At 62.1% G+C, this 49,360-nt stretch carries 46 protein-coding genes and 1 pseudogene; 20 read left to right on the top strand and 27 right to left on the bottom strand.

The window, feature by feature from the left end:
• Positions 1-123: 123 nt before the first annotated feature.
• The 3 genes and pseudogenes from HJB82_RS14945 to HJB82_RS14935 all read right to left on the bottom strand — a co-directional run.
• Positions 124-764 (bottom strand): annotated as a pseudogene (locus HJB82_RS14945) (transposase); the annotation flags it as partial.
• 490 nt (positions 765-1,254) lie between these two features.
• Positions 1,255-2,256 carry a ParA family protein gene (locus HJB82_RS14940; RefSeq protein WP_221140381.1) on the bottom strand — a complete coding sequence of 334 codons (1,002 nt, stop codon included), beginning with the start codon at positions 2,254-2,256 and terminating at the stop codon, positions 1,255-1,257.
• Positions 2,257-2,437: 181 nt separating this feature from the next.
• On the bottom strand, positions 2,438-2,716 hold the full coding sequence (locus tag HJB82_RS14935) for a hypothetical protein (protein ID WP_221140379.1): 279 nt from the start codon (positions 2,714-2,716) through the stop codon (positions 2,438-2,440).
• Positions 2,717-3,076: 360 nt separating this feature from the next.
• Between HJB82_RS14935 and HJB82_RS14930 the strand changes: the two genes are divergently transcribed.
• Positions 3,077-3,457, top strand: a complete 381-nt coding sequence (locus tag HJB82_RS14930) for a VOC family protein (protein WP_207582816.1) — start codon at positions 3,077-3,079, stop codon at positions 3,455-3,457.
• Positions 3,458-3,656: 199 nt separating this feature from the next.
• On the opposite strand, the gene HJB82_RS14925 is transcribed toward HJB82_RS14930, so the two are convergent.
• Complete coding sequence (locus HJB82_RS14925) at positions 3,657-5,651, bottom strand: methyl-accepting chemotaxis protein (RefSeq protein ID WP_207582817.1); 1,995 nt, start codon at positions 5,649-5,651, stop codon at positions 3,657-3,659.
• A 539-nt stretch (positions 5,652-6,190) separates the two neighbouring features.
• On the opposite strand from HJB82_RS14925, the gene HJB82_RS14920 reads away from it, so the two are divergent.
• On the top strand, positions 6,191-7,066 hold the full coding sequence (locus HJB82_RS14920) for a transporter substrate-binding domain-containing protein (protein ID WP_221116133.1): 876 nt from the start codon (positions 6,191-6,193) through the stop codon (positions 7,064-7,066).
• Between the two features lie 26 nt (positions 7,067-7,092).
• On the opposite strand, the gene HJB82_RS14915 is transcribed toward HJB82_RS14920, so the two are convergent.
• The 5 genes from HJB82_RS14915 to HJB82_RS14895 all read right to left on the bottom strand — a co-directional run bounded on the left by HJB82_RS14915 (position 7,093) and on the right by HJB82_RS14895 (position 10,249).
• Positions 7,093-7,506 (bottom strand): tellurite resistance TerB family protein, encoded by a 414-nt coding sequence (locus HJB82_RS14915; RefSeq protein WP_207582819.1) that lies wholly within the window; start codon positions 7,504-7,506, stop codon positions 7,093-7,095.
• A gap of 81 nt (positions 7,507-7,587) precedes the next feature.
• Entirely contained in the window at positions 7,588-8,295 is a 708-nt protein-coding gene (locus HJB82_RS14910; protein ID WP_207582820.1) for a thermonuclease family protein, read from the bottom strand.
• 11 nt (positions 8,296-8,306) lie between these two features.
• On the bottom strand, positions 8,307-8,996 hold the full coding sequence (locus tag HJB82_RS14905) for a helix-turn-helix transcriptional regulator (RefSeq protein ID WP_207582821.1): 690 nt from the start codon (positions 8,994-8,996) through the stop codon (positions 8,307-8,309).
• 115 nt (positions 8,997-9,111) lie between these two features.
• Positions 9,112-9,759, bottom strand: a complete 648-nt coding sequence (locus HJB82_RS14900) for a response regulator transcription factor (RefSeq protein ID WP_207582822.1) — start codon at positions 9,757-9,759, stop codon at positions 9,112-9,114.
• Between the two features lie 91 nt (positions 9,760-9,850).
• Complete coding sequence (locus tag HJB82_RS14895; RefSeq protein ID WP_207582823.1) at positions 9,851-10,249, bottom strand: hypothetical protein; 399 nt, start codon at positions 10,247-10,249, stop codon at positions 9,851-9,853.
• Positions 10,250-10,367: 118 nt separating this feature from the next.
• On the opposite strand from HJB82_RS14895, the gene HJB82_RS14890 reads away from it, so the two are divergent.
• Positions 10,368-10,721 carry a DUF952 domain-containing protein gene (locus HJB82_RS14890; protein ID WP_221140378.1) on the top strand — a complete coding sequence of 118 codons (354 nt, stop codon included), beginning with the start codon at positions 10,368-10,370 and terminating at the stop codon, positions 10,719-10,721.
• The gene (locus tag HJB82_RS14885) at positions 10,718-11,806 is read left to right on the top strand and encodes a quinone-dependent dihydroorotate dehydrogenase (RefSeq protein ID WP_207582825.1); all 1,089 of its coding nucleotides are present in this window, start codon (positions 10,718-10,720) and stop codon (positions 11,804-11,806) included. The genes HJB82_RS14890 and HJB82_RS14885 overlap by 4 nt, the downstream gene beginning before the upstream one ends.
• Here the strand turns inward: HJB82_RS14885 and HJB82_RS14880 are convergent.
• Genes HJB82_RS14880 through HJB82_RS14870 form a run of 3 tightly spaced genes read right to left on the bottom strand, consistent with a single transcriptional unit; the run spans position 11,782 to position 13,922 of the window.
• The gene (locus tag HJB82_RS14880; RefSeq protein ID WP_221140376.1) at positions 11,782-13,128 is read right to left on the bottom strand and encodes an MATE family efflux transporter; all 1,347 of its coding nucleotides are present in this window, start codon (positions 13,126-13,128) and stop codon (positions 11,782-11,784) included. The genes HJB82_RS14885 and HJB82_RS14880 overlap by 25 nt on opposite strands.
• Positions 13,129-13,156: 28 nt before the next feature.
• On the bottom strand, positions 13,157-13,654 hold the full coding sequence (locus tag HJB82_RS14875) for a CAP domain-containing protein (RefSeq protein ID WP_207582827.1): 498 nt from the start codon (positions 13,652-13,654) through the stop codon (positions 13,157-13,159).
• A 1-nt stretch (position 13,655) separates the two neighbouring features.
• Positions 13,656-13,922 (bottom strand): DUF6460 domain-containing protein, encoded by a 267-nt coding sequence (locus HJB82_RS14870; RefSeq protein ID WP_221116130.1) that lies wholly within the window; start codon positions 13,920-13,922, stop codon positions 13,656-13,658.
• A 299-nt stretch (positions 13,923-14,221) separates the two neighbouring features.
• Here HJB82_RS14870 and HJB82_RS14865 point away from each other — a divergent pair, with 299 nt between their 5' ends.
• The gene (locus HJB82_RS14865) at positions 14,222-15,154 is read left to right on the top strand and encodes a class I SAM-dependent methyltransferase (protein ID WP_221140374.1); all 933 of its coding nucleotides are present in this window, start codon (positions 14,222-14,224) and stop codon (positions 15,152-15,154) included.
• 61 nt (positions 15,155-15,215) lie between these two features.
• Here HJB82_RS14865 and HJB82_RS14860 read toward each other — a convergent pair whose 3' ends face one another.
• A complete protein-coding gene (locus HJB82_RS14860) occupies positions 15,216-15,365 on the bottom strand; it encodes a hypothetical protein (RefSeq protein ID WP_221140372.1) in 150 nt (49 codons plus the stop codon).
• Here HJB82_RS14860 and HJB82_RS14855 point away from each other — a divergent pair.
• Together HJB82_RS14855 and HJB82_RS14850 are read left to right on the top strand one after the other, a co-directional pair.
• On the top strand, positions 15,364-16,002 hold the full coding sequence (locus HJB82_RS14855) for a YitT family protein (RefSeq protein WP_207582830.1): 639 nt from the start codon (positions 15,364-15,366) through the stop codon (positions 16,000-16,002). The two genes, HJB82_RS14860 and HJB82_RS14855, sit on opposite strands and share 2 nt — an antisense overlap.
• Before the next feature lie 98 nt (positions 16,003-16,100).
• A complete protein-coding gene (locus HJB82_RS14850) occupies positions 16,101-16,268 on the top strand; it encodes a hypothetical protein (RefSeq protein WP_207584407.1) in 168 nt (55 codons plus the stop codon).
• A 67-nt stretch (positions 16,269-16,335) separates the two neighbouring features.
• Here HJB82_RS14850 and HJB82_RS14845 read toward each other — a convergent pair whose 3' ends face one another.
• On the bottom strand, positions 16,336-16,797 hold the full coding sequence (locus tag HJB82_RS14845) for a carboxymuconolactone decarboxylase family protein (RefSeq protein WP_207582831.1): 462 nt from the start codon (positions 16,795-16,797) through the stop codon (positions 16,336-16,338).
• A gap of 21 nt (positions 16,798-16,818) precedes the next feature.
• Positions 16,819-17,319 carry an Rrf2 family transcriptional regulator gene (locus HJB82_RS14840; RefSeq protein WP_207582832.1) on the bottom strand — a complete coding sequence of 167 codons (501 nt, stop codon included), beginning with the start codon at positions 17,317-17,319 and terminating at the stop codon, positions 16,819-16,821.
• A gap of 119 nt (positions 17,320-17,438) precedes the next feature.
• Here HJB82_RS14840 and HJB82_RS14835 point away from each other — a divergent pair, with 119 nt between their 5' ends.
• Genes HJB82_RS14835 through pdeM form a run of 3 tightly spaced genes read left to right on the top strand, consistent with a single transcriptional unit; the run spans position 17,439 to position 21,392 of the window.
• Complete coding sequence (locus tag HJB82_RS14835) at positions 17,439-18,068, top strand: YitT family protein (protein WP_221140369.1); 630 nt, start codon at positions 17,439-17,441, stop codon at positions 18,066-18,068.
• A 47-nt stretch (positions 18,069-18,115) separates the two neighbouring features.
• Entirely contained in the window at positions 18,116-20,641 is a 2,526-nt protein-coding gene (locus HJB82_RS14830; protein WP_221140368.1) for a ligase-associated DNA damage response DEXH box helicase, read from the top strand.
• 22 nt (positions 20,642-20,663) lie between these two features.
• Entirely contained in the window at positions 20,664-21,392 is a 729-nt protein-coding gene (pdeM, locus tag HJB82_RS14825) for a ligase-associated DNA damage response endonuclease PdeM (RefSeq protein ID WP_221133093.1), read from the top strand.
• A gap of 44 nt (positions 21,393-21,436) precedes the next feature.
• On the opposite strand, the gene HJB82_RS14820 is transcribed toward pdeM, so the two are convergent.
• The 9 genes from HJB82_RS14820 to HJB82_RS14780 form a co-directional block, all read right to left on the bottom strand.
• The gene (locus HJB82_RS14820) at positions 21,437-22,018 is read right to left on the bottom strand and encodes a transglycosylase SLT domain-containing protein (protein ID WP_164006436.1); all 582 of its coding nucleotides are present in this window, start codon (positions 22,016-22,018) and stop codon (positions 21,437-21,439) included.
• A 28-nt stretch (positions 22,019-22,046) separates the two neighbouring features.
• A complete protein-coding gene (locus HJB82_RS14815; RefSeq protein WP_221140366.1) occupies positions 22,047-23,033 on the bottom strand; it encodes an alpha/beta fold hydrolase in 987 nt (328 codons plus the stop codon).
• A gap of 107 nt (positions 23,034-23,140) precedes the next feature.
• On the bottom strand, positions 23,141-23,698 hold the full coding sequence (locus tag HJB82_RS14810) for a dihydrofolate reductase family protein (protein WP_207582838.1): 558 nt from the start codon (positions 23,696-23,698) through the stop codon (positions 23,141-23,143).
• 194 nt (positions 23,699-23,892) lie between these two features.
• On the bottom strand, positions 23,893-24,693 hold the full coding sequence (locus tag HJB82_RS14805) for a TIGR02186 family protein (RefSeq protein ID WP_207582839.1): 801 nt from the start codon (positions 24,691-24,693) through the stop codon (positions 23,893-23,895).
• Positions 24,693-25,616 carry a sulfite exporter TauE/SafE family protein gene (locus tag HJB82_RS14800; protein WP_221140363.1) on the bottom strand — a complete coding sequence of 308 codons (924 nt, stop codon included), beginning with the start codon at positions 25,614-25,616 and terminating at the stop codon, positions 24,693-24,695. The genes HJB82_RS14805 and HJB82_RS14800 overlap by 1 nt, the downstream gene beginning before the upstream one ends.
• 335 nt (positions 25,617-25,951) lie before the next feature.
• A complete protein-coding gene (locus HJB82_RS14795; protein ID WP_221116126.1) occupies positions 25,952-29,761 on the bottom strand; it encodes a peptidoglycan-binding protein in 3,810 nt (1,269 codons plus the stop codon).
• 330 nt (positions 29,762-30,091) lie between these two features.
• A complete protein-coding gene (locus HJB82_RS14790; protein ID WP_221140361.1) occupies positions 30,092-30,457 on the bottom strand; it encodes a VOC family protein in 366 nt (121 codons plus the stop codon).
• Positions 30,458-30,644: 187 nt separating this feature from the next.
• A complete protein-coding gene (locus HJB82_RS14785; RefSeq protein WP_207582843.1) occupies positions 30,645-31,346 on the bottom strand; it encodes an SDR family NAD(P)-dependent oxidoreductase in 702 nt (233 codons plus the stop codon).
• Between the two features lie 54 nt (positions 31,347-31,400).
• The gene (locus HJB82_RS14780) at positions 31,401-32,108 is read right to left on the bottom strand and encodes a DNA-3-methyladenine glycosylase I (RefSeq protein ID WP_221140359.1); all 708 of its coding nucleotides are present in this window, start codon (positions 32,106-32,108) and stop codon (positions 31,401-31,403) included.
• A gap of 260 nt (positions 32,109-32,368) precedes the next feature.
• On the opposite strand from HJB82_RS14780, the gene HJB82_RS14775 reads away from it, so the two are divergent.
• The 5 genes from HJB82_RS14775 (at position 32,369) to HJB82_RS14755 (ending at position 38,860) form a co-directional block, all read left to right on the top strand.
• Positions 32,369-34,165: an acyl-CoA dehydrogenase C-terminal domain-containing protein gene (locus HJB82_RS14775; protein WP_221140357.1), complete on the top strand. Its 1,797-nt coding sequence runs from the start codon at positions 32,369-32,371 to the stop codon at positions 34,163-34,165.
• Positions 34,166-34,364: 199 nt separating this feature from the next.
• The gene (locus HJB82_RS14770; RefSeq protein WP_221116147.1) at positions 34,365-35,573 is read left to right on the top strand and encodes an acetyl-CoA C-acetyltransferase; all 1,209 of its coding nucleotides are present in this window, start codon (positions 34,365-34,367) and stop codon (positions 35,571-35,573) included.
• Positions 35,574-35,575: 2 nt separating this feature from the next.
• Positions 35,576-35,959, top strand: a complete 384-nt coding sequence (locus HJB82_RS14765) for a cupin domain-containing protein (protein WP_221140354.1) — start codon at positions 35,576-35,578, stop codon at positions 35,957-35,959.
• A gap of 16 nt (positions 35,960-35,975) precedes the next feature.
• Positions 35,976-38,189 (top strand): 3-hydroxyacyl-CoA dehydrogenase NAD-binding domain-containing protein, encoded by a 2,214-nt coding sequence (locus tag HJB82_RS14760; RefSeq protein ID WP_221140352.1) that lies wholly within the window; start codon positions 35,976-35,978, stop codon positions 38,187-38,189.
• Between the two features lie 461 nt (positions 38,190-38,650).
• The gene (locus HJB82_RS14755) at positions 38,651-38,860 is read left to right on the top strand and encodes a cold-shock protein (protein WP_003545273.1); all 210 of its coding nucleotides are present in this window, start codon (positions 38,651-38,653) and stop codon (positions 38,858-38,860) included.
• Positions 38,861-39,016: 156 nt separating this feature from the next.
• Here HJB82_RS14755 and HJB82_RS14750 read toward each other — a convergent pair whose 3' ends face one another.
• Positions 39,017-39,517, bottom strand: a complete 501-nt coding sequence (locus HJB82_RS14750) for a MarR family winged helix-turn-helix transcriptional regulator (RefSeq protein WP_207582848.1) — start codon at positions 39,515-39,517, stop codon at positions 39,017-39,019.
• A gap of 58 nt (positions 39,518-39,575) precedes the next feature.
• On the opposite strand from HJB82_RS14750, the gene HJB82_RS14745 reads away from it, so the two are divergent.
• The 3 genes from HJB82_RS14745 to HJB82_RS14735 all read left to right on the top strand — a co-directional run bounded on the left by HJB82_RS14745 (position 39,576) and on the right by HJB82_RS14735 (position 43,187).
• Positions 39,576-39,980 carry a GFA family protein gene (locus tag HJB82_RS14745; RefSeq protein WP_207582849.1) on the top strand — a complete coding sequence of 135 codons (405 nt, stop codon included), beginning with the start codon at positions 39,576-39,578 and terminating at the stop codon, positions 39,978-39,980.
• A 121-nt stretch (positions 39,981-40,101) separates the two neighbouring features.
• Positions 40,102-40,566, top strand: coding sequence for a nuclear transport factor 2 family protein (locus HJB82_RS14740; RefSeq protein WP_207582850.1), 465 nt, complete (start codon positions 40,102-40,104; stop codon positions 40,564-40,566).
• 263 nt (positions 40,567-40,829) lie between these two features.
• Positions 40,830-43,187 (top strand): methyl-accepting chemotaxis protein, encoded by a 2,358-nt coding sequence (locus HJB82_RS14735; protein WP_221133085.1) that lies wholly within the window; start codon positions 40,830-40,832, stop codon positions 43,185-43,187.
• A gap of 60 nt (positions 43,188-43,247) precedes the next feature.
• Here HJB82_RS14735 and HJB82_RS14730 read toward each other — a convergent pair whose 3' ends face one another.
• Entirely contained in the window at positions 43,248-44,441 is a 1,194-nt protein-coding gene (locus HJB82_RS14730; RefSeq protein WP_207582852.1) for an MFS transporter, read from the bottom strand.
• A gap of 190 nt (positions 44,442-44,631) precedes the next feature.
• Between HJB82_RS14730 and HJB82_RS14725 the strand changes: the two genes are divergently transcribed.
• Complete coding sequence (locus tag HJB82_RS14725; RefSeq protein ID WP_207582853.1) at positions 44,632-45,189, top strand: TetR/AcrR family transcriptional regulator; 558 nt, start codon at positions 44,632-44,634, stop codon at positions 45,187-45,189.
• A 3-nt stretch (positions 45,190-45,192) separates the two neighbouring features.
• Here HJB82_RS14725 and HJB82_RS14720 read toward each other — a convergent pair whose 3' ends face one another.
• Positions 45,193-48,696, bottom strand: coding sequence for a hybrid sensor histidine kinase/response regulator (locus HJB82_RS14720; RefSeq protein WP_207582854.1), 3,504 nt, complete (start codon positions 48,694-48,696; stop codon positions 45,193-45,195).
• A gap of 222 nt (positions 48,697-48,918) precedes the next feature.
• On the opposite strand from HJB82_RS14720, the gene mscL reads away from it, so the two are divergent.
• Complete coding sequence (mscL, locus tag HJB82_RS14715; RefSeq protein ID WP_207582855.1) at positions 48,919-49,356, top strand: large conductance mechanosensitive channel protein MscL; 438 nt, start codon at positions 48,919-48,921, stop codon at positions 49,354-49,356.
• Positions 49,357-49,360 lie beyond the last annotated feature (4 nt).

Raw genomic sequence — 49,360 nt, 5'->3', positions numbered from 1 at the left:
AACCGGCTCCAACGCTGCGCAAGATGAAAGCTTCGCGTTTCCGCCGGTTGCTCACACCGCGCCACTTGGCGTATTCAAAACCCCCGAGGCTCTAATCGCAGCTGGATGAAAGTTCAGTGGCAGGTCAATGTAGGCCAAGAATGCCGCGCCGTTCATCGGGCCGTCGAGGACCATCGGTGCCGTCATGCCGGAAAGCCTGAGCGCGCCTGTAAAGGTGGTGGTTTTCCAGTGTCCGTGGGGAACGGCCGACCGGCAGCGTTGTCCGCATAGGGATCGCCCGCGCAGTCGAGCCATCTTCGTGGAAAGACCTGTCTCATCGATAAAAACCAACTTGGCGGGATCGAGATCGAGCTGGCCATCAAACCATTCCTGACGCCGGCTCAAAAGGTCGGCTCGCTCCTGCTCCAGTGCATGTGCGGTCTTTTTTTAAAGGTCCAGCCCCGCTTGCCAAGCCACACGTCAAGAGCACTACGGCCGATCGATACGGATTTATCCGTGCTCAGGCGCAGGACCATCTCGTTGAGCGTGATGTCCTTCCCCACATCGATGAGGCCGATGATAAATGCCTCATGCGCATCCAGCCGGGAGCCAGAACGTCGGCCTTGTTTGCCTGCGGTCAATTGACCCTGTCGCGCATTGGCGATCCAGGCAATCGCCGTCGAAATCCCAATCCCAAACCGCGCCGCCGCCGAGCGTGCAGACATCCCGTCTGCAGAAGCCGCCAGAACACGGCCGCGAAGATCATCGCTTAATGCACGTGACATCCCTATCTCCCTGATTCGAAGGCAGGGAATCACGGGAAACAGCGACTGTCATCTCAATTCCGATTCCGCGTTCAGCGGACGCGCTCTAAATTGCCGTCACTGGCTCCAAAGGAGTTTTTCTCGATGTCTCTTTTAGACACGAAGGAACTTCCAGCTCTTGTGAACGTGAGGAGCAAAACAGCGAGGGAAAGCGGATCAACATGATGCCGGTTCGGCAATTTTCAACGATTGTGAACATGCTCGTGATAGCGCTATTACTGATTGGCCTCTCAACGTCAATTTATGGATTCCTGTCCGTAGTTTCCTATGTTTGGTCACTGCTTCCCAACTCTGCAGTGTAAGCACTTGAGATCGAGTTCCACCTTGCTTCAACCGCGTTGCAGGCGGAAAACGCGAAGATGTCGGCCGTTGCAAGCGCACGACCAGTTGCGCCATTGCTGTGTTGAGTGCACAACCGAAATTTTCAAGCCGTGACCATAGCTCCTCTAGTTTAAAAGGCTGGATCTAGAACCTGCTCAAGAGTATCGACAATATCTGTGAAATGTTCAGAACTTTCACGAGCCTTAGTTATATGAGCACCATTTAATCCGTCGGATCCATTGCAATAGAATATTGGTTTTTTTGCCTCCATTGAATATGGGACCAGGCTATGAAGGTTAGGAATTTGCCCCAGATTATAGTCATTGTCCTCCCATTCTATCACTTGATGCATAGGGTTTAGTTTATCGACGATATTCTGGGTTATTGCCGGAATTAACTCGTCCCCATAGATCTTCCATCCTGCCGTCATGCCGGAGCTGTTTGAGCGAACATTGTGTTGCTGTATTACATAACCCAGATAGGTTGGCCTTCCGGCTGGAATTGGAACCTCGCTGTTCTGCCAGCTGTTGTTTACTTGATCCCAGTCTCTTCGCCATGCGACGAGTTTGTTTCCAAGGTTCTCTGTGCCCTGGATTGAAAAAAGATCTGGAGCGACCGGCGTCAAAAAATAGTCAGATGAAGCAAGCACCGCGCGATTTAAGGCTCCGAGATTTGGTCCAAGGTCAATTAGGACTACGTCTGCGTCAATCTTCTCGGCAGCCCACAAAATATAACGATGGATAGCTGACTGAGCCCGAATATCCGGTTCGCTTCCACCCTTTGCCGAATTCCAAGTGTCGCCCAAGCGATCTTCAAAGTCGCTCAAACGCAGATCGCCCGGAACAATGAAAAGATCACCGCGGGCGTTCACGGCCCTTGAGGGCGCTCGGCCTCGTATATCGCCAACTGTCTGATAAACACGTTCTATATTTCGAAAAATACTGTTTCCCTCAGCGCTCCAAGAGCGCCGGATTTCAGAATCGTGAAGGCTATAGGCGGTTAAGTTGCACTGGCTGTCGCAATCAACCATCAGTACGGTCAAGTCGCGTTCTGCCAGAAGGTGCGCGACGTGATACATATAGGTCGTTTTGCCAACTCCGCCCTTGTTGTTAAAAATACTTATTATCTTCACGAGCTACCCCCAATCGAATCGCCGGTCAGACATATTAGCGCTCTGGTTGCGAAGCAGGAAGATAAAGTTGAAGCTATATCGGCTGATCCATCTCCCGGAAATTTATTCGGGCAGCAGCGATTAGCGTCAATGTTGATAATAACTTGGTCGGCCATCTCCCAAAGCTACAACCGAGCAAAGCCTAATCCCCGAAAAACCGGATCGGCTTGTATCGGCGGTGCGCGATGATCAGGCTTCTGTCGGGCTGGATGATGTAGGTTTCCTCGACCTGCTGGCCGTATTGGTCGATGAAATCATGCGGGAAGGCGGAGCCGGGTGGGGATTTGGTGAGCTTGCTGCGTGGCTGGCCGTTATAGGTGATGCTGCCCGGGATGGGTTCGAGGCCCGGTCCGCTGTAGCTGACGGTGTTGCACCCGGCAAGAACCAGGGTGCCGATGAGGCCGATGAGTGCGGGTTTCATGTCCATCCCTTCCGATGCCGCCGACGACGCGATCTTACTCTCTATTGGCGCCGGCGCATCACGCAAACGGCATGGGCAGTTTCAATCCTTCGAGAAGCACCGCTTGGAACGCCGTGATCGTTCAGTGCTAATCCATTGCCGAAACCGGCGCCGTCTGCTAGATCGGCAGCGTCGAAAAAGGCAGGATCGGTTGAGGTAAGCCCGATCCCTTCCGCTGGAGCGTCAAGAGCGCTCCGGCGAAGCTCTGCTCCGTGGCCCATGGCACGAGAACCCGCGACGTGATCCGCACCAGATGCGGGATCCCGGCGGCGTGCGGAGACGGCAAAAGGCAGTCCCGGGATTTTTTGAACGGAGACTGTCATGCGCCTGAACCATCTCGATTTTCACGTACCCGATATCACTGCGACGGCGGATTTTTTCATCCGCCATTTCGGCCTGACGCTTAAGGATATGCGCGGCCAGAACGGCTTGGCGATCCTTGCGGACGATGCCGGTCTCGAAATCGTCCTCAGTCACGCCATTGCCAAATTCGGCACCGCCGACCAGGTTGAACTGCAGCGCCAGACCTATCATATCGGCTTCATCCTGCCCGAAAGGGCAGATGTCGATAGGGTGCATGCCGGGCTTTTTGCCGCCGGCGCGGCGCTCTCCGGTCCGCCAGCTGCCATGCGCGGCGGCTGGCTGTTTTATTGCACGGCGCCTGGGAATATCCTCGTCGAGGTCGGCTGGCGGCCGGGTTAGCGAGATCCCAAAAGACCTTCTCCCCGCTAGCGGGGCGAAGGGGAAGAGCTGCAACCTCTCCGTTCCTCGCTAGGCTCGCGCCTGGCACGTCCCCTCGCCCCGTTTACGGGGGTCCGAAGGACGGGTCGAGACCAGCGGCTCGACCCCGGTTGAGTTAGGGTGACGGGCAGGCTTCGGGCGTGAACTGGACAGCCGTGGCTCAGAACTCCGTCCAGTCGCCATCCTGGCTTTTCGGTGCGCTGTTGCCGGCGTTAAAGGCGTTGGCGATTTTTTGGCCGAGGGCGCGGGCTGGCGAGGCGGCCGGGCGGGCTGTGCCTTCGCGAGCGACGCGGATCGGGGCTGTTCTGACGGCCGGGCGCGGGGTAGCGCGTGGGGCTGCGGCGGCAATCGGCGCACTGGCGGCAAAGCCGCCGGTGCCCGTCAGCCTGAACTGGCCGAGCAGGTTGTTCAGCGCTGTCGCTTCCGTGGCGAGGCTGTGGCTGGCGGCCGTCGACTGCTCGACCATCGCCGCATTCTGCTGCGTGCCCTGATCCATGGTGTTGACGGCGGTGTTGATCTCCTGCAGCCCGATCGACTGTTCGCGCGAGGCTTCGGCGATGGCGTGGACGTGCTGGTTGATTTCCTGCACCTCCTGGACGATCGAATCGAGCGCCTTGCCGGTTTCGCCGACCAGCGAAACGCCGGTCTGCACATGCGTGCCGGAGTTGGTGATCAAGCCCTTGATTTCCTTTGCCGCCTTGGCGGAACGTTGGGCGAGTTCGCGCACCTCCTGGGCGACGACGGCAAAACCCTTGCCGGCGTCGCCGGCACGCGCAGCTTCGACGCCGGCGTTCAAGGCCAGAAGGTTAGTCTGGAAGGCGATGTCGTCGATGACGCCGATGATGTTGGAGATTTCGCCCGAGGATTTTTCGATCTGCTGCATGGCGGAGACCGCCTTGCGGACGATGTCGCCGGATTTTTCGGCCCCGAGGCGGGTGCGGGCGACGAGCTGGCTCGCCTCCTCGGCACGCTTGGCGGCGTCGCGCACCGTCGTGGTGATCTCCTCCAGCGCCGCCGCCGTCTCTTCGACGGAGGCCGACTGTTGTTCCGTCCGCCTGGAAAGCTCGTCTGCGGAAGACCGGATCTCGTTGGCGCCGGCGCCGATCGCCCGGGCGTTGGCGCCGACCGTATGCAGAGTTTCGTTGAGCTTCTCGACCGAGTTGTTGAAATCCTCGCGCAGCGCATCGAGATGCGCGACGAAGGGCTGGTCGATATGCGAGGCGAGATCTCCGGCGGCAAGACGGCGCAGGCCGTCGCCGAGCGCGGTAACTGCGCCTTCGAGTTCGGATGCTTCACGGGTTTTCTGCGCGTCGCGTTCACGCCGCTCGCCGTCACTGAGGTTACGGTCAGCTTCGGCCCGCGCCTCGATCCGCCCGCGCTCGATCGCATTGTCGCGGAAGATCGACACGGCCTTTGCCATCTGGCCGACTTCGTCGCCGCGGTCGAGCCCGCTGACCTCGCTTGTGGTATCGCCTTCGGCAAGCCGAGTCATGCGCAGGCGCAACTGCGTCATCGGGCCGGCAATGCCCATCTGGGCGACGACGACGCTGAAGCCGACGGCGAGCAGCACGGCAATGCCGATCAGAACGAGACAGAAGACGATCCGCCCGTTGACCGAGGCCGAAAGCGCGTCGCCGCCGTCCTTGAGCATCGCCATCATCGCATCATTGTTGGCGATCATCTTCGGGGTCAGCGCATTGAGCTTGGCATTGATCAGGGCAACATTCGCCAGCGCCCCGGCGCTGTCCTTGGCTTTGCTCTGTTCGATGATCTTGTTCGCCAGCGTTTCGATCTCATCGATGCCGGCCTGGATGTCATCGATCGCCGCTTTGCGGCTGGGAACCAGCGCCAGCGCATCTTTCATCCGGTCACGGGCCTGCGGCAGCTTGCTCGGTGTGGCGAGCGCTGTGGCGAATGCCGGCGTATCGGGCTTCATCTCGGCCAGCAGGGTTACCTGCAGCACCGAGGCCACCACCGAGGCGCTGGCGCGCGCGCTCTGCATCGAGGCCAGCGCTTCATGATCGATGAAGGCGCTGTAGGCGGCATCCGCACGGCGGAACTCGGCAATGACATAGATCAGCCCGGCCATCGTGATCAGCCCCAAGAGCGCCACGACCGATATGATTTTCGTGCGGATTTTCAGATGCTTCAACATGGAAATGTCACCCGGTTGACCGGGCGTCGCACGCCCGGTGCTTTGAAATCAATTGTTGCAAACGGAGCGCCGCGTAAGTGCCGCGGCTCAGGGATTATGGCGGGGTTGACGCATGCATCATGCAATCGGCCGGCGGGTCCGTGTCGTCGCCACAAATAGAGGCGATATTCTTTAATTCCGCGCTAACGGCGGGGCGGCATACCCACGATTTTTAGCGCCCGAATTATCGTCTTCAATGCGTTGCCATGGCTGCCCGATCTGCGCTGATGGCTGCCCCTCACCCTAACCCTCTCCCCGTAAACGGGGCGAGGGGACATCCCACGCGAGGCGTCGGCGAGGTCGCGGCATATCCCCTTCGCCCCGCAAACGGGGGTCCGAAGGACGGGCCGAGACCCGTGGCTCGACCCCGGTCGGTGCCGGCAGGCGGATGAGGGGCGGATGCGGCACGATCCGTCGCATGCATATTCCCCGTCCCGCATGACTCTGCTACAGCTCGCCGACACCGCACGCTTCGCGCTTAACCCGAGACCAAGATCACGATGATGCAATCCAAGTTGGCATCCCTGGCTGTGAAGGGTTTTCTCGTATTCGGGCTGTTTCTGCGCGTGCTGTTTTCGGGTTTTGCCGCATCCGCTCAGCAGGCTGCACCCTCGCTGCCGCTGCTTTTCGATGCCCGCGAACGTCTGGCGAGGCCCGATCTCTCCTCGCTGGTCCGCTTGCGTTTCCTGACCTCGGTCGATTTCCCGCCGTTCAATTTTACCGATCAGAACGGCAAGCTTTCCGGTTTCAACGTCGATCTCGCCCGCGAGATCTGCAGCGAGCTGGAGATTTCAGACAAGTGCCAGATCCAGGCGATCCCTTTCGCCGATCTGAAGGATGCGCTCGCCGCCTCGCAGGGCGATGCCGTCATCGCCGGTCTTGCCGTGACGCCTGAATTGCGCCGGCAATTCGTCTTCTCCCGGCCCTATCTGATGCTGCCGGCGCGCTTCGTGCGCAATCTCGCCGTACCGCTCGACGGCAAAACGGCGGCCGCGCTTTCGGCTCACCCGGTCGGTGTGGTCAAGGGCACGGTGCACGAGGCGATGCTGGCCGCCTTCTTTCCCGCGATCAAGGCGCAGACCTTCGACACCAAGGACGCCCTGCTTGCTGCGCTTAGGGAGCGCAAGGTCGATGCCGCCTTCGCCGATGCGCTGCAGCTTTCCTTCTGGGTCTCCTCGCCGGCCTCGGCCAAATGCTGCGCACTGTTCGACGGCCCCTATCTCTCCGAGCATTTCCTCGGCGAGGGCATGACGATCATGCTGCGGCAGAAGGACAGCGTGCTGACGTCAGCCATCGACCACGCGCTCGCCACGCTGTCGCGCAACGGCCGTCTGCAGGAAATCTATCTGCGCTATTTTCCCTACGGGCTCTACTGACATGCATAAAAACAAAGACTTAAGGATCAGCTCTTGCGGAAACGGGCTATCGCACTGCGCTCGATCGCCGCGCAGGTCAGCTTGTCGAGGCCGAGCCGGTCGCGCAGCAGGCTGAGCAACCGCAGTTCTTCCGCCTTGACCGAAAGATCGGCGGAAGCCACCTCGACGGCCAGCGCATAGGCGGTGTCGTAGAGCTTGACGGGCAGGGTGTCGCGCACGGTTTCGAGAACGACGTCGAGGCCCTCAGGTCCGGAAAGCAGCGAGGCGCAGTCGCGCGCCACCGAAATCAGCTTGTCGTCATCGAAATCCCGGAAAACCGGCAGAAATCCGATCAGTTGGCCGATCCTTTCCAGCTCCCTGTCGTTCATCGTGCTGTCGACGGCAGAGGCCATCACCATCACGTAGATCAGCGCATCATGGGCGGAAAGCGGCTTGTTCATCTCTGATTCCTTTTTCGATCAGCGGAGATTAGGAATTGGCAGCCGCCATTACAAGGGATCGGTCCCCGTCATGACCGCCAGTTATCTCCGGCGCGGATCGTCGCCGTAAAGCCCTTTTCCAGCCTGCCTGGCTTTCTCGGCGGCCGATGCAAGCGGCGAACCCGCCGCGACTTCAGCCCAGCCGTTTTCGGCAAGCCATGCGCCGAGATCCTGCGTGCCGAGCCGGCATGCGGTCGTCGCCATTTCCTTCCATTCGGCCGGATCGATATCGCAGGCGATGCTGCGATTGCGCAAAAGTTGGCGCAGCGCCGTCTTCGCCATCATGCCGCAGGGCCATTGCCGACCCGCCGGCCCGCATATCCTGTCGGCCGGCGTCGGCACGACGCCGGCGAGCTGAAGCCTGCGCTCGCCGAAGGACAGCATGCCGGCATTTTCGACCGCCGGCCGCGTCAGCTCCATCGGCTTTTTCGCGGAAGGATTTGCGGCTTGCCCGGCGGCGGTCTCAGCTGGTGGTGCGATATCGGCGGGTTTGGGCGCCGTGCCGTCGGCTGGCCGAGGGGAGGGAGGAGCCGGCGGTTGCGCCGAACGGGCGATCACTTCGGCCCGGTCGTCCGACATCGCAGCCGGTTCGCCGGCTTGCGCGGCGGGATCCACCGAAGTCGCCGTCTCCTCTGCCGACACGCTCTCTTCCCCGGCCGTGCCGCCGCGCAGCCTTGTTTCGCCCGCCATCAGCAGGCCGGCCACCACCGCCATTCCCGTAAGACCTGTGAACAAGGCGGCAAGGCGCATGGAATATCTTCCTATTGACTGGCCCAGATGATGCGGGCGATCCAATCGACGTCGGAAAGCTCGAGTGTTCGGTTGGCATGTTCGGGATTGAGCGACATCAGCTCGATCGATCGCGGGCTCTGGCGCAGCAGCACCTTGGCCATCACCTCGCCCGCGCATGTGCGCACCACGACGCGGTCGTTGCGGCGCACCTGCGCACCCGGCGCGACGATCAGCACGTCGCCGTCGCGGTAGAGCGGCATCATGCTTTCGCCCTGCACCTCCAGCGCATAGACGCCGGATTTCTGTGTCGGGGCCGCCGGAAATTCCACCACATCCCAGCCATGGCCGGCCGGAAAACCGCCATCGTCGAAAAAGCCGCCGGCGCCGGCCTGGGCGAAGCCGAGCAGCGGAATCGAGCTTCCCTGCGGCGGAAAGGCGTCGTCAGGCTCTCCGGCAAGCTCTCCGGCCAACTGCTTGGAAAGACCGGCATCCGGCCGCAGGAAGACAAGGAACTGTTCCATGCTCGCCCCGGTCGCACCGAGCACCTTGGCGATCGATTCCGTCGAGGGCCAGCGCAGCCGCCCATCGGCGGAAAGCCGTTTCGACTTGTTGAAGGAGGTGGGGTCGAGCCCGGCGCGGCGCGCAAGACCGGATGGCGTCAGGTCATGCCGTTCGGCAAGCCTGTCGATCGCTCCCCAGATCTGGTCGTGTGACAGCATATGCGCCCGATTCCGTGCGGCTCGTGCCTGCCGCGCTTAAACCAGGCCGAATATTAACCGACCGTGCCGCCTGAGTAAAGGTAAATGAGGAATAAAATCCTGTTATTGAAAGTGCTTAGGCGACCATCGCCATATTGATCTTGCCGAGCTGGATGACCGCTTGGGTGCGGCTGTCGACATCGAGTTTCAGCAGGATCGCCGAGACATGCGCCTTGATCGTCGCCTCGGAGACGCCGAGTTCATAGGCGATCTGCTTGTTCAGCAGCCCTTCGGCCAGCATGGTCAGCACCCGGCTCTGCTGCGGCGTCAGCGTATGCAGGCGGTGGATCAGGTCGGCGACATCGGGATCCTGCTCCTGGCCGTCGCGATAGTTTTCCGGCGTGGCGATATCGCCGGCAAGCACCGTCTGGATGCTGCGGCGAATGCCCTCGATGCCGGAGGATTTGGAGATGAAGCCGGAAGCGCCAAGTTCCAGCGCCCGGCGGATCGTCGTCGCATCGTCGCTTGCCGAGACGATGATGATCGGCAGGCTGGCGAATTCGGAGCGCAGCGCCATCAGGCCGGAAAAGCCGCTGACCCCGGGCATGGCGAGGTCGAGCAGCATTAGGTCGGCGTCCGCATGGGCGCCTGCGGCCGTGCGCGCAGCGGCGAAATCGCCGGCCTCGACGATCGCCTGCCGGCCTTCCATGCCGATCACCGCCTGACGCAGCGCATCCCGGAAAAGCGGATGATCGTCCGCAATGATGATGGTCTGTTCGTGCATCGAAAACTCCCTCCCAAGAGCCCGATCATTGCCGGCGCGCGAACGCCATCCCTCCGCGTTCATGCCGGCTTTCTCATGGGATTATATCAGATCAGGTCTTCTGCGGAAGGGGATTGGCGTTTTCATCAGCCTGGAACTCCTTCACCATCCCCATGAAACTCTTCATCATCTTCTCCATGATGCTGATCGAGCGGTCGACTTCGGCATCGCTCGGCAGCGCGCGCTGGATGGAGCCGCCTTGCTCCAGCTTCGTCACCCGCTCGGAAAGCCGGTCGAGTTCGTCCTCATAGGCCGCCCGTTCGTCGGCCGCCATCCGGCAGACGAGGGCGCCGTCCTTGTCCTGGCAGATCGACATTGCCCCGGTCTGCCGGTCGAGCCGCACGAAATGGTCGCCGCTCTTTTCCAGCTGGAACCGGCTTGCATCGGGTTCGGCCGCCGCGGCGCCAAGCGGCAGGAGAAGAACGCTAAGCGTGAGAACCAAAATCTTCATCGTCTCATCCTCCGGAATTTGTTTCTGCCGGTCCCGTTTTTGAGTGCTGGGGCGTGGACATCGCCGCCTCTTTCCGGCAAAGCGCTGGTGATCGAGGACCAGCAATCGCGAGGCCATGATGAGCGTGACACAGACCCTTTACAAGATCGTGACGGAAACGCTCTGGCAGCAAGCCAGACAAACCGGCATTTTTCATGGCGCCGGCATCGATCTGAAGGATGGCTTCATCCATTTCTCGACCGCCGATCAGGTGAAGCAGACCGCGGCGCTGCATTTTGCCGGCCACTCCGGGCTGCTGCTGATTGCCGTCGATGGAGGGGGTTTTGGCGACAAGCTGGTGTTCGAACCCTCGCGCGGCGGCGATCTCTTCCCGCATCTCTTTGCCGACCTGCCGCTGGCCGCCGTGCTCTCAGAAGTACCGCTGCCGCTCGACGAGACCGGCGCCCATGTCTTCCCGGAGCTGCAGCCATGATCGATCCTTTCAAGCGTGTCGCCCGCAAGGGTCTCTTCCTGTTCGATCCGGAAACGGCGCACGGCATGTCGATCGCCGCGCTGAAATCCGGCCTGGTGCCCGCTTGCCAGCTCACCCCCGATCCACGCCTGCGCCAGACGGTTGCCGGCCTCGTCTTCGACAATCCGCTCGGCATGGCCGCCGGCTACGACAAGAATGCCGAGGTGCCGGAGGCGCTCTTGAAGCTTGGTTTCGGCTTTACCGAAATCGGCACGGTGACGCCGAAGCCGCAATCCGGCAATCCGCGGCCGCGCATCTTCCGCCTGGTCGAGGATGAAGCCGTCATCAACCGCCTCGGCTTCAACAATGAAGGCCATGAGGCAGCTTTCGGACGCCTTGCCGCGCTGAGCGGCAAGGGCATGGTCGGCGTCAATATCGGCGCCAACAAGGACAGCGACGACCGCATCGCCGATTACGTCGCCGGCATTCGCCGCTTCCATTCCGTCGCGCGTTATTTCACCGCCAACATCTCTTCGCCGAACACGCCGGGCCTGCGCGACTTGCAGGGCCGTGAAAGCCTCGCCGCACTGCTGTCTGCCGTGCTTGCGGCGCGCGACGAGGCAGCAGTGACATCCGGCCGCAAGGTCCCGGTCTTTCTGAAGATCGCTCCTGATCTGACCGAGGAAGGCATGGACGATATCGCGGCGGAAGCGCTCGCGCATGCGCTGGATGGTCTGATCGTCTCCAACACCACGCTGTCGCGCGACGGTCTCAAGGATCAGCGCCAGGCGAAAGAGACAGGCGGCCTCTCCGGCGTGCCGCTGTTCGAAAAATCGACGGCCGTGCTCGCCAGGATGCGCAAGCGCGTCGGCCAGGCTTTGCCGATCATCGGCGTCGGTGGTGTCTCCTCGGCCGAAACCGCGCTGGAAAAGATCAGGGCGGGCGCCGATCTCGTCCAGCTCTATTCCTGCATGGTCTACGAAGGGCCTGGTCTGGCCGGCGATATCGTCCGCGGCCTCACCAAACTCCTGGATCGCGAAAAGGCCAACTCGATCCGCGACTTGCGCGACACCAGGCTGGATTACTGGGCGGCCCGAAATGCCTGATCGGCCCGCGGCTTGACCAGTATTGCCAGGAAAAAGCCGCGGAAGAGCAGGAAGGCGTTCATTGCCAGCCAGAGGCCGTGATTGCCAAAGAGCGGGACGAAGACGGCGAGCATCAGGAGATAGCCAGCAAAGGACATCAGCATCCGGTTGCGCATCTCGGCCGACCATGTGGCGCCGATGAAGACCCCGTCCATCAGGAAGGCGAGCGCGCCCGTCAGCCCGGTCACCGCCGCCCAGGGCAGATAGGTCTCAGCCGCCTGTCGCACCTCCGGTGAGGTCGTCAGCACCGAGATCAGCCAGGGACCGGCGAGGAAGAAGAAAGCCAAAACGATCGCCGCCAACCCGAAGGACCACAAGGTCGTCAGCTTCAGCCCGCGGTCGAACGCCGGCCGGTAGCGCGCGCCGATCGCCCGGCCGGTGATCTGCTCGGCGGCATTGGCGAGCCCGTCGAGATAATAACTGGAGAGCAGAACGAAATTCATCAAAACGGCATTGGCGGCAAGCGTCACCGCGCCGAAACCGGTGCCGATCCGCGTCATGATGGTGAAGGCGCCGATCAGCACGAAGGTGCGGATCAGGATGTCGCGGTTGAGCGCGAAAAGCTCAGCCAGCCGGCGCCGGGAAAAAACCTCGGACCATGCTGGCCGCTCCGCCTTGGCAAAGCCGCTGAGCACGATGAAAAGCCCGGTGAACGCGCCGGCCGTCTCGCCGGCCATCGTACCCCAGGCGACCCCCGCCACGCCCCAATCGAGCGTCAGGCCGAGATAGATGGACAGCAGGATGTTGATGCCGTTGATGATCGCCTGCAGCAGCAGCCCGATCTTGCCCTGTCCGCGCCCGAGCACGAAGCCAAGGATGGCGTAATTCGCCAGTGCTGCCGGTGCGGCGAGGATGCGGATCGAAAAATAGCTGCTGGTCGCCTCGGCGATCGCTCCGTGCGCGCCCATCAGCCTCAACCCGGCCGCGATCAGCAGCGGCGAAAGAAAAAGCAGCGCCAATCCGCAGCCGAGCGCCGAAATCATCGCCCGGGAGAAGATCGCCTGCTGCTCGTGCCCATCCCGCCGGCCATAGGCCTGCGCCGTCAGACCGGTCGTCGAGGCGCGCAGAAAGTTGAAGCTGCCCATGATCAGATCGAACAGCATCGCGCCGATCGCCAGCCCCGCAAGTGCTTCCGGGTCACCCATACGGCCGACGACGGCGGTATTCGTCAGCCCGAGCATCGGCGTCGTCATGAAGCCGAGCGTCATCGGAATGGCGATCGACAGCACCAGCCGGTGCGTCACATCGAAAGCGAACCTGTTGTCGTTGCTGCGCGTATCCATGATGGCCTTATCTCGAGGCCGAATCGCCTCAGCTGGACAACACCATGGCCCAATAGGGCAGGTTCCTGGAAGATACATTATGGGCGACGGCGACGCCGAGGCCGTCATAGCGCCCGAGCATGTTTTCCAGATGATGCGGCGAGTTGATCCAGGCCGTCACCACGGCATCGACGCTCTGCTGGCCGGCGGCGATATTTTCAGCCGCCGGCAGCTGGACGCCGCTCGCCTTGACCCGCGCCCCGAAACTGTCGGTTAGCCCCATCAGATGCGCCATCTTGCCGGCACTCGCCATGCGTTTGGCCTGGAAGAGAGCAGCCGTGCTCGCCGCCGGATCGGGGCTAAGCGGCGGCAGACCGTTCTTCGCCCTCAACTGGTTGACGAGCGGCAGCACGCTCGCCGTTTCGTCCTCGCCGTTGGACGGCGTGCCGGCAAGGTGCGGGGTCGTGGTGCAGCCGGCGATGCCGGCGGCAAACGTGAGTCCGGAAAGGATGAGCAGGCTGCGCCTGGAAAGGTCGATCGATGTCATGTTACCGGCGATAGCTGAAAAGGCGAAGGATGACGAAGAGCGGGATGACGATCGTCGCCCCGACGATGAGGTAGTCGCCGACGCGCCCGAGCGCCGAGAAACCCCGATGCCAGATTTCCAGGATGAAATCCCGGAACCCATAGATGATGTTCCACGGCGTCAGGCCGAAGACTGTCATGACGAAACCGACGATCAGCGACACGACGATAAGCTTTATCAATGTGCGGGCGAAGGAATCGCCGAGGAACTTGTTCACCTGATCGGACATGCGCCATCTCCTGTTTGCCCTTGGAATAAGGTTGCGGCGTACCGCCCGCAAGCCCTTTCCGGGATTGGCCGCTTCGCCTGTGAAATAGGACTTGAGTTTTTTTGTGGCCGCAGCCAAATGCGGGCTGGCGCATCGGCCCGAAAATCGGAATCGATTTTCGGAAAGCACGATGCGCGGATTGAAAGTGTTACAGCGTCCTTTGCGCGTCTTAAAAGACGCGCGGCGCTGTAACGCATGTCGCGCAAAAGTGTGGAGCGGTTTTGCGATAACGACATGCGTAAAAGTCAACAGGTCTAATTATGCAGCCCCACCAGCTTTCCTCAGGCGATGTCATCGCCGACCGCCGTGCCGATTACGCCCGCATGCTCGACGAAGGCGGTGAGCCCGAGGCGGCGGCCGAGCTGATGGAGCAGGCGCTCGAACTCGTGCCCGGCTGGGCCGCCGGCTGGTATCGCCTCGCCACCTATCGCGAAAAGGCGGGCAAGGGGGAAGCCGCGATCGGGGCCTATCGCAGCACGCTTGCCCTCGATCCCGAAGACATTTTCGGCGCCGCACTCAAGCTCGCCCTGCTCGGCGATAGCGCCACACCCGACCGGCCGCCGAGCCGCTATGTCGAGCGCCTGTTCGACGACTATGCCGACCGTTTCGAATCGGCACTGGTCGAAAAACTCGATTACAGCGTCCCGCAGAAGCTCGCAGCCCTCGTTAACTCCACCGGCAGGCATTACCAATTGGCCGTCGATCTTGGCTGCGGCACCGGTCTGCTCGGCTCGGAAATCCATGGCCGTGTCACCCGTCTCGAAGGCTTCGACCTCTCGCAGAACATGCTGGCCAAGGCCGCCGAGAAACACGTCTATGACAGTCTCGCCCAGGCCGATCTGTCGCTCGCGCCCGATCTCTCCGGCCTGTTTACCGATGCGGCGCGACATCGCGCCGACCTGGTGACGGCAGCCGATGTGCTGATGTATCTCGGCAATCTCGAAAGCGTCTTTGCCATCGTCGAAGACCTCGCCGCCGCCGGCGCCGACATCGCCTTTTCCGTCGAGGATGCGGGGAAGGGCGACGGCTTTCATCTCGCGCCATCGCTGCGTTACGCCCATTCGGAAGCCTATGTGCGGAAGCTGCTCGCCCGTCACGGCCTCGAAATCCTCAAAATCACCAAGACGGTCATTCGCAAAGATGGCGGCAAACCAGTTGCCGGCATTCTGTTTCTTACGCGCAAGCCGGCGTGAGCGAACATTTCTTGCGATGTTTTTATAGGTCAGCATTGCTTACCTATTTCGCTTGATCGGCTCACTGAAAAACCCGATACTGCATCGCATCGGCAGCGAGCCCAGCGATAAACGCCAAGGCGCTCAAGCTCATTTCATTACGCAAAATTTCGCCGCGCCCGGTGTTCTCCGGCGTGTTCTTGAACTCGTCTGCCGTGGAGACTGGCGACATGACACAGCTCATCAATGCCCTTGGCGGCTTCTGGAATGCCAGCGCCACGCGCCATGCCCCGATCGAAGACGTGCAGGGCATATTCTCCGGCAGCCTCGTCGCCGCCCTCGGCCTCTACGTGCTCGCCAGCGCCGGGCTTCTTACCGGCAGCACGGCCGGCGTGGCCTTCCTTTTGCATTATGCCTTCGGCGTCAATTTCGGCCTTGCTTTCTTCCTGCTCAACCTGCCGTTCTTCTGGCTGTCGTGGAAGCGTCTCGGCATGGGTTTCACGATCAAGACCTTCATCGCCATCGGCCTGACTTCGGTGCTTGCCGACGTGCAGTCGCGCTTCTTCTCCATTTCCAGCATCCATCCGGCCTGGGCGGCCCTTCTCGGCGGCCTGCTGCTCGGCTTCGGCGTACTGGCGCTCTATCGCCACCGCGCTAGCCTCGGCGGCGTCGGCATTCTCGGTATCTACGTTCAGGAGCGTTTCGGCATCCGCGCCGGCCTCGTCCAGCTCGCCATCGACCTCTGCGTGCTCGCCGCCGCCTTCCTCGTCACCACGCCGCCGGTCGTCTTCTATTCCGTGCTCGGCGCCGTCGTCCTCAACCTTTTCGTCGCCATCAACCACCGTGCCGACCGCTACATCGCACTCTAACATTACAAATCGGTAAGCCATTCTAAACAAAACGTAACTTGCCTCTGCTCAGCCACGACGCGACACTTCTTCCCGCGCCGGATTTGATGAGGTGAGTTATGTCAGATTTGGAAAAGCTTGTAAGACGCCGCATGCAGGAAGAATACGCCAAGGGCGCTTCCGCAGAGGAAATCGCGAAAGTTGTCCGCGACCTCTTCAATAGCATCGACCTCTCAGGCCCATCGCCTGATGCCGTTGCCGTGCGGGCCACTCCGAATTACGAGTGACCTTATATTCAACCGACCCGAGATTTTCGGGTCGGTCGCCGGGATGGTTCCCTTAAGCAGAAATTGATCACGCTGCCTTGACTGCGGCATCGATCGGATGCTGCGAGCGGAAGCCGACGGCAAGTCGGTTCCAGATATTGATCGCGCCGATCGCCACGGTGATCTTCGTCATTTCCTCCTCGGAAAAATGCGCCTTCAGCGTCTCGTAATCGGCATCCGGTGCACCGGTTTTGGCAATGTTGGTCACGGCGTCGACCCAGCCGAGCAGCGCCCGTTCGCGGGTGTCATAAACTGGTGATTCCCGCCAGACACACATCAGGTTGATCCATTGCTCGCTGAGCCCATCATGGCGGGCTTCCTTCACATGCATGTCGACGCAATAGGCGCAGCCGTTGATCTGCGAAGCGCGCAGCTTGATCAGGTGGATGAAGCGGCGCTCGAGCCCGGAGGACTGGACGTACTGCTCGAGCGCGACGATCGCCTTGTAGGCATCGGGGGCGGCTTTTGCGAAGTTGAAACGCGGTTGCATGATCTTCTCCTTGGTTATGGCTCAGCGAGCCGTCTTGCGTTCATGGATTTCAAGGAAGGCGCAGCCTCGGGCTGCGATCGATCCGTCGTCGAGGGCCGTCAGTTCGATGCCGAGGTCGGCAATGCTGGTCTTGGCGAGTTCGGTCCGATAGACCCGTTCGGCCCGGAGCATCGCCGCGCTGATGTTGCAGGGCTTGGCGAAGAAGCGATCGGCGACCGGGTTCGGCCCGCGCTGGCGGATTTCGGCGCAGCGGAAAGCCGGCGCCTGTCCCTCGACCGCAAGCAGGATGTCGAGCAGCGAGATCTCCTCGGCCGCCTTCGCCAGCCGGTATCCGCCTTTCGGCCCCGGCACGGTATCGAGGATGCCGGCGCCTGACAGCGCCTGCAGATGTTTCAGCAGATAGCTCGTCGAGACGCCGTGGAACTCCGCCAGTGCTGCGGCCGAAAGCACGCCGCCTTCGGAGAGGCCGGCAAGCATCGCGACGCTGTGAATGGCCTGCTCGACTCCATCGCTCATCTTCATCGAAGCATCTCCCCAATTCGTGGATAAAAAATATCCATGATTATACCGGTTGTCAACAGGGCGCTGTTTGCCTTTCTCCCGGCGCCGGATAGAAACGAGAAAGCCGACAGGGGAACATCATGGCATCCAACGCCTTCGCAGGCCTTCTGAATACCAGCGCCGATCGCCACTCGCCGTTCGACGACGCCCAGGGCATCGTCGCCGGTAGCATGCTCGCCGTGCTTGGCGTCTCGCTTCTCTCCGGCGCGGGGCTGCTCGCCGGCGGCACGGCGGGTCTTGCCTTCCTCGCGCATTATGCGACCGGGATCAGCTTCGGCCTTTGTTTCTTCGCGGTGAACCTGCCCTTCTATTATCTCGCCTTTCGTCGCTTGGGTCTTGCCTTCACCATCAAGACCTTCGCCGCCATCGCCCTGACATCGGTCCTGTCCGAATTAGTCCCGGAATTCATCGGCATCGCCCATGTCAATCCTTTCGCCGGGGCGCTCTTTGGCGGTCTTGTCATCGGCGCCGGCATGCTGGCGCTCTTTCGCCACCGCGCCAGCCTCGGCATCGGAATTCTCGCCCTCTATATTCAGGATCGTTTCGGCTGGCGCGCCGGTTTCGTCCAGCTCGGCTTCGACGGCATCATCCTGGCGCTCTCCTTCTTCGTCGCCAGCCCCTTCATCATTGCCTGCTCCGTGCTCGGCGCGGTCGTGCTCAACCTCACGATTGCCATCAACCATCGCAAAGACCGCTATATCGCCATGTGAAAAGCCGCCGCTCTTCTTTTTCCTTAGGATTTCACTAGTTTCAGGGCGTGGACCAGATCGATGCCGAAGCCCGCGCCTTGTTGCCTGCCGTCTTTACCCGCTGGTTTGCGGAAAAGGGCTGGCGGCCGCGCGCCCATCAGCTGGAATTGCTCGCCCGCGCCGAGGCCGGTGAAAGCACGCTGCTGATTGCGCCCACCGGCGCCGGCAAGACGCTCGCCGGTTTTCTGCCGTCGCTTACCGATCTCACCCGCCGCGGCCGGATTCCGCCAGGCTCCGTCTTCACCGGCATCCATACGCTCTATGTCTCGCCGCTGAAGGCGCTTGCCATCGATATCGAGCGCAACCTGATGAAACCGGTCGAGGAGATGGGCCTGCCGGTTACCGTCGAAAACCGCACCGGCGACACGCCGAACGCCAAGCGCCAGCGCCAGAAGCTCAACCCGCCGGATATTCTTCTGACGACACCGGAACAGGTCGCGCTACTTCTCGCCAACCGCGAGGCCGAGCGCTTCTTCAAGGACCTGAAATATGTCGTGCTCGACGAGTTGCATTCGCTCGTCACCTCCAAACGCGGCCATATGCTGTCGCTCGGCCTTGCCCGCCTGCGCCGCCTTGCCCCCGGCCTCCAGACCATCGGCCTGTCGGCGACCGTCGCCGAGCCGATGGATCTGCAGAAATGGCTGGTCGCCCAACAGGAGGGCAGCGGGCAGGAGAGCAGCGAGCATCATGCCGGTCTCGTCGTCGTCGAGGGTGGCGCCAAACCGGATATCTCGATCCTGTCGACCGAAGAGCGCATTCCCTGGGCCGGCCATTCCGCTCGCTATGCCATTCCCGACGTCTACAACAAGCTTGTCGAACACAAAACGACACTGCTGTTCGTCAACACCCGCAGCCAGGCGGAAATGCTGTTCCAGGCGCTCTGGACGATCAATGACGACAATCTGCCGATCGCCCTCCATCACGGCTCGCTCGATGTCGCCCAGCGCCGCAAGGTCGAGGCGGCGATGGCCGAAAACCGGCTGCGCGCCGTCGTTGCCACCTCCACCCTCGATCTCGGCATCGACTGGGGCGACGTTGATCTCGTCATCCATGTCGGCGCGCCGAAGGGCGCCTCGCGGCTTGCCCAGCGCATCGGCCGCGCCAATCACCGCATGGACGAGCCGTCGAAGGCGATCCTCGTGCCGGCCAACCGCTTCGAGGTGATGGAGTGTCAGGCGGCCCTCGACGCCAATTATATCGGTGCCCAGGACACCCCGCCGGTCGGCCGCGGCGCGCTCGACGTGCTCGCCCAGCACGTGCTCGGCATGGCCTGCGCCGAACCTTTCGACATGCTGGAACTCTACGATGAAATCATCAGCGCTTCGCCCTATGCCGATCTGACCTGGGAAACCTTCGAGCGCATCGTCGATTTCGTCGCGACCGGCGGTTATGCGCTCCGCACCTACGAGCGTTATGCCCGCATCCGCAAGACCAAGGAGGGCCGCTGGCGCGTCTCCAATCCTGCCGTCGCCCAGCAATACCGCCTCAATCTCGGCACCATCGTCGAAAGCCCGATGCTGAACATCCGCATGGTCAAGCGCGGCGAGGGCGGCAGGATCGGCCGCGGCGGCGCCACGCTGGGCAAGGTCGAGGAATATTTCCTCGAGCAATTGTCGCCGGGCGATACTTTCGTCTTCTCCGGCAAGGTGCTGCGCTTCGAGGGCATCCGCGAAAACGAATGCCTGGCATCGCAGGCCTTTTCGCTCGATCCGAAGATCCCCTCCTACAATGGCGGCAAGTTCCCGCTGTCGACCTATCTCGCCGAGCAGGTGCGCGCGATGATCGCCGACCCCCACCGCTGGCGCCAACTGCCGGATCAAGTGCGCGACTGGCTGTCGCTGCAGAAAGACAAGTCGATGCTGCCGAAGCGCGACGAGTTCCTGATCGAAACCTTCCCGCGCGGCAGCCGCGGCTATATGGTCGCCTATCCCTTCGAAGGCCGTCTCGCCCACCAGACGCTCGGCATGCTGCTCACCCGCCGGCTGGAGCGGGCCGGCGCCAAGCCGCTCGGCTTCGTCGCCACCGATTATTCGCTGGCCGTCTGGGGGCTCGAGGATATGGGACTGATGATCGGCAATGGCAGGCTCAGCCTCTCCGACCTCTTCGACGAGGATATGCTTGGCGACGATCTCGAAGCCTGGCTCGACGAATCCTTCCTGTTGAAGCGCACCTTCCGCAATTGCGCCGTGATTGCAGGCTTGATCGAGCGCCGTCATCCGGGCAAGGAAAAGAGCGGCCGCCAGATCACCGTCTCGGCCGATCTGATCTACGACGTGCTGCGCAGCCACGAGCCGGATCACATCCTGCTGCAGGCGACGCGGCAGGATGCGGCGACGGGACTTTTGGATATTGGCCGTCTTGGCGATATGCTGAGGCGAATCAGGGGCCACATCACCCACCGCGCTCTCGACCATATTTCCCCGCTCGCCGTGCCGGTGATGCTGGAAATCGGCCGTGAAGCGGTGCCAGGCGAGGCGCATGATGCGCTGCTCGCCGAAGCGGCCGACGATCTGATCGCCGAGGCGCTCGCTTGAGACTTGTTTGGGAATATTGACCGTGATCAACCGCCTGGCGCTTGCGCGCGACATATCGGGACAGACCGCGATGCCGGGGATCGAGACATCGGTCCATGGCATTGCCGCCGTCTGCGACCCGCTCGGCGCGCTTTATCTGCCGGATGCCGGCCTGCTCGTCGTCTCCGACCTGCATCTGGAAAAAGGCGCGGCCTTCGCCCGCCGCGGCATGATGCTGCCGCCTTATGATACGTTGGCGACGCTGACCGTGCTTGCCGCCGTCATTTCTCGTTATGATCCGAAGCTCGTCGTCTCGCTCGGCGACAATTTCCACGACCGCATCGGTTCTGCGCATCTGCCGGAGAATTTCCGGGCGCTGATCGTCGCCATGGCCCGCGGCCGCGAATGGATCTGGGTCAATGGCAATCACGATCCCGACGGCGTCGTCGATCTGCCCGGCGCCTCGGTCGACGAGATGCATTATGCAGGACTGACCTTTCGCCACGAGCCGCGGAGCGGTTTGCAGAGCGGCGAAATCGCCGGCCACCTGCACCCCTCCGCGACCGTGCGCCGCCGCGAAAAATCCGTCCGCCGTCCGTGTTTCGCCACCGATGGCGCCCGCCTCCTGATGCCGGCCTTCGGCGTCATGAGCGGCGGCCTGGATCTCGCCCATCAGGCGATGAAGGGCCTGTTCGACACATCTTCGCTGATGGCGCATCTGCTGGGCCGGGATCGGATCTATTCGGTCAGATACGGGAATTTGCGGGGGTAGCGATTGCTGTCTCGGATACGGGACTTACACGGCACACCCTGAAATCAATCACACTCCTGCAATTGCTGCTGATACGTCCCGGCCATCCGCGCAAATTTCTGCGCCGTCTGCTGCAATTGTCCGTTCGAGCGCCAGTCGCCGCGTTTGTATCCTGTCGGGCCGGAATAATAGGCGAGATAGAGATTATAAGCGTCGTTCAGCGGAATGCCGGTCTCCGCGCTGTTCTGGGCGTGATACCAGCCGATGAAATCGATGGCGTCGGCGAAGTTTGCCCGCCGCGCTGTCCAGTTCCCGGTCTGCGACTGATAGTGATCCCATGTCCCGTCGAGCGCCTGCGAATAACCATAGGCGGTTGAGGGCCGGGTCCAGGGAATGAAGCCGAACAGCTTGGTGCGCGGCGGCCGCGCATAGGGCTGGAAGCCGGATTCGGTATACATCGTCGCCATCAGGATCGGCACCGGCACGCCGTATTTCTTCTCCGTCCGCTCGGCTGCACGCTGCCAGCTGGAGAAGAGCCCGTCGCGCTCATCGAAGACGGCACAGATGTTCCTCGTCTGCTTCGGTGCCGTCGCGCAGCCGGCAAGCAGTGCGAGACCCACGGCGGTCAGAACGATACGAGTACGCATGACAAAACCTCTCGTTTCCGAGAGATTACTAACTCGTAAATGTTAAGGACCGGTTTTTAGTCGAATACGAACTTCCCTGGATAGCTGCCTGCGCCGGCCAGGGATGGATGCCGTCGCGCAGCCAGAGGACGCTATCGCGCCAGAAGCCCTCGGAATGGCGTGCATGGAACAGGCCGAAATGGCCGATCGCCTCGAAGCCGAGATCGGCGGGCTGCAGCAGCACTTCGTCGATCTTGGCGTTGCGGTAATAGGCAAGCGTGCGACGGATCGCCGGCACGGTCCCGAGTTCGTCGTCCGACATGGCGACGGCAAGAATAGGTGCGGTCACCGCGGCAAAACGTTTGAGCACCTCGTCCCGCTCCGCGGCCGGGTGGCTCATCTCCATGCGCGCCCGGCGAAAGCTCCATTCATGGGCGACGCCCGCCGGCAGATCCTCGAGCCAGCCGAGCCGTTTGCCGGGAAAATAGCCGAAGAGCGCCGTCAGCATAGGCATGACGATGTGCCATTTGATCAGCAGCCGCATCCGGCGCGCCGGCGCATAATCGCGCCAATAGGCATATTGGGCGCCCATCGTCAGCATGCGGTCGATCCGGCCGGCATGTTCCGAGAGGCCCGGCAGAAAACCGCCGATGCTGTGGCCGACGACATAGAGCGGCTGGTCTGCCCGTCCGTCCATGAAGCACAGCGCCGCGTCGAAATCCTGTTCGCCCCACTCCCGCCAGCGATAATCGCAGCCGCGGAGCCGCACCGGCCGCGAAAGCCCGATGCCACGGTAGTCATAGGTCAGGACGTCGAAACCGTGAGCGGCGAGAAAGTGGCCGTAACGATGATAATAACGCCCAAGCACGCCAGTCGCCGGATTGATAATGACGCTGGCGCGAGCCTTCGCTTCGCCCGAGGTCCAGAGATGGCCGCCGAGCATCACGCCGTCGCTGCATCGGATCTCCACCGGTGCACCCACCGCCGGCCGTTTATCTTGTTCTTCCGCAAACGGTGGGTCTGCGCCTTTTGCCATGCTCCGTCGCCCTCTGTTCGGCGACGATGATAGAGGCGGGATTTGAGGAGGAAAAGCCGAATGCGGCCATAGATTGGACCGCCGTCGTCATCAGATAGTCTAACCCGCTACGCTTTGACGGGCTCGTAGCGCAAGATCACTGCGCCACTTTCCGTCGTTGAGGATTGGATGAGCTTTAGCGCGACCTGCTCCCCTGCAGGCTTGAAAAGCGGGTTGCCGCCGCCGAGAATGAGGGGCACGACGCAAATCCTGACTTCATCGATGAGGCCGGCTTTCAGCAGGCTGTCGGCAAGCGCGGCACTGCCGAAGATGAAGATCGTCTTGCCGTCCTCTTGTTTCAGCCTCGTCAATTCGGGGATCGGATCGCTGACGATGCGGGCATTGTTCCAGCCGGGCTCGGTCATCGTCCGCGACACGGCGATCTTAGCGATGCCGTTCATATAGGCCTTGATCTTGTCTTCGCTTTCGGCGGTCGGCCAGTAGGAGGCCATGCCCTCATAGGTCTTGCGGCCAAAGACCAGCAGATCGCCTTCTTCACCAAATTGCTCGGCCAGGCGCTGCAGCTCGGGTCCCCAGGCGAGATTGTGGAAGTCGATATCCCACGGCTTCGTGCCTTCGAAATAACCGTCGAGGGTCATCAGGTTCCAGACGACAAGCTTTCTCATTCCATCCTCCTTCTGGATTTGCCAGCCACGATCAAAACCGATTGCATATTACAACTGGTTGAAACCTAATGCAACTGATAGCAAAATGCAAGCGGTGTTCAGCGGTGAGAATGACCGCATCGGCGCGACGCGGCCGCTTGACCGCCCGCCGTTACAAGGAAGAAATTCGCGTGAATGCCGCGTCTTATCGCAGATCAGTCCTTGCGGAAGATCAGGCTGGCGCCCCAGCCGGTGATGACGGCAAGAGCCACGGACGCGAAGCCATAGAGGATCGGCTGGCCATGCGCGGCGTCGGTGATCGTCTGCTCGATGCCGGTTTTGATGACGCGCAGCGGCAGCGATTCCTGGGTGATAAGATTGCCGCTCTTGAACAGATAGGCGCGGACCGTGTGGACGCCGTTCGGAATGTTTGCCGGCAGGCGCAGGCTCGCCTTGAAGAGGTTGGAGGAAACGAAGCGCACGCCGCTCGGGTTGCGGTCGTAGAACCCGCCGCCCTGCTGCAGCCGCCGGAAGGCATCGCGGAATTCGCCGAGATTGCTGCCATCGCCGACGAAGCCGACCGGCGTCAGCGGAATGTGATCGATGCCGATCCCCTGATCGGTCAGCTCGAGCGGCGTCGTCAGGTCGTCGATCATCCGCGAACTCGACATCGAGTAGGAGTGCGGCACCGCCTCGAAGGTCATCGAGCGTGTATTGACCCAGATGCCGAAGACGCGCTCCTTCTTGCGCACCGTCGCATCCTGGCGCGGGCCTTCCAGCACCACGACCACGTCATATTGGCCGATGGCGAGCAGCAGCTGGTCGGTGTTCGAGAGCGCCCCGAAGATCGTCAGGTCGGCGCCGTGGAAATCCGAGGTGATGGCGATTTCGCTGGTCGACGTGCCGATTTCCAGCCCTTCACGCACCGCTTCGGTTGCCTGCCCAGGCAGCCATTGCGCTCCGGCAGCCGCCGGCAGCAGACAAAGAAGCGCGATGGCGGCGGCAAGCAGGCGCATCAATTGCCCGCTCCCATCACCACCGAATAGATGTCGGCCGGCGTCACCACCAGCGCGATCGCCAGACGCACGCCGACGGCGAGTACCAGCAGGCCGAGCAGGGCGCGCAGCTGCTCGCCGCGCAGCTTCTGGCCGACGCGCACGCCGTATTGCGCGCCGATGACACCTGCGACCATCAGGATGAAGGCGAGCACGATATCGACGGAAAAGTTCGTCGCCGCCTGCACGATCGTCGTATAGGCGGTCACGAAAATGATCTGGAACAACGAGGTGCCGACAACGACATTGGTCGGGATGCGCAACAGATAGATCATTGCCGGCACCATGATGAAGCCGCCGCCGACACCCATGATCGAGGTGAGGATGCCGATCGCAAAGCCGAGCGCAACGATCGGAATGACGCTGAGAAAGACCTTCGATTTCTTGAAACGCACCTTCAGCGGCAGTCTGTGCACCCAGTGCTGGTGGCCGGGCTTGCGTGGTGCCGGCGGCTCGTTGCGCGCCGCCCGCCGCATGGCATTGATGCTTTCGAGCAGCATCAGTCCGCCGACCGTGCCGAGGAAGATCACATACATCAGCGAAATGATCAGATCGAGCTGGCCGATGGCGCGCAGCAGCGAGAAGATCCAGATGCCGACCGTCGCCCCCGAGAGACCGCCGACCAAAAGCACCGTGCCGAGCTTGATGTCGAGCGTGCCGCGCCGGAAATGCGTGATCGCACCCGAGATCGACGACGCCACCACCTGGTTGGCGCCGGTTGCGACCGCAACGATTGGGGGGATATTGTAGAAGATCAGCAGCGGCGTGATCAGAAAGCCGCCACCGACGCCGAACATTCCAGACAGGAATCCGACGGCCGCCCCCATGCCGAGAATGATGAAGATGTTCACCGACAATTCTGCGATGGGCAGATAGATTGTCACAGCCGACCCCGAATGATGACCGCCCCTGCCGGGCGGTTTCTGTCACGACCCCGTTCGAATGCGCACCATACTGTGAAATCGTTGCCAGAGGCTTTCGATCGGCCCCTGTGGCGACGGAGATCGAAAGCGGACGATTCGGCAGGTGCGACGATCGATCTGTCCCGCATAATCCGGCTTTTTTCAGATTGCGTGACAGGCGGCGGAAAAAACGAAAAATGTCTGAGGCCGCCAAGCCTTTTGTAGGGCAATTACAGCAAAAGGGCCGTGCGGTTTGCGCCCGGGCTGGCGCAAACGAGACATAGGCCATTTCCGCACCCGAAAAGAGCGGAAAGGTTCTAGATGGCCTTGCTGCCCTGCTTGTTGCGTTCGAGCAGCGCCTTGACGGTTGCGTCGGTCACTTTGCCGTCCGGCTCCTGGCCGACCGACTTCTGGAAGCTTTTGATCGCGGTCACGGTCTTTGCGCCCATTTCGCCATCCGGTGAGCCGGCGTCGAAACCGTTATTGTTGAGGATCGCCTGGATATTGCGGATCGCCTTCTTCATGTCGACCGTCGCCGTCTTGAGGCCAGTGCCGGCCCATTCGTCGGGAATGTCGATAGCGTTGGTGCGGTGGTCGACCGGCTCCGGCTTCCAGAGATCGGCCTTAGTGCGGGCCCGCTCGAGCTGGTCCGGCTTCATGGCTTTGGCCACTTCGTCGCGTTTCTGCGCCGCGTCCTTGTCGCCGGCCTTGGCGGCGATCGAAAACCATTTGTAGGATTCTTCGATATCCGCCGGAACCCCGTTGCCCCTCGCGCAAAGGATCGCCAGGTTGAACTGGCTGTCGGTGATGCCGAGGTTGGCGGCCTTGGTGAACCATGAGGCGGCCGTGGCATAGTCCTGCTGGCCGAGCGCGCCGGAAGCGTAGAGCACGGCGAGATTATGCATGGCGCTGGCATTGCCCTGGTTTGCCGCCTGCTCGTAGAAGCTCTTCGCCTTCGCGATGTCGCGTTCGACGCCATTGCCCTTCTCGTACATGCTGCCGAGCCGGTACTGCGCCGGTGCAAAGCCCTTGTCGGCCGAAAGCTGGTACCAGCCTGCCGCCTGCTTCTGATCGACGGTGATGCCGTTGCGGCCGTCCGAATAACGCGCGCCGATCTCGAACAGCGCCAGCACATCGCCGCTGCGCGCCGCATCGGCAAGCGATTTCGGCTGGACGGTATCGGGAATGGTGATGGCGGCCTGCGGTGCGGATGCCGCCGCCGGCGTGTTCGCAACAAAGCCCGATGTCTCCTGCGCTGCGCCGGATGGGGCGGCAGGGGCAAATGTCGCGGCCCCTTCGCCGTCGAGCGGCGCGGCATCGGTCAGATGATCGCCGACAACCGGCGGGGTTGCTTCCGGCTCAGCCTGTTCGGCGGCGGGGGACGTCGTCTGCGCTGTTGGGGCGGCCGTTTCTGCCGTGCCGGTGTCCGGCTGGGCGGGTGTTGCTTCAGGCAAGGCTAGCTGCGGATTTTCCGTCGCGCCGGTCAGCGCCGAGACTTCGGCTGGCGCCTGCGGGGCGCTCTCGCCGCTCGTCAGCGTCCGGGCAAGCGGAAAGGCCATGATCGCCAGCAGCACGGCCCCGACGGCCAGCAGGATCGGCCGCCGGTAGCGCGAAAAGGCGCTGGTCTTGCCCGTCTTGTCAGAAGTCTTGCCGGCCTTGTCGACGCTTGCGCCCTTCTTCTCGGCCTTGACGGCTGCCTGTTTCGGATTGGCGTCCACTTCCATCGCGGCTGCCTGCGCTGCACGACGCGCGGCGGCGATATAATCGGCGCGATCGGTTTCGGCGGCAGGTTTGCCGCGTGCGGCACTCTGGCTGGCGCGGACCCGTTCAAGGATCTTCTTCACGTCGGGCGCGCCCGAGCCCGGTTCGAGCAGTTCGTTTGCCGCATCCGTCGGCACCACGTCGGTCGGATCGATCGATGGCGCGGGGTCGATCATCGGGCGTTCGGTTGCCCGGCTCTCGGCTTTCCTGCCGGGCAGCAGCCGCTTGCCGAGGCTGGCAAGCAGGCTGGCCTTTGCCGGTGCCTGTGCCCGTATTGGCGTCACGTTCTCAGTCGTCCTGGTCGCGGCTTCGATGGCGATCGCGCTCGTTCCGCTCATGGCATTGGCTTGCACCGGGGCGGCAGGTTCGGCTGCAACCTCGGCCGTGCGGATAACAGGAGAGGCCTTCGCTGTGAGGACAGCGGCCGGCGTCCTGTCCATCTCGGCCTCGGCCACCATCAGCGCGTAGGGATCGACATCGAAATCGACCTCGGCCACCGGCATCTGGGCACTCACCCGCCCGCCGCGCTCTTCCATGCCGTCGAGGCGGTCGGCGATATGCACCAGCGTCTCGTGCAGCGCCTTGAAAGTCTTGTGCGTGCGCTCCTCGCTGTCGCGGCTGATTTCCTCGAGGTGACGCAGATCCTCGGCCAGCGCCGTCAGCGCCGACATATCGGCAGCAGCCACGGCGCCCTGCGGGCCGCCATGGCGCGAATAGGCGTCGACGACGGCTTCTGCCGCCTGGCGCGCCGCCTCGATGATATATTCGTCGCTCGTCGCCATATAGTCTTCGATCGCGCCCATCCGCCGGTCGAATTCGGCTGGGATCGCGGCGCTTTCGCGTGGCGTGTTCATCAGTGCCGAAAGATTGGCGATCTGGTCTTCGAGGTTCTTCAGCGCATGTGGATCGGTCGGCGCTGCCGATGTGCTCTCTTCCAGCCGGGCGGCGATGTCGCTCAGCCGCCCTTCGAGACGCCGGAAGGCGCCGTCGTCAACCGCGGCGGCCGGTGCCGGTTGCTGGTAGGCCATCTCGTCGATGCGCCGGGCGAGACCGTCGAGCCGCTGCGCCAGCACGTCGTTGACCGCGCCGTTCTCAAGCGCGTCGATCTTGCGGGAAATGTCGGAAAGCGTGCCGGTGAGGTCGGGCTGCGCCGTCGTTTGCGTGCGCTCCAGGAGATAGGAAAGATGCTCCAGCCGTTCGTCGAGCCGTGACGTCGCTTCCGCCTTCGTCAACTCCTCGACGCGAGATGTCAGCGCTTCGAGCCGCATCGCCAGCTCGTCGGCCGGCGTTGCGCGGTTGGCCGCATCATGGCTCATCAGATCGATCTGATCGGCCAGCGCCGAAAGCCGGCCTTCCAGCCGCTGCATCAGCGCCGGATCGTTGGTGGCAGCCGCGCGCCCGCTTGCCGCGATCGCCCGGCTGATCTCGTCAAGCCGCGTGTCCATGGCGGCGAACTGCTCCGACATGACCCGGTCGTGCGGCTGGATCATGTTGCCGAACTGCTCCATCGCCGTGGCGATGGCGATGAGCTTGTCCTCAAGTGCCCGGACCGCCGGGCTTTCGCCCATGCCGCCGATATGGCGCTTGATGTCGTCGAGCCTATAGGCGAGCGAAACCAGCTCTTCCTGCAGCCCCTCGGTATCGAGCGCCGCAAGCCGGCTCTCGAAGCCGTCCCAGCGGTTTTCCATATGGCGCAGCGAATCCTCGCGCGCCAGCCCGTCCATCAGCGAGCGCAGCTCCTCGAAGTCCTCGCGCAGGCCGGTCGCCTCCGGACCGCTCGAGCGGCCGGTCAACTGAGTAATGCTCTGGGCAAGGCGGCCCATATCGGCGCGCATATCATCGGCGAAACCGCCATCGCCGGCATTCGCCTTGATCTCGCGCAGCTCGGCGCGCAGCGCGTTCATCTCGCGGGTGACGCCCTCGGAAATATCGCGCTTCAGATCATGCCTGAGATTGACGAGCGCCTGGGCGATCTCGGTCATCGTGTCGTCGCCCGCACGGAGGGCGGGTGCCGGTTGTGGTGTGGCGACGCGCGACGCGGGTTCGCGCAACTGTGGGGCTGGTTCGCGCAACTGCGGGGCCGGCTCGCGTGTGTAGGGTCGCTCGCGGCCCGCTTCAAGCGCGCGCTGGCGCTGGCGGATTTCGGCGAGCGGATCCGGCCGCGGCTCGAGCGGCGCCCTTGCGGGGCGCGGAGCATTGGAGGCCGGGTAGGGTTCGCGCTCGGCTGTTGCCGTGCGCGGCCGCTGTTCGCGCCCGCTGCCTATCAGCCCTTCGATGCGTGCCTCCAGCCCTTCGATCGTGCGGTTCAGCGCATCGAGCGAGGTCCTGTCGGACTGTCGGGAAGGATTTGATCGCGATCCGTTCATCTTCTTGCTCGCTTCGACTGCTCGACCCCTCGTCAGAGCTCGATCATTGGCTTTTCCGTCTGTGGCCAGCGTCTTCACGCCGACCGGAGCACATCATTCATAAGAGGTTAGTCAATTAGGCTTTCCTCAAGCTGGACGATGTAGCGGCATCCCTGGGAAACGCGACACTGGGAAAAGGAATGCGGATTGCTACTGCTCAATCCGCACCTTTCACGAAACGTGGTAAACAAGCCGTTAATGTCGATGAGAATTTTTTAACGTTTGTGTTCCAAACGCCGTTTTAGGCGGCAATTGCCCCTGAATTCGTCACATCGAATGGCGGTGGGGCGCTTAGGTCGGCCGCTTATATTGCAGCTCAATCTTCACGCCTTCGGGGCCATGGACGAAGATCTGGCCGAGATCGGTGTCGGGAATATCGTAATATTCATAGCGATAGCCGCTCGCCTTGATGCGCTCCAGCGCCGCGCCGAATTCGTAGAGGCTGAAGGCGACATGATTGAAGATGCCGGGCGGAAAATCGGTGCTGCGTGACGTCAGGCTGAGATGGATGACCGGGCGTTCGTCCAGATAGAGCCAGTGGCCGGGCGAGTCGAAGGGTGGCCTATAGCCTTCCTCGACGCCGAGCACGGCGTTGAGGAAGCCGATCATACGAGAGGCATCGCGGGTATCGATCGTGACATGGTCCAGGCGCTGCATCGGTGTCCTCCGAGAGCATGATGCCGAAAAGTGTGAGCGGTTTTCGGACGGCATCATGCTCTAACCATTGAATCTGGACCAGGATGATTTTAGGCCATCCGGCCTAAAATCATCCTGGTCAGCTCCGGCGACGAAACATAGTCTGTCCATCGTCGCCGCGATAGCTGCCTTCTCCGCCGATGGCAGCTCAGAAATTCTCCGTCCAGGGCCGGACTTCGACCTCCAGCGACCATGCGCTGCGGTGCTGGCGAAGCACGTCGATATAGGTCTGGGCGATCGCCTCCGGCGAAAGCGTGCCATCCGGCTTCTCCGCCCGGTCCGGCCGCATCTGCGAGCGCACCGCGCCGTCGATGACGAAATGCGCGACGTGGATGCCCATCGGCCCAAGTTCACGAGCCGCACTCTGGGCAAGGCCGCGCAGCGCAAACTTGCCCATCGCGAAGGGGGCCGATTGCGCATAACCCTTGACGCTCGCCGAAGCGCCGGTGAACAGGATGGCGCCGCGGCCGCGCGGTATCATCCGCTGCGCCGCCTGCTGCGCCACCAGAAAACCGCCGAAAGCGGTGGTCGCGATCGCCTTTTCGACATCGGCGGGATCGAGTTCGGCCAGCGGTCCGCGCAGGCGGGCGCCGGCGTTGAAGATCACCACGTCAGGTCCGCCGATCGCGCCGGCAGCCTCTTCGAACAGCGCTGCAACGCTTTGCGGCTGCGAGACGTCGGCGGTAAAGGCGCTGGCGCCGGTCTGCTCGATGAGCAGCTGGAGCTTTTCGACATTGCGGGCGGCAAGCCCGACCTTGACGCCGAGCGCCGACAATTGCCGTGCAAGCGACGCACTGATGCCGGAGCCCGCGCCGACGATGAGGGCGCTCTCATAGGGAAAGTCGGTCATGATATCCTCCTCGATGAATCGTCCGGAAGACGTAGGAACTCCGAGCGGCCTGCGCTACTGCCCGTGCGAATTTCCGTGCGTGTGCGCCGCATCGATCGAATAGGCGCTGATGCGCGACAGGAGGATGAAGGAAAGGCCAGTCTCCTCCGCCCAGTCGTTGAAGGCCTGCTGGATCAGCGGCTGGTCCTTCTTCGCCATGCCGGAGGAGGAGAGCGGCACACCGGTCGATCTCAGGCAGGCGAGCACGTCGATCGTGCTGACGAAGCTGTCACGGCCGATGCCCCGCAGGAAATATTGCCCGGTCATGCCGCCGAGCCGGCTGCCGCGTTTCCCCAACAGGTCGAGAAGGCCGATCTGGTTCTCCCGCGGCCAGTCGGCCAAGAAGACGCCGGCACTGCCGTGTTCCCGTGCCAGTTCGCGGATGAAGGCGGCATTGGCGCGAACCGACATGATCTTCGCACCGTTGCGGATGATCCGTTCGTCCGAAGTCAGGTCATGCCAATAATCGTCGGGCGCGATATTCAGCATAGCCGCCTCGAAGCCGGAAAACGCCGCCTCGAAACCCGGCCACTTCGCATCGATCACCTTCTGGACGAAGCCGCTGTAGAAGATGCGCCGGGTCATGTCTGCGAGGATGCGGTCGTCGGGCATGGTGCGCAGCCGGTTGTGATCCGGCCTATGCTTCTCCAGCAAGGCCTGCAAAGCGGCGGCTCCGCCCTTCCGCTGCTCCGCACGCTGCCTTATCGCCTCGAAACTGATCATCCCGACCATCCTCCCCTGGCATTCCCGAATTGCGGGTTGAAAGACGCTTGCGTTTATACGCCGTTCCACGATGGACAAGGAAGGGGAGACGACGTCTCGTGCCTTTCGGGCCCTTCATCGCCCGCAGACTCGTCATGACAAATTTTTTCATGAAAGGCGGCGAAGCGGCAGAATTTGACGTTTACGCAAACGTCAATATTTTGTAAGACAGTCCCCGAGGCCGTCGCGACCCGCGCAGTCGAATGGGAGGAAATCCAGAGATGCCAGTCTACAAGGCCCCGGTGACCGATACGCTCTTCGTCCTGAACGACGTGCTGGGCCTCGAACGCTACAACAATCTTCCCGGTTTTGCCGACGCGACGCCTGACATGATCGAGGCGATCCTCGGCGAGGCTGGAAAGGTTGCAGAGGAGGCTCTCTTCCCGGTGAATTATTCCGGCGATCAGGAAGGCTGCCATCGCCACGACGATGCCAGCGTCTCGACGCCGAAGGGCTTCAAGGAGGCTTACAAGGCCTATCGCGAAGGCGGCTGGATCGGCCTTGCCGTGCCCGAGGAATTCGGCGGGCAGGGGCTTCCCTATACGCTGCATACCGCCGTCGGCGAATATACCTCCGCCGCCAACATGTCGCTGATGATGTATCCGGGCCTGACGCAAGGCGCGATCGCCGCGATCCTCGTCCATGGTTCGTCCGAGCAGAAGAGCACCTATCTGCCGAAGATGGTGGACGGCTCCTGGACCGGCACCATGAACCTCACCGAGCCGCATTGCGGCACCGATCTCGGCATGCTGCGCACCAAGGCGGCGCCGCAGGCCGACGGCAGCTACAGGATCTCCGGCCAGAAGATCTTCATCTCTGCCGGTGAGCATGATCTCGCCGACAATATCGTCCACCTGGTGCTTGCCCGCATCGAAGGCGCGCCCGAGGGCACCAAGGGCATCTCGCTGTTCATCGTTCCGAAATTCCTGGTCGGCAAGGATGGCGCCCTCGGCGACCGCAATGCTGTCTCCTGCGGCGCGATCGAGCACAAGATGGGCATCCACGCCAACGCCACCTGCGTCATGAATTACGACGAGGCGACGGGTTTCCTGATCGGCGCCGAAAACCGCGGCCTCAACGCCATGTTCGTGATGATGAACGAGGCCCGACTGATGGTCGGCCTGCAGGGCATCGCCATTTCCGAGATCGCCTATCAGAACGCCGCCAACTATGCCCGCGACCGTATCCAGGGCCGCTCGCTGTCCGGTCCCAAGGCGCCGGATAAGAAGGCCGATCCGATCATCGTTCATCCCGATATTCGTCGCACCTTGATGACCATCCGCGCTTTCAACGAGGGTGGCCGGGCCTTTCTGCTGTGGACCGCGCTCAAGTCGGACATTGCTCACCGTGCCACTGACGAGAAGGAGCGCCAGACGGCTGACGATATTCTCGGCCTCGTCACCCCGATCCTCAAGGGCGTGATGACCGATAAGGGCTTCGATCATGCTGTCATGGCCCAGCAGGTTTTCGGCGGCCACGGCTATATCGAAGAACACGGTATGAGCCAGTATGTGCGCGATGCCCGCATCGCCATGATCTATGAAGGCGCCAACGGCATTCAGGCGCTTGATCTCGTCGGCCGCAAGCTCGCCTTGAACGGCGGCCGTGCCGCCATGGCGCTGTTCAAGGAGATCGGCGATTTCTGCGAAGAGAATCGGGACAATGAAAAACTGTCCTTCTTCACCAAGCATCTGAAGAAGGGCTTGAACGACGCCCAGGGCGCGACCATGTGGTTCATGCAGAACGCCATGGCCAAGCCCGACAATGCCGGCGCCGGCTCGACTGATTACATGCACCTCTTCGGCCTTGTCGTTCTCGGCTATATGTGGGCAAAGATGGCGAAAGCCGCCGAGGACGGCCTTGCATCCGGCGATGGAACCCGTGAGGATTTCCTGAGGAATAAGCTGGTGACCGCCCGCTTCTTCATGGAACGCATCATGCCGGAAACCGCGCTTCGCAAGACCCGTATCGAAGCCGGTGCAGACACGATGATGGAACTTGCCGCCGAAGCGTTTTGACGAATTCCCCCTTCTCCCCTGCGTGGAGAAGATGTCCGAAGGACAGATGAGGGGGTGAGCGACGAAGGAGCGAACGGCCGCGCGCAAGCAAGGTCGAGTTTGCCGCGAGCGCCCTCTCATCCGACCTTCGGCCACCTTCTCCCCGAGGGGAGAAGGGGAGTTGAAATTCACCGGCCTCGCCGCCGATAGGGAGCAGAACATGACCGAGGTTTTTATTTACGACCACGTCCGCACGCCGCGCGGCCGCGGCAAGAAGGACGGCGCCCTGCATGAGGTGCCTTCCGTGCGCTTGGCGGCCAAGACGCTGGAAGCGATCCGCGACCGCAACGGGCTCGATACCACGACCGTCGACGACATCATCATGGGCTGTGTCGATCCGGTCATGGATGCCGGTGCCGTCATCCCCAAGGCAGCCGCCTTCGAAGCCGGTTATTCCACCAGGGCGCCCGGCATGCAGATCTCCAGATTCTGCGCCTCCGGCCTCGATGCCGTCAATTTCGGCGCCGGCAAGATTGCCCAAGGGGCCGACGACATCGTCATCGCGGGCGGCGTCGAAAGCATGTCCCGCGTCGGCCTCGGCATGTCCGGCGGCGCCTGGTTCATGGATCCCTCGGTGAATTTCCCGGCCTATTTCATGCCGCAGGGCGTCTCCGCCGATCTGATCGCCACCAAATATGGTTTCAGCAGAACCGATGTCGACGCCTACGCCGTCGAGAGCCAGAAGCGCGCTGGACATGCCTGGCAGCAGGGTTGGTTCGACAAGTCGGTCGTGCCGGTCAAGGATCAGAACGGCCTGACGATCCTTGATAAGGACGAGCATATGCGCCCCGGCACCGACATGCAGGCGCTTGCCTCCCTCAATCCCTCCTTCCAGATGCCCGGCGAGATGGGCGGGTTCGAGGCCGTCGGAATCCAGGCGCACCCGGAAATCGAGCGCATCAACTATGTCCACCATGCCGGCAATTCCTCAGGCATCGTCGATGGCGCCGGCGTCGTCCTGCTCGGCTCCAAGGCAGGCGGTCAGAGCATGGGCATGAAGCCGCGCGCCCGCATCAAAGCCTTCGCCAATATCGGCTCCGATCCGGCCCTGATGCTGACCGGACCGGTCGATGTCACCGAGAAGCTGCTGAAACGGACCGGCATGCGCCTTGCCGACATCGATCTCTTCGAGTTGAACGAGGCCTTCGCCGCCGTGGTGCTGCGCTATATGCAAGCCTTCGACATCGACCACGACAGGATCAACGTCAATGGCGGCGCCATCGCCATGGGTCATCCGCTCGGCGCCACCGGCGCGATGATCCTCGGCACGGTGCTGGACGAGCTCGAACGCCGCGACCTCAACACCGCGCTGGTGACGCTCTGCATCGGCGCCGGCATGGGTACCGCGACGGTTATCGAAAGGGTCTGACGATGAGCTTCAACACCGGCACGATCGAAACCGAATATGCCGAGGTCAGCGAGCACTGGTCGCCCCGCGTCATTGCCGATCTCAACGGCCAGAGCGTCAAGCTCGCCAAGGTCCGGGGCCAGCTCGCCTGGCATTCTCACCGCGACGAGGACGAGCTTTTTCTCATCTGGAAGGGCGCGCTGACCATCGAATATCGCGACCGCCCGCATGTGCACCTGAACGCCGGCGATTTTCATGTCGTGCCGAGGGGCGTAGAGCATAATCCGGTGGCGGAGGAGGAATGCTGGATCGTGCTTTTCGAGCCATCGCAGACCAAGCATATCGGCGATGTAGTCACCGAAAAGACGAAGACAGTCGACGCGCAGCGCAGCCATTTGCCGGCCTGATCGGGGAGGAAACCCAATGACCTACATAAATTTCACGCTCGAAACCGACGCCGACGGCATCGCTCTCGTCACCTGGGACATGCCCGGCAAATCGATGAACGTCTTCACCGCGGAGGTGATGGCCGAGCTCGACGCCATCATCGATGCCACCACCACTGACGCCGCCGTCAAGGGTGTCGTCATTACCTCGGGCAAGTCCTCCTTCTCCGGCGGCGCCGATCTGTCGATGGTCAAGTCGACGTTCACTTTCTACCAGGATGAGAAAGAAAAGAGCCCGCAAACGGCCGTGCAGAAACTCTTCGACATGGTCGGCAGCATGACCGGCCTGTTTCGCAAGCTCGAAACATCGGGCAAGCCCTGGGTCTCCGCCATCAACGGCACCTGCATGGGCGGCGCCTTCGAAATGTCGCTCGCCTGCCACGGCCGCGTCGTCTCCAATGCCAAGAGCGTCAAGATCGCGCTGCCCGAGGTCAAGGTCGGCATCTTCCCCGGCGCCGGCGGCACACAGCGTGTGCCGCGCCTGGCGAACGCCCAGGATGCGCTGCAGATGATGACGACGGGCCAGTCGCTGACCGGCTCCCGCGCCAAGGCGATGAACCTCGTGCATCAGGTGGTCGAGCCGGACCAACTGATCCCCGTCGCTAAGCAGATGATCAAGGATGGCCTGAAACCGGTCGCCCCCTGGGACGAGAAGGGTTTCAAGGCGCCCGGCGGCGGCATCTGGACGCCGGCTTCAGCCCAGCTCTGGCCGGCGGCGCCGGCGATCCTGCGTCGGGAGACATCGGGCAATTATCCGGCAGCGCTTGCCATCCTGAAATGTGTCTATGAAGGCCTTCAGGTGCCGTTCGACACCGGCCTGAAGATCGAGCAGCGTTATTTCACCGAGGTGGTGCAGACCCGCGAAGCCTTCTCGATGATCCGTTCGCTGTTCATCTCCATGCAGGAACTCGGCAAGGGTGCGCGCCGTCCGGCCGGTCACCCGAAGACCGAGCTGAAACATGTCGGCGTCGTCGGCGCCGGCTTCATGGGCGCTTCGATCGCCTATGTTACGGCCGCCGCCGGCATTCCGGTGACGCTGATCGACCGTGACTTGGAGGCTGCTGCCAAGGGAAAGGCCGTCTGCGAAGGTCTCGTCAAGGATTCCGTCGGTAAGGGGCGATTTACGCAGCACGAGGCCGCAGCCCTGCTCTCTCGCATCACGCCCTCGGCCGATTACGCCGACCTCACCAATGCCGATCTGGTCATCGAGGCGGTGTTCGAGGATCGCCAGGTGAAGAAAGCGGTGATCGAGGCTGTGGAAGCCGTGCTGCCGCAAGGAGCGATCTTAGCCTCCAATACCTCGACCCTGCCGATTACCGGGCTGGCGAAGAATTCCAAGCGCCCGGCCGATTTCATCGGCATCCATTTCTTCTCGCCGGTGGAAAAGATGATGCTGACCGAGGTCATCCTCGGTAAGGAGACCGGCGACAGGGCGCTGGCCGTCGCTCTCGACTATGTCGCGGCGATCAAGAAGACGCCGATCGTCGTCAACGACACCCGCGGCTTCTTCGTCAATCGCTGCGTGCTGCGTTACATGTCGGAAAGCTACGACATGCTGATCGAAGGCGTGCCGCCCGCGATGATCGAGAATGCCGCCAAGATGGCCGGCATGCCGGTGGGTCCGTTGGCACTCAACGACGAGGTCGCCATCGATCTCTCGCTGAAAATCCTCAAGGCCACGGCCGCCGATCTCGGCGAGAAGGCGATCGACCTCAGGCATATGGAACTGATCTCCCGCATGGTGGAAAAGGAGGGCCGCTTAGGCCGCAAGAATTCCAAGGGCTTCTACGATTATCCGCCGAAACCGGCCAAGAAATCGCTTTGGCCCGAGTTGAAGAGCCTCTACCCGCAGAAGAAAGCGGATGACGTCGACATCGCCGTTCTCAAGCAACGCTTCCTTGTCACCATCGCGCTCGAAGCCGCCCGCACCGTCGAGGAAGGCATCGTCACCGATCCGCGCGAGGCCGACGTCGGCTCGATCCTCGGCTTCGGCTTCGCGCCCTATACCGGCGGGGCGCTGAGTTATATCGACGGGATGGGCGCGAAGGCCTTCGTGGAACTGGCGGAGAAGTTAGCTGAGGCTTACGGAGACCATTTCAAGCCGACGTCATTGTTGAAAGACTTGGCCGCCAATGGTGAGACTTTTTACGGACGGTTCGATCCCTATGCAGGGGCGAAGGCAGCGGCGTAAGCCGTTTCGCGGTGTGGGTTTTGAGGGGGCAATCTTTACCGTCATACCGTGGCCGCCCCCTTTGCCCTGCCGGGCATCTCCCCCACAAGTGGGGAGATTGGCTGGGCGCGAGGATCTCCCCGAATCTTGTCCGTCACGGCTAGTCGCAGGAGAGGTCCGGTGGGCGGGCTACTTGCCGATCTCCCCACCTGTGAGGGAGATGCCCGGCAGGGCAGAGGGCGCCGCCGCGGCACGACGGCAAAGACCCTTTCGCCCCAAGAGCACGAACTCGACTTTTCCGTGTTGCGGCCTTGTCACGGACACAATTTCCGATTAAACGTTCACGCATCGATCTTGCTAGATGAACTTTGAAACGACGCTCGCGTCGTTCCTGGCGAACTTCCTCCAAAATCGGTTTTCATCGCCGCTCGGCATTTGCCCGGGCGGCAATCTTCTATGAACGATTCGAAAAGGATATCGTCATGAGCACAGGTACCGTTAAGTGGTTCAACGCAACCAAGGGCTTCGGCTTCATTCAGCCGGATGACGGCGCTGCCGACGTTTTCGTCCACATCTCGGCCGTTGAACGCGCCGGCATGCGTGACCTCAAGGATGGCCAGAAGCTGTCTTACGAGCTCGTCCGCGACAACAAGTCCGGCAAAATGTCGGCAGACCGCCTCCAGGCGGCTTAAGTTTGGCGCGTCCTCTCGGACGCGTGGAGCTTTGAATATCATCTCCGGATCGTGACCACGGATGTACTGGCACGGTTCGTTGAGATGGCAGGGAAGGTCGGGTTAGCCCGGCCTTTTTTATTTGCGTCAGCCTCGGCCGTATCACCGCAAGGCCAATCAGCCTCCGGGCGCCCCGTCAGCCTCCAGCATCTCCATGACCCGCAGCATCACCGCCCGCGCCGCATCGAGCTCGGCTGACGTAAACGCAGCACCCAGCCCGTCCGCCCATCCGGCCTGCGCCACCTCGATTACCCCCAGCCGTGCGGTCCCTTCCGCCGTCAGCCGCACCAGCTTGGCCCGCTGGTGCTGCGGGTTCTCCGCATAGGCGATCAGCCCTTCACCCTCCAGCACATCGGCAAGCCGTTGCACGCCCTGGCGAGCGAGGCCGAGCGCGCGGGCGATCTGCGCCACCGACATGTCGCCGCGCCTTGCCGCGGCCAGCACCTGCCAGCGGGCGCTTGTCTGTCCTGCAGGCTTTGCCAGCTGGTCGCCCGCCGCCGTCAGATGGCCGGCCAGGCGAAGGGCGGTGATTGCGAAAGCGGAAAAGGCATTCCCTTCCATCGTCCGCTCCGGTCGATTCTGTTTGACAACATGTTGTCTATTTTGTATCTCATTCATAGTGACAACATATTGTCATATCGAGGCACTGAACGCAATATTGAAGGAGGAGCGCGCCATGAAGAAAACCTACAAGGGAAGCTGCCACTGCGGCAGAGTGCACTACGAGGTGGATATCGACCTCGAGGAGGGCACCGGCCGCTGCAATTGTTCGATCTGCGCCAAGCGGCGCTATTGGGGCGCCAACGTCAAGCCCGAGGATTTTCGTCTGACGTGCGACGAGGCGGAAACGGCTGACTACCAGTTCAACACGATGAGCGGTCACCACCGCTTCTGTCGCACCTGCGGCGTGCCCGCCTTTGGCGACGGTTATGTCGAGGCGATCGGCGGCGCCTATGTCTCGATCAACATCGCCTGCCTCGACGATATCACCCCTGAGGAACTGGCAGCACTGCCGGTCCGTTATTACGACGGCAGGCATGATGCCTGGTGGAACGAACCGGCGGTGACGAGTTATCTCTGAGGCGATTCCGGCAAGACTGCGCGGCGGTTTTGCGTCCGGAATTACGAAAACGGAAATGCATCCTTGTCGGATCGTCCTCTTGCCGTTCGTCCTCTGTCTATAACGGAAAAGGAGAACGGTTGTGAAAGACGAAGCCAATGTCAGGCACGAAGAAGAGGCGATCATCGCCATGCTGATGATGCGGGCCAAGGCGCTCAGCGAAAAGAACGCCGAGGAGGCGCTGTCCTATGAGGTCGAGGATTCCGTCGAGTTCTCGCTGGCGCCGCCGCTCGTCAGCAATGGCAAGGACGCGGCCGGCCTACAGGCCTGGTTCGATACCTGGGAAGGCCCGATCGGCGGCGAAGTGCGCGATGCCAGATTGACGGTCGGCGGGGATGTCGCCTTCTGGAGTGGTCTCCTGCGCATGACCGGGACCAAGACCGATGGGGCCGAGGTCGATCTCTGGTTCCGCCAGACCCTCGGCCTCGTCAAGCGGGATGGCCGCTGGCTGGTTGCCCATCAGCACGCCTCGGTGCCCTTCGCCATGGATGGCAGCGGCCGCGCGCTGCTCGATCTGAAACCGCAAAGTGCAGACCCTGTTGAATAATTCCGTTGCCGGTCAAGCATGTCGCACAGACCGCGCAGCGGTTTTACGGCAAAGACATACGCAAAAAACAAAGACCTAAAGCGCGAGGAGCGAATCTGAAAGATCGCGACGCGCTTTAGAGAATAAGAACTTTGTTTTAATCAAATTTTGCAAGCATGGAGATTGGGAGGCCTTCAGTTTCTGCTGGATGACGGTTGTTTATACGTGCCGGCGAATTGGACTTAAGGCGTGCGTCAGTACAGCAGCGAAGGCGGGCGGAGAACATGCTTTTCAAGTCTACGACAAGTCGCAATCTTTTTTCTGTGGCGGCCTGTGGCGTCATCGCCGTTATTGTCGCTTCCAGCGTCATTTTCTATCGGTCCTATACCGAAATTCGCGGCGGCAGCATCGAACAGATGCGCCAGATCGCGACGGCCGAAGCGCTGAAAGTCGAAAAGAATATCGGCGGTACCGTGCATATCGTCGACGGACTTGATGTCGTGCTGACCACGATGAAGCAGATGGGCGACACCGATCGTGCCAGGGCGGACAAGGTCTTGCTCAACCTGCTGCAAGCCAACCCCCCCGTCCTTGGGACTTGGACCGGATGGGAGCCGAATGCTTTCGACGGCAAGGACAAGGATTATGTCGGCAAGGAAGGACACGACGCGACGGGCCGCTATGTGCCCTATTGGGTGCGGAGCGGGGGGCAGATTACCCATACCGCGTTGACCGATTATACCGTGGCTGGAGCGGGCGACTACTATCAGCTGCCGTTCACGCAGCGCAAAACCGTTGTCATCGAGCCGTATTCTTATGCGATCGATGGAAAAGACGTCTTGATGACCTCTGTCACCAAGCCGATTGTCATCGACGGCAAGGCGGTGGGCGTTGCAGGCCTTGACCTTTCGCTTCAGGACACCAACAAGGCGCTGTCAGCCGTTCGACCGATGGGAGCGGGCTTCCTTGGCCTGGTGACCAGTGCCGGCAAGATCGTCAGCCATCCGGATGCAGGCCTCATCGGCAAGAGCCTTTCCGAGACGGGAGCAAAGACTGCGGAGTGGGATCGTCTTATCGCCAATCCCGGTGTTGAGCGTGAGGTGACCAATGAGGACGGCAGCGTATCGCTGGCGATTGCGGTCGCGGTCAAGCTTGCCGAGAGCTCGGATTGGTATGCGATCGTTTCGGTCCCGAAGGCAACACTCTTCGGGCCTCTGTATGCGGTGGTGCGGGATGCCATTCTCGCAACAGGCTTGGCGGCCTTGCTGCTCGGCGTCGCCGGTTGGCTGATCGCACGTCGGTTCGTCGGTCGGATTTCCAGCGTCATCGGCGAGACTGCCGAGATTGCCGCAGGTAAACTCGATGTGAACCTGAAGGACAGCGACGCGAAGGACGAAATCGGCGACCTGTCGCGCTCGCTGAAGGCGCTGCTGGAGGGCAATCGCGAAAAGGCGCGGCTGGAGGCCGCGGCAGAAGAAAACCGCGCGCTGCAGGAAAAGGAGCGTGCAGAGCGCGCTCGGATCGACCAGGCCCAGGAAGCCGACGTCAAATTCGCCGTCGGTGAATTGGCGCTTGGCCTGGCGAAGCTTGCCGAAGGCGACATGACGAGCGCACTCGAGCATCCTTTCGCTGCGACGCTTGACGAGACCCGCATCAATTTCAACGAGTCGGTCGTCAAATTGCGTTCGGCGCTGGTGTCATTCTCGCAAAATGCCGAGGTCATCCAAAGCGGCACCGAGGAGATCCGTTCTGCGGCCGACGATCTTGCGCGGCGTACGGAACAGCAGGCTGCCTCCGTTGAAGAAACTGCCGCGGCGCTCGAGCAGATCACCACATCCGTCAAGGATTCCACGGCGCGTGCCGAAGAAGCAGGATCGATGGTTGTTCGCACGAAGGAAAATGCCGAACGGTCCGGCCAGATCGTGCAGCGGGCTGTCGAAGCGATGAACGACATCGAACAGTCGTCCAAGTCGATCTCGAATATCATCGGCGTCATCGACGAGATCGCCTTCCAGACAAACCTGCTTGCGCTGAATGCCGGCGTCGAGGCCGCGCGCGCCGGTGAAGCCGGCAAGGGCTTCGCCGTCGTCGCCCAGGAAGTCCGTGAGCTGGCGCAGCGCTCGGCTGGCGCAGCCAAGGAGATCAAGGCGCTGATCGGCGCTTCGGGCGGCCAGGTGCGACATGGTGTTGCCCTGGTGCGCGAGACCGGCGATGCCTTGGACGGGATTGTTCAAGAGGTGCAGCAGATCGACCGCAATGTCCACGCGATCGTTCAATCCGCACGCGAGCAGTCGACCGGCCTTCAGGAAATCAATACCGCCGTCAATCAGATGGATCAGGCGACGCAGAAGAATGCGGCCATGGTGGAGGAGTCGAATGCGGCAGCCCACACGCTCGCGACCGAAGTCTCTGCCCTGTCCGGACGGTTGGGCCAGTTTCGCCTCGATACCGGCATGGGCATGACGTCGGCAATATCGCGTTCGAATGCGCCGCGTTCGATCGCCGCTCCGAAAATCGTATCATCGCACACGTCCATCCCTGTTCCCTCTCCGGCCCGTGCGTTGAAGAAGACGCTGGCGACCGCTCTCGGTGGCGGCTCAAAGGCAACCGCTCCGGCCGACCACGGCTGGGAGGACTTCTGATCCGTTCGGTTCAGCGGAACGGAGACGGTTCCCTCGCCACGGCTGGTCGCCGTCATGCCCTCACGCGGCCGCCTTCCGACGGCCGGCGCGAAGCCCCAGTAGTCCGACGCCCATCAGCAACAGGATGGCCGTCGCATAGATATCCGTCGTCAGCGCATATCCGGCCGATTTCGCCAGGAACCCGGCAAGGATCGCCGGCAGGCTGAAGGCGAGATAGCTCTGGATATAGAAGGCAGACAAAAGCCCGGCCCGCTCATCCGCCTTGGCGAGCGGCATGATGGTGCCGATCGAACCGAGGAAATTGGTTCCGAAACCGGCGCCGGTGAAGACCGTGCCGATGAGAAGCAGCGGCACATTGGCGAGATGCACGCCGGCAACGACCGTCAAAATACCGAGCGTTTTGGCCGACACGCCGAAACCGAGATTGGCCGAGGCCGACTTGCTGCGTCTGAGATAGACGGCGCTCGCCCCGCTCGCCATCAGCGCAGTCACGACGGCCCCGCCGGTCAGCGGCGCGCCGCTACCGGTGGTGCTGGCGACCAGCGACGGGACCAGCGAGAGATAGAAGCCGGCGAGCGTCCAGTTGGCGATGTTGATCGGCGTCACCAGCGACAGTGGCCGTTTCACCTGCTGGGGAATGGCGACCCTGGGGATCAGCGAACCGAGCGCGCCCGGCCGCGTGCCGCCGGTCTCGTGCGTCAACCAGATGCCCGCTGCCAGCAGCGTGAAGGCAAGGAGCAACAGCGCATAGGTGAGATGCATCGGGAAGGGGCCGTATTGGATCAAGGCGCTGGTGCCGACCGCCCCCACCGCCATGCCGCAAAGCGGCGCGATCGAATTGACGATTTGCCCCTTTGCCCGGTCGACATCGACGAGCGCCGCGCCGATCGAGGCGCCGGCGATCCCGGTTGCAATACCCTGGACGATCCGCGCCGCGATCAGCCAGCCGGGCCCGTTGGCGACGACGAAGAGCGCCATGGCGATGATTTCGAGCACGAGGGCGAAAAAGATCACCGGCTTGCGGCCGAGATGGTCGGAGATCGAACCGGCGGTCAAAAGCGCCGCCAGCAGCGCGAATGCGTAGATCGCGAAGACCACCGTGATCAGCACAGGCGAGAGCGAGAAATTCTGCTGATAGATCCGATAGAGCGGCGTCGGCGCCGCGGAGGCGCCGAAGAAGGTGGCGAGTGTCAGCGCATGAAAACCGATCGAGGGCCTCTGCGCATTCCCGGTGGATTTGGCTGCGGCGACCATATATAAGCCCTCTTAAAGCTAAGCCGTTGCGTTAGCTCCATGTAGGGCGAATGCATGGTAAAGGCAAATTCTTTGCGTTCATGGTTCTGTCAAAGATTTTGAACCATGGTATGCCTGTCGCCCGGAAGTGTGCAGCGGTTCCGGGATAACGACATGCATAAAACAAAGAAACGAAAGTTGGATTGCAGGCATGGCGGTAAAAGAGAATCTCCGTCCGGGCGGCAGAAGCGCGCGGGTTCAGGCATCGGTTCACAAGGCGGTCCATGAGCTGTTGGCCGAGATGATCCGCGCTGAGGTGACGATCCCGCTGATCGCTGCCAAGGCGGGTGTGACGCCGTCGACCATCTATCGCCGTTGGGGTGACCTGCAGGCGCTTCTTGCCGACGTTGCCGTCGAGCGGCTGCGGCCGGATATGCAGCCGGTCGATGCCGGCAGCGGCAAGGCGGACCTCGAAGCCTGGGCCGAGCAATATGCCGAGGAAATGTCGTCCGGGCCGGGCCGCGAGATGATCCGCGACGTGCTGGCGGCGCAAACGGGCGCAAATGCCTGCAAATGCTGCGAATATACCCGCCAGCAGATCGTCGTCATCGCCGAAAGGGCGAAGGCTCGTGGTGAGGTCTTTCCGGATCTCGACCGCGTCATGGATCAGGTCGTGGCGCCGATCATGTACCGCATCCTGTTCGGAGACGTGCCGGATGCGGCGCGGGTCCGTGATCTCATCGCGCGCGTCATGGACGCTGCGGACTGACTCTTACTCCGCGGCCGCGCGCTTCAAGCCGGAAATCTGGGTAATATAGGCGCGCAGTGCTGCCGGCCGCACCGGTTTGTGCTGAACGGCGATGTCGTATTTCTCGGCCTCGCTGCGCACCTCCGGCGTGCGGTCGGCCGTAATCATCAGCGCAGGAATGTCGGCGCCGAACTGCCGGCGAAGATGCAGGATTGCGGCAATCCCGGTGCCGTCGTCGAGATGATAATCGGCGATGACGAGATCCGGCGGCCCGCCATGGCCGTCGCTCGATATCACCTCGGCGAGACTATCCAGCGCCTCCACCTCGCAGCCCCAGCCGTTGAGCAGCAGCCGCATACCTTCGAGAATCTTTGGTTCGTTATCGATGCAGAGGATCTTCAGCCCCTTGAGCGGCTGTCCCGGACGGTCGGCAGCAGTGGTTGCCGCTGTAGCCTCCGCGGGGCGCGAAATGTCGAGCGGCATGGAGATGCGGAATTCCGTGCCCTTGCCATGCGTCGAGTGCAGTTCGACCGGATGGTTGAGCACGCGGGCGATGCGGTCGACGATCGAAAGACCGAGCCCGAGGCCGGAGGCGGTTTTGGCGCCTTCGTCCAGCCGGGCGAATTCCTTGAACACCGTGCGGAATTTCGACGGCGGAATGCCGATTCCGGAATCGATTACCTGAATGATCACGTGGTTGCCGCGCCGCCGCGCTCCGACCAGCACCTTGCCCGTGTTCGTGTATTTGATGGCATTGGAAACGAGGTTCTGCACCAGCCGGCGCAGAAGATTGGGGTCGGAGCGCACCCGAAGCGATGTCGGCATGACCACCAGCTTCAGCTGTTTCTCGCGGGCAATCGGCGCGAAATCGGTCTCGATCCGCTCCAACAGGTCGGAGAGCGCCACGGCGGCAAGCCGCGGCCGCATGGCGCCGGTATCGAGCCTGGATATATCGAGCACGGCGCCAAGAATGGTTTCGACCGATTCCAGCGCGGAATCGATGTTGCGCACGATCGGGCTGTTGTCTGATTGCGCCATGCGCTCGACCAGCGCCGAGGAATAAAGCCTGGCGGCGTTCAGCGGCTGCAGAATATCGTGGCCGGCAGCGGCGAAAAAACGGGTCTTGCCGATATTCGCCTCGTCGGCGGCGGCGCGCGCCTCGGCGAGTTCGTGGTTGACGCGGGTCAACTCGGCGGTGCGTTCGGCGACGCGCTGCTCCAGCGTCTCATTCGCCTGTTTCAGCGCCTGGTCAGCGCTGACGCGCTGGGTGATGTCGGTGAAGGTCGCGACAATGCCCTTGTCGGGCATGGCGTTGGAGCGGACCTCGATGATCCGCTCGCCGCCGCTGAGCACCAGTGCGAAGGGTTTGTCCAGTGTCAGGAAATGCCGTACCGTCTGATTGAGATCGCCGGGCGCGATGTCGCCGCGCTCACTCAGCGTGGTGACAATGTCGGCGAGGGGAAAACCGACCTGGCCGGCACTTTCCGGCAGGTCCAGCAATTGCCGGAAGCGCCGGTTCCAGATCGTCAGCCGGTTGGAACTGTCGAACACCGCAATGCCTTGATCCATCTGCGAAAGGGCGGTCTGCAGCATATCCTGGTTATATTGCAGCGCCTCGCTTGCCTGGTCGAGCAGCCAGGCGGTGTCGGAAGAGGCATCCTCGATCTTCTGCAGGATCAACGACAGCACCAGCCGGGCCGAGGACGAGCCGATGGCGCTGCCGAGCAGCTGCTCGCTGAAATGGATAAGCGCCATGTCGGCCGGCTGTTCGTCCCCTAGCTTGCGGCCGGAGCTTTGTTCGTAAGTCGTCAATGAGCGCTGCATGCGCTCTTCGCCGAGATAGCGCGAGATCGCCGCTTTGAGATCGCCGACGCTGATGCGGGTCTTCCAGCCGCGCGTGGCAAATTGCGAGCGCGAATGCCGCTTGACGAAGATGCCGGCCTGGATGCGTTCTAGCGGCCGGGCATTGCGGGTGAGCGAGCCGACGACGAAGAAGGCGGTGTTGACGAGCAGGCTCATCGCCGTTGCATTGACCAGCGGATCGGCGTCGGCTGCGCTGAACAATGTCGTCCCGGGAAAGATAAAGCCGAGCACGGCGCTCGCCACATAGGAATAATCGGGACCGCCGAGCGATGGCAGGAACAGCAGGTAGATCCAGATGATGAAGCCGGAGGAAAGCCCGAGGATCGCGCCGCGCGCATTCGCCCGCCGCCAGATCAGCCCGCCGATGAGGGCAGGGGCGATTTGCGCGATCGCGGCAAAGGAAAGAAGGCCGATCGAGGCCAGGCCGGCGGTGCTGTCGGTCGAGCGGTAATAGGCGTAGCCGAACAGCAGCACGGCGAAAATCGCGCTGCGGCGGATGTTGAGCAGCGTCTTGGCGAAATTGTCGCGCTGGCTGGCGCGGCCGGCGAGTTTGCGCCTCAGGAAGATCGGCATGATGATATCGTTCGACACCATGATCGACAGCGCCACGGAATCGACGATGACCATCGCCGTTGCGGCGGAGAAGCCGCCGATGAAGGTGATCAGCGACACCACAGGCATCTCACCGGCAAGCGGCAGCGACAGCATGTAGAAATCGGCGTTGCCCGCGCCGCCGAAGGTCAGCAGTCCGCCGATCGCCACCGGCAACACGAAGAGATTGATGGCGATGAGGTAGGTGGGAAACAGGAAGCCGGCGAGTTTCAGCTGTTTCGGCGTTCGGTTTTCGACGACCGTCACGTGGAATTGCCGCGGCAGCAGGATGATCGCGAAGGCCGAGAGGAGGATCAGCGTGATCCAGCGGCTGATCGGCGTATGGTAGTTGAGCGCCGACATGACCAGCTCGTTGTCGACAGTCTTCTGCCAGAGATCGGTCGGGCCATCGAAGAGAAACCAGATGACGCAGACGCCGGCGGTCAGGAAGGCGACGAGCTTGACCACGGATTCCATCGAGACTGCGAGGATCAGGCCGTCCTGGTGTTCCGTCGCATCCGTATGCCGCGTGCCGAACATGATGGCGAAGCAGGCAAGCACCAGCGTCGCGATGAGCGGCAGGTCCAGGAAGTAGAGATTGCCGCTGCCGATGCCGTAATCGGACGGGTTGACCATGGCGCTAACGGTGCTGGAGATCGCCTTGAGCTGTAGCGCGATATAAGGAATGGTGCCGATCAGCGAGATCAGCGCGACGATCGTTGCGACCGTCGGGTTTTTGCCGTAGCGCGCGGCGACGAAATCGGCAACCGAGGTGAGCTTCTCGGCCTTGGCGAGCTCGATGATCCGGCGAAGCAGCGGCATGGCGAGCGTGAAGACCAGGATCGGGCCGATATAGATGCCGGCAAATTCCAGGCCGCGCTGCGCCGCAAGCCCGACGCTGCCGAAATAGGTCCAGGAGGTGCAGTAGATCGCCAGGCTCAGCGCATAGACCACCGGCCATCCGCCTTCGAGCCCGCCCTGGCCGCGCTTCTTGCGGTCGCCATAGCTTGCCACGGCGAAAAGCAGGAGCAGATAGCCGAAGGCAGACGCGAATATGACCCAGCCTGGAAGCATTGACCCTCCGCCGGCGGAAAACCCGCCGGGACCTCCCGCAACTTGGAGCAGCTTAAGTCATTTCAGGTGCTTTGAAAATTCCTGCCCGTCTAGGCCTTAAGTCAAAGACCGCCAGAGGTATCGCCAAATAATTGCGATTGCCGATTGATTAATTGCAGTGAAGATGTAGCTAATAAAATCCATCGTATACTCTCTGAAATGGATCGAAGGGGGACGGATCCGATGCTCAACGACTTCAAGGCCTTTATCGCCCGCGGCAATGTCATGGATCTTGCAGTCGGCGTCATCATCGGCGGCGCCTTCGGCGGCATCGTCAAATCCTTGGTCGACGACCTGATCATGCCGATTGTCGGCGCCATTTTCGGCGGCTTCGATTTCTCGAATTACTTTCTGCCACTTGCGTCGGCCGTCAACGCGCCGACGCTTGCCGCCGCCCGCGCGCAAGGGGCGGTCTTTGCCTATGGCAGCTTCCTCACCGTTCTGATCAACTTCCTCATTCTCGCCTGGATCATCTTCCTGATGGTCAGGGGCGTGAATTATCTGCGCCTGCAGGTCGAGCGCCAGGAAAAGGCCGCACCGGAAGAGCTGCCCCCGCCGCCCGCCGACGTCCAGCTGCTGACCGAAATCCGCGATCTCCTCGCCAAGCGCCCGACGGCCTGATCGT

The sequence above is a fragment of the Rhizobium sp. NZLR10 genome (assembly GCF_019685125.1).
In the GTDB taxonomy this organism is placed as follows: Bacteria; Pseudomonadota; Alphaproteobacteria; order Rhizobiales; family Rhizobiaceae; genus Rhizobium.
The sequence above is the reverse complement of the archived record's forward strand: the minus strand, read 5'-3'. Positions and strand labels throughout refer to the sequence as shown.

Excerpts from the sequence above, each read along its gene's own strand:
- HJB82_RS14850 (WP_207584407.1), top strand. The coding sequence starts at position 16,101 with ATGTCAGATTTGGAAAAGCTTGTAAGACGCCGCATGCAGGAAGAATAC.
- HJB82_RS14920 (WP_221116133.1), top strand. The coding sequence starts at position 6,191 with ATGATGCAATCCAAGTTGGCATCCCTGGCTGTGAAGGGTTTTCTCGTA.
- HJB82_RS14880 (WP_221140376.1), bottom strand. The coding sequence starts at position 13,128 with ATGGATACGCGCAGCAACGACAACAGGTTCGCTTTCGATGTGACGCAC.
- HJB82_RS14785 (WP_207582843.1), bottom strand. The coding sequence starts at position 31,346 with ATGACCGACTTTCCCTATGAGAGCGCCCTCATCGTCGGCGCGGGCTCC.
- HJB82_RS14820 (WP_164006436.1), bottom strand. The coding sequence starts at position 22,018 with ATGCGTACTCGTATCGTTCTGACCGCCGTGGGTCTCGCACTGCTTGCC.
- HJB82_RS14775 (WP_221140357.1), top strand. The coding sequence starts at position 32,369 with ATGCCAGTCTACAAGGCCCCGGTGACCGATACGCTCTTCGTCCTGAAC.
- HJB82_RS14815 (WP_221140366.1), bottom strand. The coding sequence starts at position 23,033 with ATGGCAAAAGGCGCAGACCCACCGTTTGCGGAAGAACAAGATAAACGG.
- HJB82_RS14770 (WP_221116147.1), top strand. The coding sequence starts at position 34,365 with ATGACCGAGGTTTTTATTTACGACCACGTCCGCACGCCGCGCGGCCGC.
- HJB82_RS14750 (WP_207582848.1), bottom strand. The coding sequence starts at position 39,517 with ATGAATGAGATACAAAATAGACAACATGTTGTCAAACAGAATCGACCG.
- mscL (WP_207582855.1), top strand. The coding sequence starts at position 48,919 with ATGCTCAACGACTTCAAGGCCTTTATCGCCCGCGGCAATGTCATGGAT.
- HJB82_RS14765 (WP_221140354.1), top strand. The coding sequence starts at position 35,576 with ATGAGCTTCAACACCGGCACGATCGAAACCGAATATGCCGAGGTCAGC.
- HJB82_RS14905 (WP_207582821.1), bottom strand. The coding sequence starts at position 8,996 with ATGCTGTCACACGACCAGATCTGGGGAGCGATCGACAGGCTTGCCGAA.
- HJB82_RS14890 (WP_221140378.1), top strand. The coding sequence starts at position 10,368 with ATGAGCGTGACACAGACCCTTTACAAGATCGTGACGGAAACGCTCTGG.
- HJB82_RS14780 (WP_221140359.1), bottom strand. The coding sequence starts at position 32,108 with ATGATCAGTTTCGAGGCGATAAGGCAGCGTGCGGAGCAGCGGAAGGGC.
- HJB82_RS14835 (WP_221140369.1), top strand. The coding sequence starts at position 17,439 with ATGGCATCCAACGCCTTCGCAGGCCTTCTGAATACCAGCGCCGATCGC.
- HJB82_RS14810 (WP_207582838.1), bottom strand. The coding sequence starts at position 23,698 with ATGAGAAAGCTTGTCGTCTGGAACCTGATGACCCTCGACGGTTATTTC.
- HJB82_RS14870 (WP_221116130.1), bottom strand. The coding sequence starts at position 13,922 with ATGTCCGATCAGGTGAACAAGTTCCTCGGCGATTCCTTCGCCCGCACA.
- HJB82_RS14730 (WP_207582852.1), bottom strand. The coding sequence starts at position 44,441 with ATGGTCGCCGCAGCCAAATCCACCGGGAATGCGCAGAGGCCCTCGATC.
- HJB82_RS14885 (WP_207582825.1), top strand. The coding sequence starts at position 10,718 with ATGATCGATCCTTTCAAGCGTGTCGCCCGCAAGGGTCTCTTCCTGTTC.
- HJB82_RS14935 (WP_221140379.1), bottom strand. The coding sequence starts at position 2,716 with ATGAAACCCGCACTCATCGGCCTCATCGGCACCCTGGTTCTTGCCGGG.
- HJB82_RS14915 (WP_207582819.1), bottom strand. The coding sequence starts at position 7,506 with ATGAACAAGCCGCTTTCCGCCCATGATGCGCTGATCTACGTGATGGTG.
- HJB82_RS14795 (WP_221116126.1), bottom strand. The coding sequence starts at position 29,761 with ATGAACGGATCGCGATCAAATCCTTCCCGACAGTCCGACAGGACCTCG.
- HJB82_RS14735 (WP_221133085.1), top strand. The coding sequence starts at position 40,830 with ATGCTTTTCAAGTCTACGACAAGTCGCAATCTTTTTTCTGTGGCGGCC.
- HJB82_RS14930 (WP_207582816.1), top strand. The coding sequence starts at position 3,077 with ATGCGCCTGAACCATCTCGATTTTCACGTACCCGATATCACTGCGACG.
- HJB82_RS14840 (WP_207582832.1), bottom strand. The coding sequence starts at position 17,319 with ATGAAGATGAGCGATGGAGTCGAGCAGGCCATTCACAGCGTCGCGATG.
- HJB82_RS14755 (WP_003545273.1), top strand. The coding sequence starts at position 38,651 with ATGAGCACAGGTACCGTTAAGTGGTTCAACGCAACCAAGGGCTTCGGC.
- HJB82_RS14745 (WP_207582849.1), top strand. The coding sequence starts at position 39,576 with ATGAAGAAAACCTACAAGGGAAGCTGCCACTGCGGCAGAGTGCACTAC.
- HJB82_RS14805 (WP_207582839.1), bottom strand. The coding sequence starts at position 24,693 with ATGCGCCTGCTTGCCGCCGCCATCGCGCTTCTTTGTCTGCTGCCGGCG.
- HJB82_RS14845 (WP_207582831.1), bottom strand. The coding sequence starts at position 16,797 with ATGCAACCGCGTTTCAACTTCGCAAAAGCCGCCCCCGATGCCTACAAG.
- HJB82_RS14910 (WP_207582820.1), bottom strand. The coding sequence starts at position 8,295 with ATGCGCCTTGCCGCCTTGTTCACAGGTCTTACGGGAATGGCGGTGGTG.
- HJB82_RS14860 (WP_221140372.1), bottom strand. The coding sequence starts at position 15,365 with ATGTCGCCAGTCTCCACGGCAGACGAGTTCAAGAACACGCCGGAGAAC.
- HJB82_RS14725 (WP_207582853.1), top strand. The coding sequence starts at position 44,632 with ATGGCGGTAAAAGAGAATCTCCGTCCGGGCGGCAGAAGCGCGCGGGTT.
- HJB82_RS14925 (WP_207582817.1), bottom strand. The coding sequence starts at position 5,651 with ATGTTGAAGCATCTGAAAATCCGCACGAAAATCATATCGGTCGTGGCG.
- HJB82_RS14855 (WP_207582830.1), top strand. The coding sequence starts at position 15,364 with ATGACACAGCTCATCAATGCCCTTGGCGGCTTCTGGAATGCCAGCGCC.
- HJB82_RS14865 (WP_221140374.1), top strand. The coding sequence starts at position 14,222 with ATGCAGCCCCACCAGCTTTCCTCAGGCGATGTCATCGCCGACCGCCGT.
- HJB82_RS14900 (WP_207582822.1), bottom strand. The coding sequence starts at position 9,759 with ATGCACGAACAGACCATCATCATTGCGGACGATCATCCGCTTTTCCGG.
- HJB82_RS14760 (WP_221140352.1), top strand. The coding sequence starts at position 35,976 with ATGACCTACATAAATTTCACGCTCGAAACCGACGCCGACGGCATCGCT.
- HJB82_RS14875 (WP_207582827.1), bottom strand. The coding sequence starts at position 13,654 with ATGACATCGATCGACCTTTCCAGGCGCAGCCTGCTCATCCTTTCCGGA.
- HJB82_RS14895 (WP_207582823.1), bottom strand. The coding sequence starts at position 10,249 with ATGAAGATTTTGGTTCTCACGCTTAGCGTTCTTCTCCTGCCGCTTGGC.
- HJB82_RS14720 (WP_207582854.1), bottom strand. The coding sequence starts at position 48,696 with ATGCTTCCAGGCTGGGTCATATTCGCGTCTGCCTTCGGCTATCTGCTC.
- HJB82_RS14790 (WP_221140361.1), bottom strand. The coding sequence starts at position 30,457 with ATGCAGCGCCTGGACCATGTCACGATCGATACCCGCGATGCCTCTCGT.